This window comes from Paraburkholderia lycopersici (assembly GCF_900096975.1).
GTDB lineage: Bacteria > Pseudomonadota > Gammaproteobacteria > Burkholderiales > Burkholderiaceae > Paraburkholderia > Paraburkholderia lycopersici.
The window spans coordinates 57,672-114,645 of the sequence record NZ_FMYQ01000023.1 but is presented as its reverse complement, the minus strand read 5'-3'; the positions used below and the strand labels follow the sequence as shown (position 1 = coordinate 114,645).

49 protein-coding genes, 1 tRNA gene and 4 pseudogenes (2 of these 54 only partly in view) are annotated in these 56,974 nt (G+C 64.7%); 17 read left to right on the top strand and 37 right to left on the bottom strand.

Features of this window, described 5'->3' with window-relative positions:
* On the bottom strand, positions 1-847 hold the 5' portion of the coding sequence (locus BLU17_RS22725) for an alpha/beta fold hydrolase (protein ID WP_092001620.1). 89 nt of this gene lie to the left of the window's left edge; only the first 847 of its 936 coding nucleotides appear in the window; the start codon lies at positions 845-847; its stop codon lies off the left edge, out of view.
* A gap of 129 nt (positions 848-976) precedes the next feature.
* Between BLU17_RS22725 and BLU17_RS22720 the strand changes: the two genes are divergently transcribed.
* Together BLU17_RS22720 and BLU17_RS22715 are read left to right on the top strand one after the other, a co-directional pair.
* A complete protein-coding gene (locus tag BLU17_RS22720) occupies positions 977-1,957 on the top strand; it encodes an AraC family transcriptional regulator (RefSeq protein WP_092001617.1) in 981 nt (326 codons plus the stop codon).
* Positions 1,958-2,055: 98 nt separating this feature from the next.
* A pseudogene (locus BLU17_RS22715) lies at positions 2,056-3,149 on the top strand (IS5 family transposase).
* Positions 3,150-3,322: 173 nt separating this feature from the next.
* Here BLU17_RS22715 and BLU17_RS22710 read toward each other — a convergent pair.
* Positions 3,323-4,198, bottom strand: a pseudogene (locus BLU17_RS22710) (IS110 family RNA-guided transposase); the annotation flags it as partial.
* 187 nt (positions 4,199-4,385) lie between these two features.
* Between BLU17_RS22710 and BLU17_RS22705 the strand changes: the two are divergent.
* The gene (locus BLU17_RS22705) at positions 4,386-5,108 is read left to right on the top strand and encodes a helix-turn-helix transcriptional regulator (protein ID WP_092001610.1); all 723 of its coding nucleotides are present in this window, start codon (positions 4,386-4,388) and stop codon (positions 5,106-5,108) included.
* Positions 5,109-5,142: 34 nt separating this feature from the next.
* On the top strand, positions 5,143-5,517 hold the full coding sequence (locus tag BLU17_RS22700) for a VOC family protein (RefSeq protein ID WP_092001607.1): 375 nt from the start codon (positions 5,143-5,145) through the stop codon (positions 5,515-5,517).
* Positions 5,518-5,796: 279 nt separating this feature from the next.
* On the opposite strand, the gene BLU17_RS22695 is transcribed toward BLU17_RS22700, so the two are convergent.
* From BLU17_RS22695 to BLU17_RS22635, 15 genes and pseudogenes are all read right to left on the bottom strand, one after another.
* The gene (locus BLU17_RS22695; protein ID WP_092001604.1) at positions 5,797-6,294 is read right to left on the bottom strand and encodes a hypothetical protein; all 498 of its coding nucleotides are present in this window, start codon (positions 6,292-6,294) and stop codon (positions 5,797-5,799) included.
* A 319-nt stretch (positions 6,295-6,613) separates the two neighbouring features.
* Positions 6,614-7,162, bottom strand: a complete 549-nt coding sequence (locus BLU17_RS22690) for an aspartate carbamoyltransferase (protein ID WP_092001601.1) — start codon at positions 7,160-7,162, stop codon at positions 6,614-6,616.
* Between the two features lie 203 nt (positions 7,163-7,365).
* A complete protein-coding gene (locus tag BLU17_RS22685) occupies positions 7,366-8,508 on the bottom strand; it encodes a porin (protein ID WP_092001598.1) in 1,143 nt (380 codons plus the stop codon).
* 249 nt (positions 8,509-8,757) lie between these two features.
* On the bottom strand, positions 8,758-9,546 hold the full coding sequence (locus BLU17_RS34735) for a methyl-accepting chemotaxis protein (protein ID WP_483874361.1): 789 nt from the start codon (positions 9,544-9,546) through the stop codon (positions 8,758-8,760).
* Positions 9,538-10,293: pseudogene (locus BLU17_RS34730) on the bottom strand (MCP four helix bundle domain-containing protein); the annotation flags it as partial. The pseudogene BLU17_RS34730 and the gene BLU17_RS34735, both read right to left, overlap by 9 nt.
* A 180-nt stretch (positions 10,294-10,473) precedes the next feature.
* Positions 10,474-10,923 carry a cyanase gene (gene cynS, locus BLU17_RS22675; RefSeq protein ID WP_092001592.1) on the bottom strand — a complete coding sequence of 150 codons (450 nt, stop codon included), beginning with the start codon at positions 10,921-10,923 and terminating at the stop codon, positions 10,474-10,476.
* 35 nt (positions 10,924-10,958) lie between these two features.
* Positions 10,959-11,888 (bottom strand): ABC transporter ATP-binding protein, encoded by a 930-nt coding sequence (locus BLU17_RS22670; protein ID WP_092001589.1) that lies wholly within the window; start codon positions 11,886-11,888, stop codon positions 10,959-10,961.
* The gene (ntrB, locus tag BLU17_RS22665) at positions 11,878-12,747 is read right to left on the bottom strand and encodes a nitrate ABC transporter permease (RefSeq protein WP_092001586.1); all 870 of its coding nucleotides are present in this window, start codon (positions 12,745-12,747) and stop codon (positions 11,878-11,880) included. Before ntrB ends, BLU17_RS22670 begins: the two co-directional genes overlap by 11 nt.
* A gap of 43 nt (positions 12,748-12,790) precedes the next feature.
* Positions 12,791-14,185: a CmpA/NrtA family ABC transporter substrate-binding protein gene (locus BLU17_RS22660; RefSeq protein ID WP_092001583.1), complete on the bottom strand. Its 1,395-nt coding sequence runs from the start codon at positions 14,183-14,185 to the stop codon at positions 12,791-12,793.
* Positions 14,186-14,249: 64 nt separating this feature from the next.
* Entirely contained in the window at positions 14,250-15,605 is a 1,356-nt protein-coding gene (rd, locus tag BLU17_RS22655; protein WP_092001580.1) for a rubredoxin, read from the bottom strand.
* A complete protein-coding gene (locus BLU17_RS22650) occupies positions 15,602-16,744 on the bottom strand; it encodes an acyl-CoA dehydrogenase family protein (protein WP_092001577.1) in 1,143 nt (380 codons plus the stop codon). Before BLU17_RS22650 ends, rd begins: the two co-directional genes overlap by 4 nt.
* A 44-nt stretch (positions 16,745-16,788) precedes the next feature.
* On the bottom strand, positions 16,789-17,328 hold the full coding sequence (locus BLU17_RS22645) for an OsmC family protein (RefSeq protein ID WP_092001575.1): 540 nt from the start codon (positions 17,326-17,328) through the stop codon (positions 16,789-16,791).
* Positions 17,329-17,546: 218 nt separating this feature from the next.
* On the bottom strand, positions 17,547-19,127 hold the full coding sequence (locus BLU17_RS22640; protein ID WP_245746974.1) for a sigma-54 interaction domain-containing protein: 1,581 nt from the start codon (positions 19,125-19,127) through the stop codon (positions 17,547-17,549).
* A 1-nt stretch (position 19,128) separates the two neighbouring features.
* The gene (locus tag BLU17_RS32580) at positions 19,129-19,455 is read right to left on the bottom strand and encodes a hypothetical protein (RefSeq protein WP_143189318.1); all 327 of its coding nucleotides are present in this window, start codon (positions 19,453-19,455) and stop codon (positions 19,129-19,131) included.
* On the bottom strand, positions 19,452-19,898 hold the full coding sequence (locus tag BLU17_RS22635) for a PEP-utilizing enzyme (RefSeq protein WP_092001572.1): 447 nt from the start codon (positions 19,896-19,898) through the stop codon (positions 19,452-19,454). Before BLU17_RS22635 ends, BLU17_RS32580 begins: the two co-directional genes overlap by 4 nt.
* Positions 19,899-20,174: 276 nt before the next feature.
* On the opposite strand from BLU17_RS22635, the pseudogene BLU17_RS22630 reads away from it, so the two are divergent.
* Positions 20,175-21,269: pseudogene (locus BLU17_RS22630) on the top strand (IS3 family transposase).
* Between the two features lie 98 nt (positions 21,270-21,367).
* Here BLU17_RS22630 and BLU17_RS22625 read toward each other — a convergent pair.
* The 7 genes from BLU17_RS22625 to BLU17_RS22595 all read right to left on the bottom strand — a co-directional run bounded on the left by BLU17_RS22625 (position 21,368) and on the right by BLU17_RS22595 (position 29,466).
* Positions 21,368-21,455, bottom strand: a tRNA-Ile gene (locus BLU17_RS22625).
* 164 nt (positions 21,456-21,619) lie between these two features.
* Positions 21,620-24,031, bottom strand: a complete 2,412-nt coding sequence (gene rpoD / locus BLU17_RS22620; protein ID WP_092001569.1) for an RNA polymerase sigma factor RpoD — start codon at positions 24,029-24,031, stop codon at positions 21,620-21,622.
* A gap of 140 nt (positions 24,032-24,171) precedes the next feature.
* Complete coding sequence (dnaG, locus tag BLU17_RS22615) at positions 24,172-26,049, bottom strand: DNA primase (protein WP_092001567.1); 1,878 nt, start codon at positions 26,047-26,049, stop codon at positions 24,172-24,174.
* Between the two features lie 101 nt (positions 26,050-26,150).
* Positions 26,151-26,597, bottom strand: a complete 447-nt coding sequence (locus tag BLU17_RS22610) for a GatB/YqeY domain-containing protein (RefSeq protein WP_092001564.1) — start codon at positions 26,595-26,597, stop codon at positions 26,151-26,153.
* A 209-nt stretch (positions 26,598-26,806) separates the two neighbouring features.
* A complete protein-coding gene (gene rpsU / locus BLU17_RS22605; protein WP_013434742.1) occupies positions 26,807-27,019 on the bottom strand; it encodes a 30S ribosomal protein S21 in 213 nt (70 codons plus the stop codon).
* Positions 27,020-27,177: 158 nt separating this feature from the next.
* Entirely contained in the window at positions 27,178-28,218 is a 1,041-nt protein-coding gene (locus tag BLU17_RS22600) for a universal stress protein (RefSeq protein ID WP_143189317.1), read from the bottom strand.
* 27 nt (positions 28,219-28,245) lie between these two features.
* The gene (locus BLU17_RS22595; RefSeq protein WP_092001559.1) at positions 28,246-29,466 is read right to left on the bottom strand and encodes a BaiN/RdsA family NAD(P)/FAD-dependent oxidoreductase; all 1,221 of its coding nucleotides are present in this window, start codon (positions 29,464-29,466) and stop codon (positions 28,246-28,248) included.
* A gap of 225 nt (positions 29,467-29,691) precedes the next feature.
* On the opposite strand from BLU17_RS22595, the gene tsaD reads away from it, so the two are divergent.
* Complete coding sequence (gene tsaD, locus BLU17_RS22590; protein WP_092001556.1) at positions 29,692-30,720, top strand: tRNA (adenosine(37)-N6)-threonylcarbamoyltransferase complex transferase subunit TsaD; 1,029 nt, start codon at positions 29,692-29,694, stop codon at positions 30,718-30,720.
* Between the two features lie 73 nt (positions 30,721-30,793).
* On the opposite strand, the gene folE2 is transcribed toward tsaD, so the two are convergent.
* The 4 genes from folE2 to BLU17_RS22570 all read right to left on the bottom strand — a co-directional run bounded on the left by folE2 (position 30,794) and on the right by BLU17_RS22570 (position 34,982).
* On the bottom strand, positions 30,794-31,600 hold the full coding sequence (gene folE2, locus BLU17_RS22585) for a GTP cyclohydrolase FolE2 (RefSeq protein ID WP_092001553.1): 807 nt from the start codon (positions 31,598-31,600) through the stop codon (positions 30,794-30,796).
* A gap of 197 nt (positions 31,601-31,797) precedes the next feature.
* The gene (gene dxs, locus BLU17_RS22580; RefSeq protein WP_092001550.1) at positions 31,798-33,705 is read right to left on the bottom strand and encodes a 1-deoxy-D-xylulose-5-phosphate synthase; all 1,908 of its coding nucleotides are present in this window, start codon (positions 33,703-33,705) and stop codon (positions 31,798-31,800) included.
* An 84-nt stretch (positions 33,706-33,789) separates the two neighbouring features.
* A complete protein-coding gene (locus BLU17_RS22575; protein ID WP_092001547.1) occupies positions 33,790-34,671 on the bottom strand; it encodes a polyprenyl synthetase family protein in 882 nt (293 codons plus the stop codon).
* Positions 34,668-34,982: an exodeoxyribonuclease VII small subunit gene (locus tag BLU17_RS22570; RefSeq protein ID WP_092001544.1), complete on the bottom strand. Its 315-nt coding sequence runs from the start codon at positions 34,980-34,982 to the stop codon at positions 34,668-34,670. Before BLU17_RS22570 ends, BLU17_RS22575 begins: the two co-directional genes overlap by 4 nt.
* A 307-nt stretch (positions 34,983-35,289) precedes the next feature.
* Here BLU17_RS22570 and BLU17_RS22565 point away from each other — a divergent pair, with 307 nt between their 5' ends.
* Complete coding sequence (locus tag BLU17_RS22565) at positions 35,290-36,396, top strand: aromatic ring-hydroxylating oxygenase subunit alpha (RefSeq protein WP_092001542.1); 1,107 nt, start codon at positions 35,290-35,292, stop codon at positions 36,394-36,396.
* 149 nt (positions 36,397-36,545) lie between these two features.
* Entirely contained in the window at positions 36,546-37,415 is an 870-nt protein-coding gene (locus tag BLU17_RS22560) for a sulfurtransferase (RefSeq protein WP_092001539.1), read from the top strand.
* A gap of 39 nt (positions 37,416-37,454) precedes the next feature.
* Here the strand turns inward: BLU17_RS22560 and BLU17_RS22555 are convergent, their stop codons facing one another.
* The 3 genes from BLU17_RS22555 to polA all read right to left on the bottom strand — a co-directional run bounded on the left by BLU17_RS22555 (position 37,455) and on the right by polA (position 42,808).
* Positions 37,455-38,327: a dienelactone hydrolase family protein gene (locus BLU17_RS22555; protein ID WP_092001536.1), complete on the bottom strand. Its 873-nt coding sequence runs from the start codon at positions 38,325-38,327 to the stop codon at positions 37,455-37,457.
* A 69-nt stretch (positions 38,328-38,396) separates the two neighbouring features.
* A complete protein-coding gene (locus BLU17_RS22550; RefSeq protein WP_092001533.1) occupies positions 38,397-39,752 on the bottom strand; it encodes an NAD(P)/FAD-dependent oxidoreductase in 1,356 nt (451 codons plus the stop codon).
* A gap of 254 nt (positions 39,753-40,006) precedes the next feature.
* A complete protein-coding gene (gene polA / locus BLU17_RS22545) occupies positions 40,007-42,808 on the bottom strand; it encodes a DNA polymerase I (RefSeq protein ID WP_092001530.1) in 2,802 nt (933 codons plus the stop codon).
* 1 nt (position 42,809) lies between these two features.
* On the opposite strand from polA, the gene BLU17_RS22540 reads away from it, so the two are divergent.
* Positions 42,810-43,571, top strand: coding sequence for an LOG family protein (locus tag BLU17_RS22540; protein WP_092001527.1), 762 nt, complete (start codon positions 42,810-42,812; stop codon positions 43,569-43,571).
* 75 nt (positions 43,572-43,646) lie between these two features.
* Here the strand turns inward: BLU17_RS22540 and BLU17_RS22535 are convergent, their stop codons facing one another.
* Positions 43,647-44,573, bottom strand: coding sequence for a transcriptional regulator GcvA (locus tag BLU17_RS22535; protein WP_092001524.1), 927 nt, complete (start codon positions 44,571-44,573; stop codon positions 43,647-43,649).
* 99 nt (positions 44,574-44,672) lie between these two features.
* Between BLU17_RS22535 and BLU17_RS22530 the strand changes: the two genes are divergently transcribed.
* From BLU17_RS22530 to BLU17_RS22520, 3 genes are all read left to right on the top strand, one after another.
* Positions 44,673-45,278, top strand: coding sequence for a chromate transporter (locus BLU17_RS22530; RefSeq protein WP_092001521.1), 606 nt, complete (start codon positions 44,673-44,675; stop codon positions 45,276-45,278).
* On the top strand, positions 45,275-45,802 hold the full coding sequence (locus tag BLU17_RS22525; RefSeq protein ID WP_092001518.1) for a chromate transporter: 528 nt from the start codon (positions 45,275-45,277) through the stop codon (positions 45,800-45,802). The genes BLU17_RS22530 and BLU17_RS22525 overlap by 4 nt, the downstream gene beginning before the upstream one ends.
* A gap of 239 nt (positions 45,803-46,041) precedes the next feature.
* On the top strand, positions 46,042-46,938 hold the full coding sequence (locus BLU17_RS22520) for a hypothetical protein (RefSeq protein WP_092001515.1): 897 nt from the start codon (positions 46,042-46,044) through the stop codon (positions 46,936-46,938).
* Positions 46,939-47,257: 319 nt separating this feature from the next.
* Here the strand turns inward: BLU17_RS22520 and BLU17_RS22515 are convergent, their stop codons facing one another.
* Entirely contained in the window at positions 47,258-48,784 is a 1,527-nt protein-coding gene (locus tag BLU17_RS22515) for an AMP nucleosidase (protein WP_092001512.1), read from the bottom strand.
* Positions 48,785-49,043: 259 nt separating this feature from the next.
* Here BLU17_RS22515 and BLU17_RS22510 point away from each other — a divergent pair, with 259 nt between their 5' ends.
* The 3 genes from BLU17_RS22510 (at position 49,044) to BLU17_RS22500 (ending at position 51,419) form a co-directional block, all read left to right on the top strand.
* Positions 49,044-49,451 (top strand): hypothetical protein, encoded by a 408-nt coding sequence (locus tag BLU17_RS22510; protein ID WP_092001510.1) that lies wholly within the window; start codon positions 49,044-49,046, stop codon positions 49,449-49,451.
* Between the two features lie 166 nt (positions 49,452-49,617).
* The gene (locus BLU17_RS22505; protein ID WP_092001507.1) at positions 49,618-50,625 is read left to right on the top strand and encodes a homoserine kinase; all 1,008 of its coding nucleotides are present in this window, start codon (positions 49,618-49,620) and stop codon (positions 50,623-50,625) included.
* Entirely contained in the window at positions 50,616-51,419 is an 804-nt protein-coding gene (locus BLU17_RS22500; protein WP_092001504.1) for a BPSS1780 family membrane protein, read from the top strand. The genes BLU17_RS22505 and BLU17_RS22500 overlap by 10 nt, the downstream gene beginning before the upstream one ends.
* 82 nt (positions 51,420-51,501) lie before the next feature.
* Here the strand turns inward: BLU17_RS22500 and BLU17_RS22495 are convergent, their stop codons facing one another.
* The gene (locus BLU17_RS22495) at positions 51,502-51,681 is read right to left on the bottom strand and encodes a DUF3563 family protein (RefSeq protein WP_092001658.1); all 180 of its coding nucleotides are present in this window, start codon (positions 51,679-51,681) and stop codon (positions 51,502-51,504) included.
* Positions 51,682-51,783: 102 nt separating this feature from the next.
* Positions 51,784-52,965 (bottom strand): extracellular catalytic domain type 1 short-chain-length polyhydroxyalkanoate depolymerase, encoded by a 1,182-nt coding sequence (locus BLU17_RS22490; RefSeq protein ID WP_092001501.1) that lies wholly within the window; start codon positions 52,963-52,965, stop codon positions 51,784-51,786.
* 277 nt (positions 52,966-53,242) lie between these two features.
* Between BLU17_RS22490 and BLU17_RS22485 the strand changes: the two genes are divergently transcribed.
* Positions 53,243-53,944 (top strand): phosphatase PAP2 family protein, encoded by a 702-nt coding sequence (locus BLU17_RS22485; RefSeq protein ID WP_092001498.1) that lies wholly within the window; start codon positions 53,243-53,245, stop codon positions 53,942-53,944.
* Between the two features lie 68 nt (positions 53,945-54,012).
* On the opposite strand, the gene BLU17_RS22480 is transcribed toward BLU17_RS22485, so the two are convergent.
* Positions 54,013-54,927: a TOBE domain-containing protein gene (locus BLU17_RS22480; RefSeq protein WP_092001495.1), complete on the bottom strand. Its 915-nt coding sequence runs from the start codon at positions 54,925-54,927 to the stop codon at positions 54,013-54,015.
* Between the two features lie 59 nt (positions 54,928-54,986).
* Entirely contained in the window at positions 54,987-56,612 is a 1,626-nt protein-coding gene (locus BLU17_RS22475) for a CHAD domain-containing protein (protein WP_092001492.1), read from the bottom strand.
* A 278-nt stretch (positions 56,613-56,890) separates the two neighbouring features.
* On the opposite strand from BLU17_RS22475, the gene BLU17_RS22470 reads away from it, so the two are divergent.
* Positions 56,891-56,974 carry the beginning of an HP1242/YdcH family protein gene (locus tag BLU17_RS22470; protein WP_092001489.1) on the top strand. The gene runs 135 nt beyond the window's last position, so only the first 84 of its 219 coding nucleotides appear in the window; its start codon is at positions 56,891-56,893; the stop codon falls past the right edge of the window.

Sequence of the window (56,974 nt, the reverse complement as noted above, 5' to 3'; positions counted from 1 at the left end):
CAATCAACCCTCGCAGGTCCGCGAGGACGTTTCCCAGGACTTCCTGCGTGACGGGATGCAGCGCGTTCAAGCCGTCCGCTGCACCGACCAGAAAAAAAGACGGGATCTGAATCCTGCAACCGGAGAATGCCGACGTCATGTCGAGATACCACCCGAGCGCGCGATAGTAGTTGAGGGGTCGGTGGAATCCATTTCGCTCGAATTGACTGACCATGACGGCGAAGTCGGCGGGATTCACGAAGCCCGGCAATTCGGATGGCGCTGGCCGAAGCAAGCCGCGGTTGGTGTCCATCGGGTGCCAGCGCGTTTCTTCCGGCGTTTCCCCGGACGTCCAGTAGAAAGCGGCCGGCAGTGTTTTCCTGGCCTCGGCCCACTCGCTGTCGGCTTCGGGCCGCATCTGCCGGAACATATAGAAATCGTGCAGACCTTTTTCCCGTAAATCCGTCAGAAAATTCCCGCCCCCAAATTCAAACGGCGGCACGCTCACGCCGAAGACCGCGCGGAACCGATCGGGTCTGATAAGGGCTGCGGTCCACGCCGCGACAGCGCCGAAGTCATGACCGACAAGCGTCGCCGTCTCGCAAGCCAAGGCGTCCAGAACGGCAACAAGGTCGCCGACGATATTGAATGCCGTATAGGCGGATGCCTCGTCAGGACCGGTGCTCTCGCCATAGCCTCGGGTGTCCAGTGCGATCGCGCGATAGCCCGCACCCGAAACCGCTTCCATCTGACGACGCCAGCTACGCCATGTGTCAGGAAAACCGTGACAGAAAAGTACCGCCGGCCCTGCGCCACATTCGGTTACATGCAGCGATACGTCATTTGCAGTGACGTTGCATTCCTTCACGTTCCCTCCTGGAGTCCCGCCAGGCGGAGCGCCGTGTGGACGGCGGCTGTCCTGCCTGTGAAAACGAATTAGCTCATCGCATGGTAGGCTGTCCAACGTGTACGAAGAAGACGTGTCAGTTCATTTTTTATGCGCGAAAGTTCAATTACGTTAGCCGACCCCCTATCGGATCTGCTGGACTTCCTCCAGGCACAGTGCGATTTGTCCGGCCGGGTCGTAGCGGGCGGCACCTGGGCGCGCCGCTTCGCCAATCTGGATGCGATCAAGTTTTGCGCGGTGACAGAGGGGCGCTGCTGGTACTCGATCGATGGCATGTCCGAGCCGGCACCGGTCGAGGCTGGCGATGTCCTGATCACAAACGGCACCCGCACGCTGACCCTGGCCAGCGCTGCGCGTTTAATTCCTGGAGCAACAACCACGCCAGTCGTTCGCGACGCCGACAACCAATATCAGTTGGGCCACGGCTGCGACTTCACGATGCTGGGCGGCACAGTAAAAATCGACGCAGATCGGCAAACGCTGCTCTTGAAGGGGCTGCCGCCACTTATTCATGTCCGCGGAAACACGGACGAAGCCGAGCCTCTCGCCTGGTTGCTCAAACAACTGGTTGCGGAAATGAAAGGCCGACGACCGGGCCGATCCATCGTCATCTCGGGGCTGGCGCAACTGCTATTCATTCAGACATTGCGGGCCTATCTGGCGCAGGCGTCCGATGGCGATGAGGGCTGGCTGAAAGGCTTCGGCGACCAACGACTGGCCGTCGTGCTCAGCAGCATCCATGGCGAACCCGCCCGGAACTGGGGCCTGGAAGAACTCGCAAAAAAAGCAGGGATGTCGAGAACATCGCTTGCCGTTCGATTCCGCGAGATGATGGGCGTTCCACCACTCGCCTATCTGACCCAATGGCGAATGTATCTGGCGAGCCACGAGCTTCGAGCAGGTGCCTCGATCTCCGAAGCCGCGGCCTCGGTCGGGTACACCTCGGACAGTGCCTTCAGCAATGCATTCAAGCGCGTGATGGCGGTTGCGCCTGGTCAGTACAGGAGAACGGCTCGGGAAGAAAGCGAGGGACCACGGATGACTGGTAAAGCAGATACGCGTGAGTTCTAGCAGGCTGTTGATCTTCGTAACGGTGTAAGCGGGTGTTTGGGGCAATGCGTTAGAGATATTGTGTTCATGGCCTTTGTCGGACGAGTGCGATGCGTGGAATGGACGAGATGCAGGAACCGCTGTTCACGACAGTAAAGCTGGAGGACTTCGTGCCGGCCGATCATCCGTTGCGGCCGGTCCGGCTACTGGTAAATCAGGCGCTGAAGCGGCTCAACGGGTTGTTCAGCGTGATCTATGCGGACAGCGGTCGCGCGTCGATCGCGCCGGAGAAACTGCTGCGAGCCTTGCTGCTGCAGGTATTTTATTCGGTGCGCAGCGAGCGGATGTTGATGGAACAGATGCGTTACAACCTGCTGTTTCGCTGGTTCGTCGGACTGGCCATCGAGGACACGGTATGGGATCACTCGGTGTTCTCGAAGAACCGTGACCGGTTGCTGGAGCACGAAGTGGTTGAAACGTTCTTTACGGAAGTCATGAGCCTGGCGGACCGGCAAGGCCTGCTTTCGCGCGAGCACTTCTCGGTTGACGGCACGCTGATTCAGGCGTGGGCTAGCCACAAGCGTTTCCGGCCGAAGGACGGCCCGCACGATCCGCCGGCGGGAGGCGGGCGCAATGCCGAGGCTGACCGGAAAGGAAGGCGCCGCAGCAACGACACGCACGAATCGGGCACGGATCCCGATGCCCGCCTGTTCAGGAAGAGCAGTGGTTCTCCGGCTATCCTGTGTTACCACGGGCATGTGCTGATGGAGAACCGCTCGGGTCTGGTGGTCGGTGCGCTCGTCAGCCACGCTGATGGTTTTGCCGAACGCGCGAGTGCGTTGCGTCTGCTCGATTGCGTTCCGGGGCGTCATGCCAAAACGCTCGGAGCCGACAAGGCGTATGACACGCGTGACTTCGTTCGCGATTGCCGGGCGCGCAAAGTGACGCCCCACGTTGCGCGTCATGATGAGCGCTGGGGCGGCAGTGCCATTGATGGTCGAACCTCGCGGCACGCCGGTTACGGCATCAGCCAGGTCAAGCGCAAACGTATCGAAGAGCATTTCGGATGGGGCAAGACCGTCGGAAAGATTCGGCAGACCGTGTATCGCGGTATCAAACGGGTGGACCAGCACTTCAAACTGACAATGCTGGCAAGCAACTTGACCCAATGGCGCGAATACTGACGGCAGTATCAGCGGGAGCAACACGATGAGCCGCGCAAACGCGGCTCTTGCGTGGCAGCACGCAAGTTGCTCCGTTCGCCAGTCGGGCACTCGCGACGATTCGTCTGAAAATCAGCGATCGATTGCACGCGCGATCCTTTTAAATAGCGCATCGGAAGTCAAGGCGCAGTGCTTTTCAACAGCCTGCTAGAGCATGTTAGATGGCTTCAGCGCTAAAGCGCAGCGCAAAGTTGGCCGCCTCGATGAACGCCCGGGACAGATATGGGTTGCCATTCTCTGTGTTGCCTTCGCCTTTCTTCTTGCCGTTGCTTATACGCTGGCTGTCCACGCATCGCGCATAGGAAGCGAAGTTACCGGCGCTGGCGAAGCGCTCGATGGTGCCCACCTCCAGAAGAATGACAGTTGCAAGCGTTTGGCCGATGCCCGGCACTGTGGTCAGCAGGTCGTAGTGCGCGTCTGGCGCGACCTTTTCCTGAAGACGCTTTTCCACGATAGCGATCTGCGCGGAGAGCGTCGTGATGACCGCGACGTTGGCCCGAAGCGCGAGCTCAACGTCCTCTGGCAGGCGCATTTGTTTGATGGCTTCTTCGTCGAGTCGGATGACCTGATGGCTCGTGATTCGCTTGCCGAACTGGCGTGCCGTGATGTTCTCCACCGCGAGAATGTGGGTCGTGCGGCTTCGCACGAGCTGCATGCGCTTCCTCGCAAGATCACGGACAGCACGCTGTTGTGGTGGCAGGATGGTCCCTGTCGGGAGTATCCCCAGGCGCAACAGGTGAGCCAGGTAGCGCGCGTCGGTCTCATCACCACTGTGCTTGAGCCCGTCGTACTTCCTGATCGCGGTGGTGTTGGCCAGATGCACCACGAAGCCGGCCGCCTGCAGGCCGTCGACAAGCCAGTACCAGTTATACGTCGATTCGATTACGACGCCAGCCAGCTCGGCCTGCCACGGGGCAAGGAACGTCAGGATCCTGGCCAGCTCGTTCGGTAGCCGCTTCTCGGCGACCACGCGGTCCGTTTCGTCGATCACGCTCACCACACTATTGTTCGAATGCAGGTCAATGCCGCTATAGTTCATGATGGACCTCCTTCCGGTTAAAGCGCTGTTGGCAAACTCACTTTAACCCCGTCGCCCGGCAGAGCGGTGGAGGAGGCCCGCTAGATGATTTTCAATGCAATAGCTGCCGGAGCGCATCAATTGCATTCGGTCTGAAGTAACGGATCGCGTCTTTGATTTCCTTCAGTGTCGATATCAGGATTCACGTATGTCCCGTGCCGAACGTCTCCTTCAACTCCTTCAAGTGTTAGGTCGTTATCGACGCCCCGTGAGCGGCCAAATTCTCGCTGATGAGCTCGGCGTGAGCATCCGCACGCTATATCGGGACATCGGTAGTTTGCAGGCTCAGGGAGCGATGATCGAAGGCGAGCCAGGCATTGGCTACGTGATGAAGCCCGGCTTCATGCTTCCACCCATCATGTTCCGCTCAGAGGAACTCGATGCCTTGGTGCTTGGCATGCGCTGGGTGGCCGATCGTGGTGACAAGGCGCTTTCGGCCGGCGCGCTAAGCACGCTTGCAAAGATAGCCGCTGTACTGCCCGCTGAACTATGTCGTGAGCTTCAGGAATCTTCGCTGCTGGTCGGCGCGCCGTTGACAAGACCCGCTCACACAATCTCGCCGGACCTGCTTCGTGCCGCGGTCCGTGCAGAGCAAAAGCTCGAAATTACTTACGTGGACCGCAGCGGAATTCAATCGCGACGCGTTGTTTGGCCCTTTGCGCTGGTGTATTTCGATCAGGCACGAGTGCTGATGTGTTGGTGCGAACTTCGAACTGGTTTTCGAAATTTTCGTTCGGATCGGATCTTGAGCGTCGAGCAAAAGCCGGAGCGCTACCCAAGGAGGCGCTCCATACTGCTTCGAGAGTGGCGCAAATTCAACCAGGTCGCCAGTCGCACGATACTGCCAGAATCTGACAGCATCTCACATTAGACTGAAGCTCTTTTTCCAGCAAAAGGAGCTGAAAATGAAGCTTGCATCGGTTAGATTGGTTACCTCGGATATCGAACGGCTTGTCGAGTTCTATCAGAGGCTTTCCGGGATCGAAGCTGTACGGCTGGCCGATGGGTTTGCCGAAATGCGATTCGTGAGCTCGACGCTCGCGATTTCATCTGAGAACCTGATCAAGCTTTTCAATGTCGGAGCTGCTACTGCCGCAGCCAATCAATCGGCAATCCTGGAGTTCGAAGTGGAGGACGTGGACGTGGTGTTCGAACGGATGAAAGCTTCCGGTGCAACCATCGTGATGCCGACGACATTGATGCCTTGGGGCAATCGCTCGCTCCTGCTGCGCGACCCGGATAGGAATCTCGTCAATATTTTTTCTCGACCCGGGCGTTGAGAAAGCCGAGCTGCAGGAAGAAAAGATTTGCGGCACACATCGATACACGCCTGAGTGAAGGTATGCGCACCGAGGCCATCAACAACAATTAGCCGCTAAGCAGACGTCGGTCGCCGAAATTTGAACGGCCGCAATGGGGTGCGGATTCAACCGGTCGATGCAACACCCTTGCTGCTCGCGCAGCCTTTCGCAGTGGCACGACGCAGGTCGCTCTAACACTCCGGCAAATCCAACAATTTCGGTCTTAAATCCGGCGAGTCCAATTTATTTGGTCCCGCGTCATCTGTCGCGTGACCGAATTCGTTGGCAACTCTTTGATTTTAGGGGACGCTCGGTCCAACGAATTCCGTTCCCGTGCGCAAGGTCTGCCGACACGATGAGCAGCGTCAGAATGCCCGTGCCGATCATGCCGGTCGGGGTGCCGATCGACAGCACCGCGATGAACGCCTGATCCGATATGTCGGCGCCTGGGCGCGCGTGCGCGAGCGTGGCGACGATTAGCGCGACCAGCGCGGCGTCGGCGGTGGCCGTCATGATCCGCGAGTCCGTGCGGCAGTCGAGACTGTGGCTCGTCCATGCCCAGACGAGCAGCAGGAACGACAACGCCCACACGATCCACACGCCGAAAGCGTGCTTGCGCGCGCGCCGGCGAAAACCCCATGCGAGAAACGCGAAGCCCGCGACCCACGCATGACAGGCGAGCATCGCGAACAGCTCCTGCCACGACTTCCAGATGCCGCCGCTGATCCGCAGGCCGTGTCCGACCGCCGCCGCCATGAACGACAGCGCCCATAGCGCGACGTGGAAATCGAGCTCGAAGTCCTACCACGCGACCAGCAGCGCGATGCCGAAAAGCAGGCTGATGACGACGATGCTCGCCGATTCGATGACCGTTGATAGCACGCGGTGTTGTACGGGCCGCGCAGGGCCGGTAAAGATGGCCGTGAAATGTGGCCGTGAAATGCGACCGTGAAAGACGGCCGTAAAGCGACGCGGCCGTGGCTGCGGCGACGCTCGCACTATCGCAACGTCGGCATTAACGTCAGGCCGGGCGGGAAACTTTAGGTGTCCGCCGCGCCGTCATCGCACGCGCGGTTTATTGCGCCGGCGAAGCGCCCGCCGCATCGCGATGCATCATGGCGGGATCGTGCCCTGCCATCGCGTCATGGCCGTGATCCGACAGCTGTGCGTCGAACCACTGGTGCAGCGCGGCGACGAGGCGAGGCTCGTCCGAGCGATAGACGATCTCACCGCCATCGGGCAGGTCGCGATAGCGAATCGACAGTTCGCCCGGCTGCGCGGCACGCAGCGCCGCGAGGCCGGGCATGTCGTTGCCGTGGATGTGTGCCGGCGCCGCGAAATCGCCCGCCGAGAACTGCCGGGCGATCGCCGCCAGATGCCGGCGGATAAGCGTGACCTGCTTCGGGTCGTGGCGCTTCGTGACGACCTGCTGAACCCCGCCGTCGGCGGTCTTCGTGAAGATGTGCGTGGTGGCGGCGACGGAGAACGGCATCACCCGCGCGCCGCGTTGCGCGACCGCCTGCTGGCGAGCCGCGACGTCGGCCCTCGCGGGCGGCGAAAGAAGCGCTGCGGCAGGCAGGAATGCGGCCGACGCCATGATCACGGTAGCTGACAGGTTTTTCATCGCGTTCCCCGTTCGAAAGCGCGCTCGCGCTCGAGCGCCGGTCATGGCGCAACGCCGCAGATGGCGCAGCCTGCTGGCGTTCGTCGCGTGCCCGAATCGTGGCCGAATCGCGGGCGAACCGCGGCAAGCCGGCATCCGGTGCCGCCTTCCGGCGCTCACCCGCGGCCGGGTCCATGGTACCCGGCCGGTGCTGCCCGTGCCGCCTAGAAGCGATGCCGCACGCCGGCCGCCGCGCCGATCTGGTTCGGCGTCGACGATGCCGCAAACAGGCCGCCGATCGACGTGGCGTTGTTGATGACGTTGCCTCGCCCGTCATTGTAGAGGCTGCCGGACGCATGCTGATACACGCCGACGAGATAGACGTCCGTGCGCTTGCTCAGCGAATAGTCCGTGCCGAGCAGCACCGAATGCCATTTCGGCGTGCTCGACGTCGTGCCCGACCCGCTCGTCTTGCCGAACGTGAACGTGTAGTCGCCGAAGAGCGCGAGCGCCGGCGTGAGCTTCCAGTTGCCGTTCACCTCGATGTTGTCGAAGCGGGCATCGAGCGGACGGGCCTTGCTCGCGAAATAGCTGTTTTCCAGCTGCGTGTGCGTCCACAGCACGCCGAACGTGCCTTGCCCGATCGCATAGCTCGCGCCCACCCCGAACACGCGATGCACGCCTGCCGGAAGCGGATCGTCGACAGCCGCGCCGGACTGGTTCAGGCCCGACGGATTGTTGTTCGACTGGTCGTAGGCGGCCGCCACCTTCAGCGGCCCGGTCGAATAGGCCGCGCCCACGCTCCACGCGCGGCCATTGTCGAACTGGCCGGGGTCGTTGCTGAAGCCGTAGAGCCCGCCGAAATGGAATCCCGCATAGTTCGCGCTCTCGAACTTGACCGTGTTGGCGACGGAGCGTTGATTGCTGAGGTTGTCGTTGTCCAGCGGATGCAAGCCCAGGTTGACGCCCGCTCCGCTTCCCGCGATGGACAACGGCGCGAGGTAATCAACGACGGAATCGAACTGGCGGCCGAGCGTCAGCGTGCCGTAACCGTCGTTCTGCACACCGACGAACGCCTGGCGATTGAACAACGATTCGTTGCGCGAAAACGCGCCGTTACTGATGGAGAAAGCGGACTGAAGGCGGAAAATGGCGCGATACCCGCCGCCGAGATCCTCGGCGCCGCGCAGGCCAAAATAGGTATTCGACAGCGCGCCGTTATATTGCTGCCACACGCTATGGCCGCCGGCGTTGTTCAGATAGAGCAGGCCGGCATCGAGCGACCCGTAGAGCGTGACGCTGCTTTGCGCCTTCGCCGAAACGGCGAACACGCCGCACAGCGCGAGCGCAGCCAGTTTTATTTTCATGCGTTTTTCCCCAGGTTTAAAAGGCAATGGATTGCCGCCGTCGTCGCGGCGGCTTATGTCTGGACAGGCAACTCGCGTGCCAAAACCGTTTTAATTTAGAGCGCGTTGATTCGATGGATTTATTCCCGCATTGGCGTTTTTTTAAAGCGCCCGTCCGCATGGCAATGTCGACATTGCCGATCAATGTCGAACATTGTGTGAGCGCGTTCATCCGCACGTTCGCCATGCCAATGCCAATGTGGAATGCGCTCACGCCGCGCGTACGCGGAAGAATCCGACCGCTTCCAGAAGCGTGTGCGCCTGCGATGCCAGCGCACTCGTCGCGGCAGCCGACTGCTCGACGAGGGCCGCGTTGTGCTGCGTGACGTGATCCATCTGCGACACGGCCTGGTTCATCTCCTGAATCCCGGTCAGCTGCTCGGTGGAGGCCAGCGTAATTTCTTCGGTGATGGTCGCCACATCCCTGACCGAGCGCACGATGCCGTTGATGATCTCGCCCGCGCCCTCGACCAGTTGCGCGCCTTCGCGCACACGCGCGGAGGATTCCGAAATGAGCGCCTTGATTTCCTTGGCCGAGCTTGCGCTTCGCTGGGCCAGCGCGCGCACCTCGCCTGCGACAACGGCGAATCCGCGGCCCTGCTCGCCCGCGCGCGCCGCCTCCACCGCCGCATTGAGCGCGAGAATGTTCGTCTGGAACGCGATGCCTTCGATCACTTCCACGATGCTGCCGACCGTCTCGGAACTGTTCGATATTCCGCGCATGGTCAACGTGACGCGCTCCACGGCGTCCCCGCCGCGTTTGGCTTCCGCCGCCGCCTTGCGGGCGAGTTGGCTCGCGCGTTCCGCGCTGTCCGAATTCCGCCCGACCGTTGCCGCGAACTCCTTCATTGCCGCCGCCGTCTGTTCGAGCGACGCAGCCTGCTCCTCGGTGCGGGACGACAGGTCCGTATTGCCCGACGCGAGCTGCGTCGCGGCCGTCGCAATGGCGCTCGTGCCGGAGCGCACCTGGGCCACGATGTCCCTGAGGCTTCCGCTCATGCCGTCGAGCGAGCGAAGCAGTTGTCCGGTCTCGTCGCGGGTCTTCGCGGCGATGTTGACGGACAGGTCCCCCGACGCCACGACTTTCGCCACGTCCACCGCCTGAATGATCGGACGCGTGATGGTGCGCGTGAGCAGGATCGACAAGGCCGCGCCGAGTATCAACGTCAGCGCGCCGAGCGCCAGCATGAAATAGACGGACGAGCGGATTTCGCCGACCACCGCATGGCTGCGCAGGTCCGCATGCGACTTTTCGAGCGCGACCAGCTGATCGCTCGTGTCGCTCAACGCGGCCAGCGCCGGAATCGTCTTTTCCATCGTGACCTTCAGCGCGGCGTCCTGGTCGTGCTGCGCGATTGCGGCACTGACCCTGGCGAGCGCGGCCATCAACACGTTCCGGCGTTCGCGCAGCGTGCTCAGCAACTGCTGCGCCGACGCGGAACGATCGGCATTCCCGATCGCGTTGAGAAATGCCGCGTTCTCTTTCTGGTTGGCGGCGATCCGGTCGAGAAGCACTTTCACGGATGCATCGTCGTGCGTCAGGATCAGTTGCAGCGAATAGCGCGCATTCATCTGAGTGCGCTTGTCGATGGCATGCGCCGCGGTTGCGCTGTTGAAGTCGCTTTCGACGAGCAGCTGCGTGTCGTGCTCGATGCGAACGAGCTGATACACGCCGACGGCGACGATCATCACCATCAGGAAGAGGACGACAAAAAACCCCGTACCGAGACGGACCCCGATTCCCATATTGTTGATTATGTTTTTCAAAGCCTTGGCCTTTCACGTAAGCCGGGCGTGCGCCGGCCGCTACCGCGGCTCGCACAACAACGTTTGCCCCATCGCGCGCATGGCGCGAACGGAACCGCAGTCAGCAAGACGGGGCCGAAGACGGCCCCGGCGGACACCCTCGCTCGTTCTTCGCGCCGCTCAGTAGGACTTGTACGGCAGGAATTTTCCGGAAAGCACCACGTTGACGCGGTCGCCCTTCGGATCCGGCTCGCGCTGGATGTCCATCGAAAAGTCGATCGCGCTCATGATGCCGTCGCCGAACTCCTCGTGAATCAGCTCTTTAATGGTGGTGCCGTACACGCTCACCAGTTCGTACCAGCGATAGATCAGCGGATCCGTCGGCACGGCGGTCGGCAGCGAGCCCTTGTACGGCACGATCTGCAACCACGCGACGGCCTCGTCGGACAGCTCGAAGATTTCGCCGACGATGGCTGCCTGCTTCTGGTCCAGCTGCATTTGCCCGAGACAGGCGGCCGTCGTCCACTCCTTCGCCATCCCAACTTTTTTGGCGACATCGGCCCACTTGATGCCCTTGCGAACCTTCGCCGAAACGATCATTTCGGTAACTTGCGCGCGACTCGAAATCATGTTGACTATCCTCGAAAAAACTACCACTGGAAAAATTAAGCCGTCATGCCTGCACGAAGTGCGCGGCCCTGTTCGAACTCCGTGACGTTGTCCTGGGCGAGACCCGGACGAACGATCTGCGTCGTTCGGTGCGCGTCCCGGCCCTGCTCGATATCCTGCTGGATCGTGGCGGACCGTCTCACGAGGAAATCGATCAGGTAATTGCGGATCCGGTAAAACTGCGGATCGTGGATGAGCGTTTCCCTCGTCCGGTCGCGCGGCATCGTATTCACGACGATTTCCGCCAGCCGCGCGCGCGGGCCGTTGCTCATCAGGAAGATGCGGTCGGCCAGCAGGATCGCTTCGTCCACGTCGTGCGTGATCATGAACACGGTCTGGTGCGTCGCGAGGCAGATGCGCAGCAGCTCGTCCTGAATGACGCCGCGCGTCAGCGCGTCGAGCGCGCCGAACGGCTCGTCCATCAACAGCATCTTCGGCGCAACGGAAAACGCGCGGGCAATGCCGACGCGCTGGCGCATCCCGCCGGAAAGCTCAGACGGCTTCTTGTCGATCGCGCGCGTGAGCCCGACCATGTCGAGAAAGCGGCCGGCGCATTCCTCGACCTGCTGGCGCGTCCAGTCCGTATAGCGCGAGCGCACGGCGAATTCGACGTTCTGCCTTGCGGTGAGCCAGGGCAGCAGCGCGTGGCCCTGAAACACCACGCCGCGATCGAGGCTCGGGCCGGCGATCTCCCGCCCGCCCATCACGGCGGCGCCGCCGCTTGCCTGTTCGAGGCCGGCGAGAACGTTGAGAATCGTGCTTTTCCCGCATCCGGAGTGGCCGATCACGCAAATGAACTCGCCGCGCTCAATGCGGAAAGTCACCTCCTCGAAAACCGGAGGCAGGTCGGCACGATACCGTTTCGACAGGTCGTCGACCTCGATGAACGCGCCGCCGCTCGCGCCGCGATTGTCATTACTCTGCATAGGTCACCTTCTTTTGCAGGTAAACGAAGAACTGGTCCAGCAGCATGCCCACCACGCCGATCACGAGGACTGCGAACAACACGTTCGTCAGCGAAAGGTTGTTCCACTGATTCCAGAGAAAATATCCAACGCCGGTGCCGCCGACCAGCATTTCGGCCGCCACGATCACGAGCCATGCGATCCCCATCGAGATGCGCATGCCCGTGATGATGGTGGGCGCGGCGGCCGGCAGCACGATCTGCAGGGCCTTGCGTAGCGGCGAGACTTCGAGCGTGCGGGCGACGTTCAGCCACTCGCGCCGCACGTTGGCGACCCCGAACGCGGTGTTGATCAGCATCGGCCACAGCGAGCAGATGAAGATCACGAAGATCGCGGAAATCGACGCGTCCTTGATCGTGTACAGCGCGATCGGCATCCACGCCAGCGGAGAGATCGGCTTGAGCAACTGGATGAACGGATCGAACGCCCGATACAGCAGCGGCGACATGCCGATCAGAAAACCCAGCGGAATCGAAACGGCCACGGCGAGCAGATAGCCGCCCGCAACGCGTATCAGCGAATGGGCCAGCTGAATGCCGATGCCCTTGTCGTTCGGTCCATGGTCGTAGAACGGATGCGCGAGGTTTTCGGCGGCGACGGAAAAGAACTGAGCCGGCGTCGGAAAGCCGTCGCCTTTCTGCGCGGCCGGCTGGTCGCCGCTCGCCTGCCCCATCAGCAGCGCGTATTCCTTCTGCTCGGGCGTCATCGGCGCCTGCCGGGCCTCGTTGCCCGCCGTCGTCGCGAACTGCCAGCAGACGAGCACAATCGCCACCATGAAAAGCGACACGAGCGCGGCTTGCAAACGGATGGAAGACTTCATTTCATATCCCTCGAATCAGGCCCCATGAATCGGGCCCCATGAATCAGGCATGCTTGATGGCAAAACCGGCGAGATACCCGGCCGGGTCGGCAGGATCGTAGTCGCGGCCCATCACGGTGAACTTGCGCATGCCGGTCGTCATCGCGTCGTGGGCGACGTCCTGTCCGAGCGCCTTCATCTGCGAGCGCGCGTCGGTGAGCAGAAAGACCTTTTGCGCGAGCGCGTCGTAGTTGACCGGCTTCTTGATGTAGCCCCACCGCTGCATCTGCGTGAGCATCCACGTCGCCATCGAGTACCACGGAAGCGGCTGGAAATCGGTCCTGTCCGGCTGGTCGCACACGTGGCCGAGCCCGTCCGCGTAATGGCCGTTGAGCGCCTGCAGAATGACGGTTTCCGGCTGGTTCAGGTAGTTCTGGGTCGAGATGGCGCGCGCGATCGCCGGACGGTTCTCCTGCTTGTGCGCGCTGGCCGACGCTTTGAGCAGCGCCCGGTAGAGCGCGGCCATCGTGTTCGGATTCCTGTCGATGAAATCCTGCGTCACGCCGAACGCGCAGCACGGGTGGCCGTTCCAGATGTCGCGCGACAGGATGTGGATGAAGCCCACCTGGTCGTACACCGCGCGCTGATTGAACGGGTCCGGCCCGAGGAACCCGTCGATGTTTCCCGCGCGCAGGTTCGCGATCATTTCCGCCGGCGGCGTGACGCGCAGCTGCACGTCGCGATCGGGATCGATGCCATGCTCCGCGAGGTAGTAGCGCAGCAGGAAGTTGTGCATCGAATACTCGAACGGAATCGCGAACTTGAAGCCCTTCCAGTTCTTCGGATCGCGGTTGTCCTTGTGCTTGAGCGCGAGCGTGATCGCCTGGCCGTTCACGTTCTGGATCGCGGCGACCCGCATCGGCTGCCCCGCCGAGCCGAGCCCCATCGAAATGGCGAGCGGCATCGGCGCGAGAAAATGCGAAGCGTCGAGTTCGTGGTTCAGCATCTGATCCCGAACCAGCGCCCACCCCGCGGTCTTCCTGAGCGTGACGTCGAGGCCCTGCTCCCGATAGAAGCCCAGCGGGTCCGCCATGATGAGCGGCGTCGCGCAATTGATCGGGATGAAACCGATCTTCAGGTCCTTCTTTTCCAGCGGCCGTTTTTCTTCGGCCATCGCCTGCAGGTCGGCCAGCGGAAGCACGCTGGCAATCGCGGCGCGCGCGGCATTGACGCCGACTGCCCGCAGGAACCGGCGGCGCACCGCATCGTGCGGAAACAGCGCGCGCACGGCGGCCATTTCGAGGAAGTTGCGCGACAGGGTTTCGGCATCCTGCGGCGAGACGCGCGACGCGGCACCATGCTCTGCATCATGCTCGTGCTGGCTCGCGTGCATGCCGCACGCGCAGCGCGCCAGCGAATGGTCTGGACTGTAGGGACGATACGGATTTTCGTCTTTCATGGTTCGGTGCACCTGGTTCGATCCGGACTCCGGGTTGGCCGCACGGCGGGCGGCGGCACGACAATCAGGCCACGAGCCGCTGCCTCGCGAGGCCCGCCTCGATCCGCGCGATCACGCGCCCCTCGACGCGCTGCTCCATCTGCAGCAGGCCGTCTGCGGCGCCGCACGCGCTCCACGTACCGTTCGGGCTCGGCGTGCCGTGAACCACGATCGGAAAGGCGCGGGTCTTCAGACGGATCAACGGCGTGCCGTGCACGTACCCGGCATGCTTGCGTTCGAGCGCGTGATGCGCAAGCACCTCGGCTTGGCGCACGATCGGCTCGATGAAGCGGCACGGAACGCCCGCGACGCTGATGCAGTCGCCGATCGCAAGGATGTCGTCGACGCTCGTCTGCATGGTCATCGGATCGACGACGATGCCCCGGTCGAACGCGAGCCCCGCCATTCTCGCGAGCCGCGTCGGCGTCACGAGGCCCGTTGCGGCCACGACTTCGTCCGCGCTGATCTGCTCGCCGCCCTGCATCGCGATGACCTTGCGGCCGTCGTCGGTCTCGCCGATCGTCTCGATGCGGCGCACGCCGAGAAATCTCACGCCGGCTTCCTGCAGGCTCGCGAGAAGCCGGTCGGAAACGGCGGCCGGCACGAGGCCGACCAGTGGTCCGGCGTTCACGTCGATGAGCGACACGGTGTGGCCCGCGCGAGCAAAATCCTCCGCAAGCTCGCACCCGATCATTCCGGCGCCCACGATCGCGACGTGCTTTTTCGCGCCGTCCAGACGCGCGTGAAGCCCCGACCATCCCGCGAGATCGTTGATGCGCCAGCACAGCGACGCGGGCATCTGCTCGGGCAGCGCGGGGCGTGCGCCTTGCGCGATGACGAGCTTCGTATAGCGGATCGCGCCCCGTGTGGTTCGCACCTGATGAACCGAAGGAGAAATCCCGACGACGAACGTGTTCGCCATCAGCCGCACGTTCAGACGACGGGCGGCGCTAACGCCCGATTCGCGCACCAGGTCCGCGGGCTTCAGCCTGCGCCCGAGCGCGACCGACAGTTCCGGCTTCAGATAGCGATCGCCGCTGCACGCCGTCACCATCGTGATGGGCACGGCCGGGTCCAGCGCCCGCAGCGCCTCGGCTGCGCTCCAGCCCGCGATGCCGCCGCCCACGATCACCACGCCGCGCTCGCGCGACGGCGCAACGGCGGCCGTCCCGGCCGGCTGCGGCGCGCACGCGGGCAGCTCGAACGGTTCGAAGTCCGCCTTCACCACGCCGCACAGCGGGCAGACCCAGTCTTCCGGGATGTCCTCGAAACGCGTCCCGGGGGCGAGCCCGCTGTCGGGGTCGCCCTTCTCCTCGTCGTAAATCAGGCCGCACGCGCGGCACAGGAACTGCCGCCACGGCAAACTCGTCGGCGTACTCATGCAGGCACCTCTTCCTTCGAAAGGCGATCCATCTCCCAGCGCAGATGCTTGATCGCCGGCGTCACGATGGCCACGAACTGCGCCTCGCGCACGCGCCGTTGCGGCGCGGCGCTCGTCAGATAGCCGCGCGCGCCCTGATGCATGAGCGAGGAGTTCGCAGCCCGCAGCGCGAGTTCGGCGCCCTGCACGCGCGCGTCGAGAACGTCCAGCAGATAGTCTTTGCTGCCGTCGTACGGCGTTTTCGCAAGCCGCGCGACGCGCCCGCCCAGCTCGTCGTATTCGGCCTGCAGTTCCGCCGCCCCGTCTTCCAGAAACTGGTTCACGTGGCCGAGCACCGGCTCGACTTCGCGGATGGCGTCGAGGCTGCCTTGCGCCACGCCAATCGCGATGCCGGCCTGGAGCAGCACGAACACCGCGCGGATTCTCGCGATGAACGCACGCGCGGGGTCGGCGATCATCGCGTCTTCGCTGACGAGGTAGTTGTCGAGGCGCACGCCCCACGTGCTCGTGCCTTCCATGCCCGAAAACTCGGGGCACGGCCGCAGCACCACGTCGGGCGTGATGTGCAGCAGGAACATGATCTCGTGCGACAGCGAACCGTCGTCGCGATATACCCCCGCCATCGCGCCGCAGTACTGTCCGGGCGCGATGTGGCTCACCCACGGCAGCGCGCCGCTCACGCGATAGCCGCCGGGCACCTTGACCGCGCGCAGCAGCATCTTTTCGATGCCGGCCAGCGCTTTCATCGGATTCGAAAGCGCCGTGCCGCCGAACGTGCGGCCCATCGTGTGATCGTCGAGGAGTGCACCGGTGAGTGCGGGATTGCCCGACTGCTCCATGTACAGCCCGCAGACGTCGTGCGCCCAGGTGAGGAACCCCGTCGCGCCGCAACGGCGGCTCACGGCGCGCATGGCGTCGAGCGCGAGACCGACGCGGTTGCCGCCCCGCGCCAGATGCGCGCCGAAGGCGCCGGCGGCGCCGAGCGAGCCCATGATGTCGAGCGGGTAATAGCCGTCGTGATCGATGCGATGCGCGGCTTGCGCGAGCGGACCGTCGGCGATGGCCGTCACGTCTGCCATCACCTGCGAGTCGGACCGCGCCGGCTCGATCGGGCCGCGAGGAAATTCAACCGCGTTCATGGTGCGATACTCCCGTTAATCAGAATGATGGCGCGCGCGCCGGCTCAGTCCGCCAGCGAGATGCTGAACGGAACGGGATTGCGCATGGTGTTCGCGACCGGCGAGAAGTAGTTTGCGTGCTTGACGATGTCGTCCAGTTCTTCGCGGCTCGCGTCGCCCTCGATCAGCACCTTCACGCGGATTTCCTGGAACCCCATCTGCAGCGGCAGACGCTCGGCGCCGCCTGCGCCCCACGCCGCGGTGTTGCCGATATCGGCTTCGAGGAAGATTTCGAGGCGCGAGAGCTTCACCTGCCGATACGTCGCGACCGCGGTGATGCCCACGCTCAGGCAGCCGCCCAGCGCCGACAGCGCGATTTCGCCGGGTGCGGGCACCGTGTTCTCGCCGAACAGATGAAGCGGCTCGTCAACGACGACCGGGTTGTGCGTGCCGACGTAGCTCCACGAGCGGAACTGACCCTGCATGACCGTATGAACCTTGTTGCTGCCCTTGCGCTCGGGGTTCTCGCGACCCGACGCGGCGAACTTCAACAGGCCTTCGCGATCGATCGGGCGCAGGTAGGTAGTGACGGTTTCGGTACTCAAGGTAATTCTCCTGATGACAAACGGTGCATGTGAAGCCGGAAAACGATCTGTGTGACCGCACACCGGTTATTGCAACGACTGTGCCAATCGTGAGAATTTTCTTTATGCCTATGTTTTTATTATTCTTTTTATATTCCCGATGCCATTTCCCGAATGGCGTCCAGCGGGGATCGCGTGTTTACAATGTCGACAATCTGTTTACCTTTGCCCGCAGTCGATTATCCGTGCACCTTCTGCCACCGATAGGAAAACTGCCGCGCCGTCATGCCCAATAGTTGTGCAGCGCGCGACTTGTTCCCACCCGCGGCCTGCAACGCATGCCGCAGTTCCTCCGCCGAATGAGAGTCGTTCGCCATGTACTGGCGCACGGCCGCGCTCGCCGGCACGACGGGAAGGCTCGCGGCGCGGGAAGGCTCGGCCGCGTGCGCGGGCTCGGCTTCGGGCAGGAAATGCCGGAGGTCTGCCGCGTGAAGAATGGGCTTTTCGGCGAGCAGCACGACGCGTTCGATAAAGTTCGAGAGTTCGCGGATATTGCCCGGCCACGGGTGCGCTTCGAGGCGCGCGAGCGCATCCGGCGCAAGATTGACGTTGCGCTGATTGGCCTGATTCGCGCGGCTTAAGAAGTGCAATGCGAGTGCGCGAATATCGCCCTTGCGTTCGGCAAGCGACGGCAGGCGAATCGGAATGACGTTGAGCCGGTAATACAGATCCTGGCGAAACTGCCCATTCGCGACGTCTATCTCGAGGCTTCTGTTCGTGGCGGCAACGAGCCTCACGTCCACGCGGATTTCGCGCTTGCCGCCAAGACGCGTGATGGTTCCTTCCTGCAGCGTCCGCAGCAACTTGCCCTGCATGGACAAAGGCAGTTCGCCGATTTCGTCCAGAAAGATCGTCCCCGACGACGCCTGTTCGAACAGGCCTTCGCGCGCATGGGTCGCGCCCGTGAATGCGCCGCGGTCGTAGCCGAACAGCTCCGATTCGAACAGCGTGTCCGGAATGGCCGCGCAGTTCACCTTGACGAAGGGCTTGTCGCTTCGCTGGCTCGACAGGTGCAGCGCCCGCGCGAACAGCTCCTTGCCCGTGCCCGATTCGCCGAGCAGCAGCACGCTCGCCGACGCGTCCGACACGCGCTCCAGTTCCGAGATCGCGCGCAGGAGCGCGGGCGAGGTGCCGATGATTCCGTACTTCGCGCTCTCGTGCTCCAGCGCATGCATCAGTATTTCGTTTTGCTCTTCCAGCGCGCGGGTCCTCGCCTTCATCATCGCTTCCAGCTGGAGAAGCTGCCCGGACAGGGTCGCGAGAATCCGCAGGATCGACACGTCGCTCGAAAGCGTTCGATTGCGCGTGCGAATCCGGTGGCATGCAAGAACGCCGATATTGCGGCCCTCGATGCGGATCGGCAGCGCAATGAACGAGACGGGTCCGGGCGGAAGCCGGTCGCGCGGCACCGCCCGCGCGAGGAAGAGGTCGTCGAGGTCGATATCCTGGACGATCACGAGCTGGCCGTGCCTGAGCACGTGGCCGGTCACGCCTTCGCCGACCTTGTATTTGCCCCGTTCGATCTCCTCGGGCGTCAGGCCGTACGCGTAGCGGATCCTGCAGGTGTCACCCGTTTCGTCGAGAAGAACGACGCGCCCGCGATTGAGTCCGAGCAACTCGGACATGAGGTGAAGCGTTTCTCGCAGCACCACATCCGGCGACAGGCTTTTTCCCACCAGACTCATGATCTGCTGAAGAAGCAGCATTTCCTGCTCGCGCCAGAATGCCGGAGAGTCACTCTTGTAATTCGGCAAGCTCATCTCACTGTCTTTTCCGCGCCGTTCGCAACAAAATCGTGAACCGAAAAGCGCCGCCGCCGGATTCTCCATGAAGACGGCCGCGCGCGGCGAGCTGCGACCTCTGTTCGAGAACGGATTGGAGCTTGCGATGAAGCCGCTGCACGGTTTTATGCAGCTTCAATAGCCGACACCACGTCAGGATTGAAAATCCTGTGCGGCCATTATCACATTGAAATATCGACCGACGGAAAACGCCAAAATAAATGATTTTCACGCACGGCGTAAAACCGCCCCGTGAAAGAACACGCAAAATGGCGCGACCGCGGTCGCGGCGCGCCGTTGCGGTCATGCGCGCGCGCTGCGATCCGGATCGCGGCTCCGCAGACGCAGCAGCCGCTGCTGCAGGTCGGCCAACGGCTCGGTGAGCGTCTGCCTCTCCCCCGCGAACACGGTGCCCGTGTCGCCGTCGAGCGTGATCCGGTCGCCTTCGCGCAGCGTGGCTTCGCCGATCTTCACCGTGTCCGCAACCTCGTCGATGACGAGGTCGGTGCAGCCGACGAGACACACCTTGCCCATCTGCCGCGCGACGACCGCCGCATGCGCGGTACGCGTGCCGTTGCACGTGAGCAGACCGGCCGACGCCTGCAATGCCGCGATGTCCGCGGTGTCGGCATCGCGCCTCAACAGCAGGATCGGCTCCTGCCTGCTGCGTTCGAGCGCGCGCGCCGGATCGAGCACGATCGCGCCCGTCGCCACGCCGATGTTGCCGCTCGCCGCATGCGCCAGCGGCACCGCGCGGCCTGTCCTGCGCCATCGACGAGGCGAACCGTCACGAGGCTCGCCACGTCGATCGAAGCCGTGCGCTCGCGCGCGACTTCCGCGCTGATGAGCCCTTCGTCGAGCATGTCGAGCGCGATGCGCACCGCCGCACGCGTCGACCGCTTTCCGCTGCGCGTCTGCAGCAGGTAGAGCTGGCCCTCCTGCACCGTGAACTCGATGTTGACCTGCCCCCTGCAAACAGGGCCAACCGGAGTCTAGTAAAGTTCGTTTTCGGAGAAGAAGACGAACATGAAGAAGCGCTTTACGGAACAGCAAATCACCGGGTTTCTGAAGGAAGCCGAGGCCGGTATGCCGGTCAAGGAACAGGAAGCACGGGTTCAGTGACGCGTCGTTCTACACCTGGCGCGCGAAGTTCGGCGGCATGGAAGTCTCGGAAGCCCGCCGGCTCGAGGACCTCGAGGTGGAGAATGCCCGGCTGAAGAAACTGCTGGCCGAAGCAATGCTCGATATGGAAGCGTTGAAGGTCGTCGTCAAGGGAAAGCCCTGAGCCCGCAAGCCAAACGCGAAGCAGTGTCGGCGATTCGGGAGAAGGTCAACCTCTCCGAGCGCCGCGCCTGCCGGCTTGTCGGGCTTTCTCGCAGCGTGCTGCATTACGACGCGAAGCCGGACCACGAGAATGAGGTGCTAGCAGCGCGTCTGGTGGAGTTGGCGCACGAACGTCGTCGATTCGGCTACCGCCGACTGCACGCCCTGGTGGAACGCGAAGGCACGCACGCCAATCACAAGCGCATCTATCGCCTGTACCGTGAGGCAGGGCTGGCTGTCCGTCGCCGTCGCAAGCGCCACGGCGTAATGATTGAGCGCGAGCAACTGGCATTGCCGGGCGCACCCAACGAGGTGTGGTCAATCGATTTCGTGATGGATGCGCTTTCCAACGGCCGGCGCGTGAAGTGCCTGACCGTGGTCGACGATTTCACGAAGGACGCTGTCGACATCGTCGTCGACCATGGTATCTCAGGTTTGTATGTCGCTCGGGCATTGGAGCGTGCAGCTCGCTTCCGTGGCTATCCCAAGGCGGTGCGAACAGACCAGGGACCCGAATTTACGAGCCGCGCGCTTGACCAGTGGGCGTATGCGAACGGCGTCACTCTGAAATTGATTCAGGCGGGCAAGCCAACGCAGAATGCGTACATCGAATCGTTCAACGGCAAGTTCCGCGACGAATGCCTTAACGAGCACTGGTTCACGACGCTCGCGCACGCTCGGGCTGTCATCGCGGCATGGCGTCAGGACTACAACGAGCAGAAGCCGGCTTTTTCAATGTCTCGTCCGCATCCGCACGACACAGACAAAGCTTTCTACCCTATCACCGCATGCCGATAAAGCATAACGTGGCCCATCGGACAATAAAGCATAACCTGTCCAAGTGGCCACTTTATGCTTAACGGCACAAACGTCCAGGAACTTGATGGAATAACGAATGGTGGGCCGGGTGGGATTCGAACCCACGATGTCCTTTCGGAGGCGGATTATGAGTCCGCTGCCTGCAACCAACACGGCGTCCGGCCCACGAAGCTACGAAGCGTAGCGACAACGAAACAACGAACAGATCAACAAAAAAGCCCGGTCCACCCAAAGGCCGGGCTTTTCGATGACAGGCCGACATACTACACGAAAGCAGGCCGGCCTGGCCATCTTGCACGCGACTTCCGTGCATTAAAAACTAACCAGTCTCAATTTCCTTCAAGGAAGGACTTGAGCTTGTCCGAACGGCTCGGATGGCGCAGCTTGCGCAGCGCCTTCGCTTCGATCTGGCGAATCCGCTCGCGTGTCACGTCGAACTGCTTGCCCACTTCTTCGAGCGTGTGATCGGTGCTCATCTCGATGCCAAAGCGCATGCGCAGCACCTTCGCCTCGCGCGGCGTGAGCGAATCGAGCACGTCCTTCACGACGTCGCGCATCGACGCATGCAGCGCGGCATCGGCGGGCGCAACCGTGTTGTTGTCCTCGATGAAGTCGCCCAGGTGCGAATCGTCGTCATCGCCGATCGGCGTTTCCATGGAGATCGGCTCCTTCGCGATCTTCATGATCTTGCGGATCTTGTCCTCGGGCATCTCCATCTTCTCGGCGAGCGTGGCCGGGTCCGGCTCGAGACCGGTTTCCTGCAGGATCTGCCGCGAGATGCGGTTCATCTTGTTGATCGTCTCGATCATGTGAACCGGAATGCGGATCGTGCGCGCCTGGTCTGCAATCGAGCGCGTGATGGCCTGACGAATCCACCACGTCGCATAGGTCGAGAACTTGTAGCCGCGCCGATATTCGAACTTGTCCACCGCCTTCATCAGGCCGATGTTGCCTTCCTGGATCAGGTCGAGGAACTGCAGGCCGCGGTTCGTGTACTTCTTCGCGATCGAGATCACGAGACGCAGGTTCGCCTCGGTCATCTCGCGTTTCGCCTGGCGTGCCTTCAGTTCGCCGGCGGCCATCTGGCGGTTGGTTTCCTTCAGGTCCTTGAGCGGCAGCACCACGCGCGCCTGCAGGTCGAGCAGCCGTTGCTGCTGTTCGCGGATCGCGGGGATGTTGCGCGAGAGGATGCCGCTGTACGGGTGGCTTTCGGCGACGATCTTGTCCGTCCAGTCGAGGTCGGTTTCGTTGCCCGGGAAACGCGCGATGAACTCCGAGCGCGGCATGCCGCACTTGTCCACGACCGTATGCAGAATCTGGCGTTCGACCTGGCGCACTTCATCCACCTGGGCACGCAGCGTGTCGCACAGGCGCTCGACGGTGCGCGCCGTGAAGCGGATCGACATCAGCTCGTTCTGAATGGTTTCCTGCGCCTTGAGGTAAGACTTCGACTTGTAGCCTTCCTTCTCGAACGCACGGCGCATCTTGTCGAACCATTCGCTGATGAGCGCGAACTTCTCGAGCGAGGCACGCTTGAGGGCTTCGAGCTGCGCCGCGTTGGCCGTCGCCTGCGCCGCGCCGTCGTCCTCTTCCTCCTCCTCTTCTTCTTCCTCTTCCTCTTCTTCCTCTTCGTCCTCGTTCTCGATCTCTTCCGCTTCCTTGGCGTTGAAGCCGTCGGTGTCTTCGGCGTTCGGATCGATCAGGCCGTCGACGAGTTCGTCCACGCGAATCTCGTCGTTCGCGACGCGCTCGGCCATGGCAAGAATGTCGGCGATCGTGGTCGGGCAAGCGGAGATCGCCATGACCATGTGCTTGAGGCCGTCTTCAATGCGCTTGGCGATCTCGATTTCGCCTTCGCGCGTGAGGAGTTCGACCGTGCCCATTTCGCGCATGTACATACGCACCGGGTCGGTCGTGCGGCCGAATTCGGAGTCGACGGTCGAGAGCGCGACTTCCGCTTCTTCTTCTACTTCGTCGTCCGAAGAAGCGTTGGGTGCGTTGTCGTTGAGCAGCAGCGTCTCGGCGTCGGGCGCCTGTTCGTAGACGGCCACGCCCATGTCGTTGAACGTGCTGATGATGCCTTCGACCGCCTCGGTCTCGGTGAAATTGTCCGGGAGGTGATCGTTGATTTCCGCATACGTGAGGAAGCCGCGCTCCTTGCCGAGCTTGATAAGCGCACGCAGCTTCGTGCGGCGTTCCTCGAGCTCCTCGACGGTGCCGGGCTGCGACGACGCGAACGCGTCCTTCAGCAGCGCCTTTTCCTTCGCTCGCCGGTCGCGCGCACGGGAGGTCTTTTCGACCTTGCCCGCCACGGGCGTGCTGTCTTCGCTCTGGCTTGCGTCGTCATCGACGGGTACTTCATTCAGCTTTTTCGTCATGGAGTTCGCCGTACCGGCTATAGTCTCGACTCGCGGCTGCTGGACAACAGCCTCTTGAACCGTGGATACTTGAGCCTCGCGCTCTGCCGCATCGTCCGCGACGGCAGGCACTTCCCTTGCACTTCTCGAACCGGACCGCTTCGTTGCCGGTTGGGTCGCGGCTTTCGCCGCACGTACAGGCGCCGCTCGCGCAGCCGAAGCAGCCATCGACTTCTTCCGGGTAGCCGGTTCAGAACGGTTGGTGGACCCAGTAGTACCCGACGAACGGGCGGAAGAACTGGCAACTCCGGCCTGTGTGACCTTGCTGGTCGGCTCCGTCGAGCCCTTGCCTGTCGCCTTTTTTCCGCCTGTAGTCTTTGCCATTGCCATTCCGCCCTTGCTGAAGAACTGGACATTCGCGGGTTACCCCAACCCGCTAAATCCGCCCGGAAAAACAAAAACAAACCGCTGAAAACCTGTTATTTTAGCACGCAGAGTAATAATCCCTCCGTGCGGTCCTTCCCCTACAAACCGAGCTGACGTTTCATGTCAGCCCGTGTCTGATTCAGTGACATCAACTCGGCAAGTTCCTCGGGCGTATGCCGCGACTGCCGCGAAAGCGTTTCCAGGCGCTCGCAACAGGCGTCGTACCGCATCTTCAGGATCGCCGCCGTCAGCTCCTCGCTCACGAGCCGCTCCTGCTCGCGACGCTCCTCCACCACGGCGCCATCTTCCGGATTTTTCATCAGCAAATCCCGAACGTTTTCATCATAGTCCAGAATTTCGCGAAAAATCTCCTCGAAGGTTGGAGCATTGGCCCCATTTCTCAGCAGATCCGAAAGCAGCTGAAATTCCGCCGAATCGCCCAGCGCCCGCGCGTGAGTCGCCACTTCCTCGAAAAGCTCGCCGTGGCGCGTCAATCCGATCAACGCCTTTTCGGCCTCTTCGTCCAGTTGCGCCACGATGCGCGGGTGCATTACGAGGTTGCGCAACGCCTTGCGCTCGATACCGGTCACGAGATGCCGGTCCTTGCGCGCGGGTGCCCGGCGCGCCGCCTGGGCAATGCGCGCGTCGACCTCGCAAAGCGCGGCCACTTCCTCGAACGGCACGTCGAGGCGGTCCGCGAACATGTGCATGATCTGCGCGCGCAGCGCGTTCGCGGGCAACGCCTGCAGGAGCGGCTTCGCGTCGAAGAGTGCCCGGGCGCGCCCTTCGGGCTGGTCGAGCTCCTTGTCGGACAGCACCTCGTTGAGCATGAACTGTGACAGCGGCATCGCCCGCTCCACCTGCTCCGAGAACGCCTCGGCGCCGAACTCGCGCACATAGCTGTCCGGGTCGTGCTCCTGGGGCAGGAACAGGAAACGGATCGTGCGGTTGTCGGCCGCGTGCGGCAGGCACGCATCGAGCGCGCGCCGCGCGGCGCGACGGCCCGCCGAGTCGCCGTCGAAGCTGAAGATCACGGTGTCGGTCTGACGCATGAGCTTCTGCACGTGGATCGGCGTGCACGCGGTACCGAGCGTCGCCACGGCGTTCGGGAAACCCAGTTGCGCGAGCGCGACGACGTCCATATACCCCTCGACCACCAGAACATAGCGCTGCTCCCGGATCGCGAGGCGCGCCTCGAACAACCCGTACAGTTCGCTGCCCTTGTTAAATAGTGGTGTTTCCGGGGAATTCAAATACTTGGGTTCGCCGCCATCGAGCACGCGGCCGCCAAAACCGATCACCTGCCCCTTCACGTTGCGGATCGGGAACATCACCCGGTCGCGGAAGCGGTCGTAGCGGCGCGCCTGGCCTTGCGCGTCCTGTTTTTCGCTGACGATGACGAGACCGGCCTCGACCAGCGCGTCGTCGCGATAGTTCTCAAACGCGGTTTCGAGGTTCTGCCATCCATCAGGCGCATAACCGAGGCCGAAGCGTGCGGCAATCTCGCCCGTGAGCCCGCGCTTTTTGAGGTACTGGATGGCGTTGGTCGCGCTGCGCAACTGCTTGCGGTAGTAGTCGCAGGCAGTCTGCATGATGTCGGAAAGCGCCGTGGTGACGGCCTTGGGCGGAGCCGCGGCGTAGCCGCCAGCAGCGCTGGCGCCGCCACCGCCGCGCACGGGCGACGGCTCCTGCGGCACGCTCAGCCCGACCGACTGGGCGAGTTCGTTGACGGCCTCGGGAAACGTCAGGCCCGCGTGTTCCATGAGGAAGCCGATGGCGGTGCCGTGCGCGCCACAGCCGAAGCAGTGATAGAACTGCTTCGTTGGACTAACGGTGAAGGAAGGGCTTTTCTCGTTGTGGAACGGACACAGGCCCATGAAGTTCGCGCCGCCCTTCTTGAGCTGCACGTAGCGACCCACCACGTCGACGATATCGACGCGGTTCAGCAGGTCTTGCAGGAACGAATGCGGAATCATCGAGGCGAACGCGCTCGGGCAACCAGGGCTCGCGCGGCCCTGACCGGGCCTCGCGGCGCTGCCCGGAAGCCGGGCTTGCGCCGCGCGCGAGCCGGATGCGCTTACTTCGAGAGCGCGGCCTTGACGAGCCCGGAGACGGCCGTCATGTCAGCGCGCCCGGCGAGCTTCGGCTTGAGCACGCCCATCACCTTGCCCATGTCCTGCGGGCCGGCTGCGCCCACCTGGGCGACCGCGGCCTGCACTTCGGCGGCGATCTCGGCATCCGAGAGCTGCGCGGGCATGTAGGCGGTCAGAACGGTCAGTTCGGCGGCTTCCTTTTCGACGAGGTCGGTGCGGCCCGCAGCCTCGAACTGGCTGATCGAGTCCTTGCGCTGCTTGATCATCTTGTCGATGACCGCCGTGATGCCGGCGTCGTCAAGCGTCACGCGATCGTCGACTTCACGTTGCTTGATTGCGGCGAGCAGCAGACGAATCGTGGCGAGGCGCTCGCTTTCGCGCGCGCGCATCGCGGCTTTCATGTCGTCGTTGATCTGGTCTTTGAGACTCATCACTCACCTGAAATGCGTTGAGGTTGCAGGAATGCAAAAACCCGCCTGGAAACGCTTCCAGGCGGGTTGGCGCAAATTCGACATGGTTGCGACCACACCAGAGGGCAGCGGCGGCCGCGATGCGACAAGAGCCGGCTGCCCACGTCGCCGCCGATCCGCGCGAGGCCCATGCCACAACGGCTCGGACACGCGCCGCGGCGACGCCGGAATCAGTACAGCTTCTTCGGCAGCATCTGGCTGCGCAGGCGCTTGAAGTGGCGCTTCACCGCCGCCGCCTTCTTGCGCTTGCGTTCAGCCGTGGGCTTCTCGTAAAACTCGCGCGCGCGAAGCTCGGTCAGCAGACCGTTCTTCTCGATCGTGCGCTTGAAGCGGCGCATGGCAACTTCAAAGGGTTCGTTTTCTTTTACGCGGATGGTCGTCATTTTCCAATAACGGATCGGGGGTAAAGAAAGTTGAGTATAGCAGTTCCGTAATCGGCCATCGTGCGGCCGCCTGGGGGAGAAACCCGTATCGCGGCGGCCCGTTTTTGCCCCTCCATTTCATCGCGGCCGCCGCCCCGCTTCGCCGGGCGGCGGGGCCTTCAACCGGCGCCCGGACCTACGAGCAGCAACGGCAGGTGCGTGATCTCGATGGCGCGCTGCGCGACGCTGCCAAGCAGCCAGCGCGCGACGCCCCGCCGCCCCTGCGTGCCCAGCACCACGAGGTCGGCCTGCCAATGCTCTGCGTCGCGCAGTACGGCGTGGGCAATGTCGTCGCGCATGAGGCCGGTGGCCACGAGCGCCGTTTCGAAGGCGCAGCCCGCCGCTTCCAGTTGCTCGCCCGCGCTGGCCAGTGCTTTGCGCCCGAGCTCGGCGAGCGCGTCCTCGAGCACGGAACCCGGCACCGGGTCGCCGGAGACGCTGCTGCGGTCGACGACGTAAACAGCACGCAGCGCCGTTTGCGGTTCGGCAAGCCGCACGGCCGCGCAGATGGCCAGCGCCGAGGCCGGACTGCCGTCGGCCGCCAGCAGGATGCGGGCCGGCGGCGCGTCGCCATGCGGCTCGTATTCGACGGGCACGACCAGCAGCGGACAGGGCGCACAAACCGCGAGCGCGCCCGAAACCGAGCCGTCGACCCAGCGCGTCATGCGCCCCCGATGCCGCGCGCCGACAACCAGCAGGTCCGCCTGCCAGTCGCGGGCCGCTTCGGCCAAGGCGGGCACGGCAGCCCCGGCGTCGCCGGAAAAATTGACCACCACCCCTTCGACGGAGGCAGCTTGTCCGCTGAACGCCGAAATCGCCCGCTCCAGCGTGCGCTCGGCGTCGGAGCACGATTCGTCAGGCGTGGCGGCGAGCGCGTCCGTCATCCAAGCGTCGCGCGCGGCGTAGGCACCGCCCATCCAGTCGCGCGGTTGTCCGGCGGCGCAGACGACCTGCACCTCGGCGTCGCGCGGCGCCACCCGCGCGGCAAAACGCACTGCCTGCATCGATGCCACCGAATCGTCCACTGCAATCATGATTCGCCGCAGCGGCGCGGCGTAGTTTGCCGGTTCATCCTCTTGATTCACGTTTCGCACCTCTTTCTTGTGGCCAGGTATTCGAGCGTGAACCTCGGCGGCCCAGCCAACAATGACTGCGGTCAATCGCAGGAGATCCCGCAGATCGCGAAGTCAGCTTGCGGGCGCCGTAAATTCGGCGGCGGCCTCCCCAGCGGCGACGCCCGACGCCCACGCCCACTGGAAGTTGTAGCCGCCGAGCCAGCCCGTCACGTCCACCGCCTCGCCCACGAAATAGAGGCCAGCCACGCGCTGGCTCATCAGCGTCGCCGAGGACAGCTCGCGCGTGTCCACCCCGCCACGCGTGACTTCGGCTTTCTTGTAGCCTTCGGTGCCTGTGGGCGTGAGCGACCACTGCGCAAGCCCTTCGCCGATCTTGCGCAGCGTCTTGTCGGGCAGATCGGCAAGCCGCGCGTCGGCTTTTACCTGATGCGCCTCGAGCCACACGTGCGCGAGGCGCGCCGGCACCCATTCGGCGAGAAGGTTGCCGATTTGTCGTTTCGTCGCGCCTTTGGCCTCGATCAGCGCCGCGGACGCGTCGCGATCCGGCAGCAGGTTCACGCGGATCGGCTGGCCTGGCTGCCAGAAGCTCGAAATCTGCAACACGCCCGGGCCCGAGAGGCCGCGATGCGTGAAGAGCAGGTCCTCGTCGAAAGCGCCGCCGGTCTTGCGTTCGCCGGTCGCCACGTGGACTTCGAGCGAGACGCCCGCGAGCGGCACGTAGGGCGCCCACTCGTCCTGCGCGAACGTGAGCGGCACGAGCGCCGGACGCGTGTCGACGAGCTTGTGGCCGAACTGCCTCGCGACGCGATACGCGAAGTCGGTCGCGCCGATCTTGGGGATCGACAAACCGCCCGTCGCGATCACAAGCGCCTTCGCGCGAATCTGGCCCTGTGGCGTGCCAAGCGTAAAGCCGGCGCCGTCGGCGTGGCTCAGGGCCTCGACGGGCAGCGGCCGGCGCCAGGCCACGCGTCCGGCGTCGCATTCCGCGCGCAGGACGTCGATGATCGCCTCGCTCGACTGGTCGCAGAAAAGCTGACCCTTGTGCTTTTCGTGCCAGGTCACGCGATGCTGGCGCAGCAACGCGAGGAAATCGCGCGGCGTGTAGCGCGCGAGTGCCGAGCGACAGAAATGGGGATTATTGGAAAGATAGTTGGCCGGACTCGCGTGCAGGTTCGTGAAGTTGCAGCGCCCGCCGCCCGAAATGCGGATTTTTTCCGCGAGGCGCGGCGCGTGATCGATCAGCGCCACGCGGCGGCCCCGTTGGCCCGCCGCCGCCGCGCACATCATGCCGGCCGCCCCCGCGCCGATCACGGCGATGTCGAAAGATTCCATGGCGCGCATTCTACCTGCGCGGCGACGTCCGATCCGCGGGCGAAGCGCGGCCGGCCGCGCCGAGCCGGCCTGCACGCGCGCTGTTATACTTAACGGCTGTCTTACTTCTTGATTTCGCGACGGTTTTGCCGGCGGTTTTTTGCCCGCGAGTTTTTACCCGCTTTTGCCCGATTTTTACCCGCAGTCCCCGGGCACAAGGCAATGCCGCCGCTCTGCCCCACACTCATGCTCGTTCTCGGCATCGAAAGCTCCTGCGACGAAACCGGCCTCGCGCTTTACGACAGCGAGCGCGGCCTGCTCGCGCACGCGCTGCACTCGCAGATCGCCATGCACCGCGAGTATGGCGGCGTCGTCCCCGAACTCGCCTCGCGCGACCACATCCGCCGCGCGTTGCCGCTGCTCGAGGAAGTGCTCTCGAAGAGCGGCGCGGCGCGGCACGACATCGACGCCATCGCGTTCACGCAAGGCCCCGGCCTCGCGGGCGCCCTGCTCGTGGGCGCGAGCATCGCCAACGCGCTCGCCATGGCGTGGAACCGGCCGACCGTGGGCATACACCACCTCGAAGGGCATCTGCTCTCGCCGCTGCTGGTCGGCGCGCCGCCGCCGTTTCCGTTCGTCGCGCTGCTGGTGTCGGGCGGCCACACGCAATTGATGCGCGTAACCGATGTGGGCGTCTACGAGACGCTGGGCGAAACGCTCGACGACGCCGCCGGCGAAGCCTTCGACAAGACGGCCAAGCTGCTCGGCCTCGGCTATCCGGGCGGCCCGGAAGTGTCGCGACTCGCGGAATTCGGCACGCCGGGCGCGGTCGAGCTGCCGCGCCCGATGCTGCATTCCGGCGATCTCGACTTCAGCTTCAGCGGCCTGAAAACGGCCGTGCTCACGCAGGTGAAGAAGCTCGGCGCGAACATCTGCGAGCAAGGCAAGGCCGACATCGCACGCGGTTTCGTCGATGCGGCTGTGGAAGTGCTGGCCGCGAAATCGCTGGCAGCGCTCAAGCGCACGAAGATGAAGCGGCTCGTGGTGGCGGGCGGCGTGGGCGCAAACAAGCAGTTGCGCGAAACGCTTTCGGCGGCGGCGCAAAAACGCGGCTTCGAGGTACATTACCCCGACCTGTCGCTATGCACCGATAACGGCGCGATGATCGCGCTCGCAGGCGCGCTCCGCCTCCAACGCTGGCCCGAGCAGGCCACGCGCGACTACGCGTTTACGGTAAAGCCGCGCTGGGATTTGAGCTCGCTCGCGCAACGGTAACGCGAACGCAGCCAGAAGCAAAAAGCCGCCCAAGGGCGGCTTTTTCGTCGATGGCGCAGCCAGCCCCTCGCGTTCAGCCCGCGCGCTTGTCGTGCTCGATCACGGCATACGCGCTGTGATTGTGGATCGACTCGAAGTTCTCGGCTTCGAGCGTATAGGCGATCACCCGAGCATCGGCGTTCAGGCGCACGGCCACGTCGCGCACCAGGTCTTCCACGAACTTGGGATTCTCGTACGCGCGCTCGGTCACGAACTTCTCGTCCGGACGCTTGAGCAAGCCCCACAGCTCGCACGACGCCTCTTCCTCGGCGATGCGTACGAGGTCTTCGACCGGCAGATCGCCCTCGAACTCGACGTTCATCGTCACGTGCGAACGCTGGTTGTGAGCGCCGTACTGCGAGATCTTCTTCGAGCATGGGCACAGGCTCGTCACCGGCACGAGCACCTTGAGGAAAAGACGCGTCTCGCCATGACGCACGTCGCCCGTGAGCGTCACGTCGTAGTCGAGCAGACTTTCCACGCCCGACACCGGCGCGACCTTCTTCACGAAGTACGGAAACGCGACTTCGATGCGGCCGGCCTGCGATTCGAGTTTCGCGAGCATCGCGGCCAGCATCGCGCGGAACGTAGCGGGCTCGAGCGGCGCCTTGTTCTCCTCGAGCAGCGCCACAAAGCGCGACATGTGCGTGCCCTTCTGGTCGGCCGGCAGATGAACGTCGAGATTCCACGTGCCGACGCTCGGCTGGACGTCGCCCGCGCCCGTCCTGACCGTGACCGGATGGCGCACGGCCTTCACGCCCACGCGCTGAATCGCGATCTGACGGGTATCGACGGAGCTCTGGACGTCCGGCATCACGAAGGCCGGGTTCATCTGATTCATGTTCTTATCCTCAAGCCGCGCTGAATGCGGCGCGCAAACGCCAAACGAATGGCAAACAAACGACAAACGCCGGCATGAGCCGGCGTTTGCTGGCGGTTGCCGGGTACGAAAACCCGCCCGCCGGTTCTAAGGTGAAGTGGACTGCCGCGGTTCGCCGGCTGGCCTTTGGACCAGCCGCACCGCAAGGCGCTTCCAGATCAGGCGACGCGCATCACCGATTTGCCGGACGCATTCGCCGTGCGATCGAGGAAGCGCTCGCGAATGGACTTCGCGATCCCTGCTGCGTCGAGCCCACAGCCCGCCAGCAGCTTCGCCGGGTCGCCGTGGTCGATGAAGCGGTCGGGGAGGCCCAATTGTAGTACGGGCTTGATAACCCCACTTTCAAGGAGGGCTTCCACGCAGGCCGAGCCCGCGCCGCCCATGATGCAGCCTTCCTCGACGGTCACGAGGTAGTCGTGGGTTTCGGCGAGCTGGCGCACGAGGTCGGCGTCGAGCGGCTTCACGAAGCGCATGTTCGCCACGGTGGCGTCGAGCTCCTCGGCGGCCGCGAGCGACGGCGCGACCATCGTGCCGAACGCGAGGATCGCAATGCGCTTGCCGGCCGGCGCATTGCTTTCGCGGCGGATTTCGCCCTTGCCCACCGGCAGCGCGGCCATCTGCTTGACGGTCGCCACGCCCGTGCCTGCGCCGCGCGGGTAGCGCACGGCCGCCGGGCAGTCCTGCTGGAGCGCCGTATAGAGCATCTGACGGCATTCGTTTTCGTCCGATGCCGCCATGATCATCATGTTCGGGATGCAGCGCATGAACGCGAGATCGTACGCGCCCGCGTGCGTCGCGCCGTCGGCGCCGACAAGGCCCGCGCGATCGATCGCGAACACGACCGGCAGGTTCTGCAGCGCGACGTCGTGGATCAGCTGGTCATAGGCGCGCTGCAGGAAGGTCGAGTAGATCGCGACCACCGGCTTCATGCCCTCGGCCGCGAGACCGCCCGCGAACGTCACCGCGTGCTGCTCGGCGATGCCGACGTCGTAGTAGCGGTCCGGGAAACGCTTCTCGAACTCGACGAGGCCCGAGCCTTCGCGCATGGCCGGCGTGATGCCGATCACGCGCGAGTCGAGTTCGGCCGCGTCGCAGAGCCATTCGCCGAACACCTGCGTGTAGGTCTTCTTGCCCGGCACCTTCGACGGCTTGATGCCCTCGGCCGGGTTGAACTTGCCGGGACCGTGGTAGAGCACCGGGTCGGCTTCGGCAAGCTTGTAGCCCTGGCCTTTCTTCGTCACGACGTGCAGGAATTGCGGACCGCGCAGTTCCTTGATGTTCTGCAGCGTCGGGATCAGCGAGTCGAGGTCGTGGCCGTCGATCGGGCCGATGTAGTTGAAGCCGAACTCCTCGAACAGCGTGGCCGGCACGATCATGCCCTTGGCGTGTTCTTCGAGCTTGCGCGCGAGATCGAGCACCGGCGGCGCATGGCGCAGCACGCGCTCGACGCCCGCGCGCGCGGCGGCGTAGAAACGGCCCGACATGAGGCGCGCAAGATGGCGATTGAGCGCGCCCACCGGCGGCGAAATCGACATGTCGTTGTCGTTGAGGATGACGAGCAGCGGCACGTCGTCTTCGACGCCGCCGTTGTTCAGCGCCTCGAAGGCCATGCCGGCCGTCATCGCGCCGTCGCCGATCACGGCGATGCCCATGTGGTTCTCGCCCTTGAGCTTGCTCGCGATGGCCATGCCGAGCGCCGCCGAAATCGACGTGCTCGAATGCGCCGTGCCGAACGTGTCGTACGGCGATTCGTCGCGCTTCGGGAAGCCAGAGATGCCGCCGAGCTGGCGCAGCGAATGCATCTGGTCGCGGCGGCCGGTCAGGATCTTGTGCGGATAGGTCTGATGGCCCACGTCCCAGACGATGCGATCGCGCGGCGTGTCGAACACGTAGTGCAGCGCGATCGTCAGTTCGACCGTACCGAGGTTGGACGACAGGTGGCCGCCCGTTTGCGAGACGCTTTCGAGAACGAAGGCACGCAGTTCGTCGGCAAGCGGTTGCAACTGGCGGCGATCGAGGCGGCGCAAATCCGCCGGGTCGTCAATGGTTTTCAGCAAGTCGTACATCGTCGTTCCATTGTAGGAAAACTGGCGCTCCCGCACTTGTTCTGCGCATTACTCCCCTTTCATGCGCGTGGGCGGGTTGCGCGATCAGCTCACCCGGTTCACCACCAGGTCAGCGAGTTCGGCGAGGCGCTGCGCGCGCGCGCCGAACGGTTCGAGCGCCGCGTGCGCGTCGGCGCGCAACTGCTGCGCGAGCGCCCGCGAGGCATCAAGACCGATGATCGACACGTAGGTCGGCTTGCCGTCCTTCGCGTCCTTGCCCGCGGTCTTGCCGAGCGTAGCCGAGTCGGCGGTGACGTCGAGAATGTCGTCGACCACCTGGAAGGCGAGGCCCACGGCCGCTGCATATTTGTCCAGCGCGGCGAGGGTTTCCGCAGAAGGCGTTTCGCCTGCCATCGCGCCCATGCGCACCGCGGCGCGCAAAAGTGCGCCGGTCTTCAGGCGGTGCATCGTTTCCAGCTCGGGGCGGGTGAGCGCATGGCCCACGCTCGCGAGGTCGATCGCCTGTCCGCCGGCCATGCCGACGGAGCCGCTCGCCAGCGCGAGTTCGCGCACGAGCGATGCCTGGCGCGTGGCGTCGAGAACGTCGGACGTCAGCGTGACGAAAGCCTGCGACTGCAACGCGTCGCCGACCAGCAGCGCCGTGGGTTCGTCATATTTGACGTGGACGGTGGGTTTGCCGCGGCGCATGTCGTCGTCGTCCATGCACGGCATGTCGTCGTGCACGAGCGAGTACACGTGGATCATCTCGAGCGCACAGGCCGCCGCGTCGAGCGCTTCGGGCATGGCGTTCGTCAGTTCACCCGCCGCGTGGCACAGGAGCGGACGCACGCGCTTGCCGCCGCCAAGCACGGCATAACGCATGGCGTCATGCAGCGGCGCCGGCTGCACGTCGGCCGCCGGCAAATAATGATCGAGCGCGCTTTCGACCCGGTCGAGCACCTGCCGGGTCCATTGGTCAAATGTCATAGATCGTCGTCTCCGCCCGCGGCGGAGTCTGTCGTATTGAGGGGCACGGGCCGCAGCGTCTCGCCGTCGAGCACGCGCACCTGTTGTTCAACCTTTTCGAGCTGCTGCTGGCAAAAGCGCACGAGTGTCGCACCGCGGCGGTACGCCGCAAGCGATTCTTCCAGGCTCAGACTGCCGCCTTCCATGCGTGCCACGAGGCCGTCGAGTTCCGCCAGCGCCGCCTCGTAGCTTTCGGGCAGAGCCTCGCCCCCGGCCGTCCCGGCGGCGCTTTCGCCCGCGCCAGCGCGGTCTTTCGTTGCGGATTTCGCCATGAGTCGTCGCCAGAATGAAACAAGGCGGACATTCTACGGCAAAAGCGTCTCTTTCGACCCGCTCGCCGGCTCACATGCCCTTTCGACCACACCGCCGCGACCCGTCAATTGGGTTCCAGAAGGTCGGATTACCCGTGCATTTGTCTCATACTTCCCGGATTCCCGCCGTCGTTCCGGTGTAAATTTGGCAAAAATCAGTCACTTAGCTACCCCATGACCAGGTAACCGGGTATAATCTCCGGCTCCCTAAATCGAATCTTCGATGGTTGGGTTGTTCACTGCTTTCACGTCTTCATCGGGAGTGGGAATGTCCAATCTGAGCAATGCATTGCAGCTGAAGTCCATCCACAGCCAGCTGCCAGTCACCGCTTATTTTGACGAAGCGCTACTCAAGCGCGAAATCGACACGCTTTTCCAGAAGGGTCCTCGCTACGTCGGGCACGAACTCATGGTGCCCGAGGCGGGAAACTATTTTGCGCTGCCCGGCGAGAAAGAGGGCCGCGTGCTCGTCCGCAACAAGAGCAACGGGATCGAGCTGCTCTCGAATGTGTGCCGCCATCGCCAGGCCATCATGCTAAACGGTCGCGGCACGGCGGACAACATCGTATGTCCGCTGCATCGCTGGACCTATGACCTCAAGGGCGAACTGCTCGGCGCGCCGCACTTCGCGGACAAACCGTGTCTGAATCTGACCAGTTCTCCGCTCCAGAGGTGGAACGGGCTGCTCTTCGAATCCGCGGGCCGCGACGTCGCGCGCGATCTTGCTCGCCTCGGCCCCGCGAAGCACCTCGACTTCTCGGACTACATGTTCGATCACGTCGAGATCCACGAGTGCAACTACAACTGGAAGACCTTCATCGAGGTCTATCTGGAGGACTATCACGTCGTGCCGTTCCATCCGGGCCTCGGCAACTTCGTGTCGTGCGACGACCTTCAGTGGGAGTTCGGCGAGTGGTATAGCGTGCAGACGGTCGGCGTGCACAAGCACCTCGGCAAGCCGGGCAGCCCGACGTACCGCAAGTGGCACGACGAGGTCCTGCGCTTCCGCAATGGCGTGCCGCCCGAATTCGGCGCGATCTGGATGGTGTACTACCCGAATCTCATGATCGAGTGGTATCCGCACGTGCTCGTGGTGTCGTGGCTCATTCCGCAGGGCACGCAGAAGACGACGAATATCGTCGAGTTCTACTACCCCGAGGAAATCACGCTGTTCGAGCGCGAGTTCGTCGAGGCCGAACGTGCCGCCTATATGGAAACGGCCGTCGAGGACGACGAGATCGCCGAGCGCATGGACGCTGGCCGCCGCGCGCTTTTCGAGCGCGGCGAGTCGGAAGTCGGCCCGTACCAGAGCCCGATGGAAGACGGCATGCAGCACTTCCACGAATTCCTGCGCCGGGAGCTGGGACCGATCTGACGCCCGGCAGGCACGGTCTTCGGGCCAATTGAATGCATCAACGGAAAGACGGGCTTCGGCCCGTCTTTTTGTTTAGACTGACGGCACCGGGTCGCCGCGCACATGCCGCACTGTCCATGCGGCGGCCTCGCACGATACAAGGAGCCGTCATGCCCCACACGCACTACACCACGCTGATCTCGGCCGCCAATCTGCACGAACGCCTGACCGCCGCGCCGGGCAGCGTGCTCGTGTTCGACTGCCGCTTCGATCTGGCCAATCCCGCCGCCGGGGAGAACGCCTACGCGCTCGGCCATCTGCCCGGCGCGCAATACCTGCATCTGGACCGCGATCTCTCCGGCCCAAAGACCGGCAAGAACGGGCGCCATCCGCTGCCCGACCGCTCCGCGCTCGTCGCCACGCTCTCGCTGCGCGGCCTCAACGAAGGCCAGCAGGTCGTCGCCTACGACGCGCAAGGCGGCTCCTACGCCGCGCGCCTGTGGTGGCTGCTGCGCTGGCTAGGCCACGACTCGGTGGCCGTGCTCGACGGCGGCCTGCAAGCCTGGGAATCGGCCGGCCTCCCGCTCGTACGCGACGTACCCACGCCCGCGCGCGGCACGTTCAAGGCCGGCGCACCGCTCCAGGTGACCGTGGATGCGCAGGCCATCGAGCGCAATCTCGCCACGCGCGAGCTCACGGTCGTCGATGCACGCGCCGCCGACCGCTATCGCGGCGAGAACGAAACGATCGATCCCGTGGGCGGCCACATTCCTGGCGCGCGCAACCGCTTTTATCAGAACAACCTCACGCCGGACGGCCGTTTCAAGTCGGCGCACGCGCTGCGCGAGGATTTCACGGCCGTGCTGTCGGGCACGACGCCCGAGCATGTGGTCCTGCAATGCGGCTCGGGCGTGACCGCCTGCCATAACGCGCTCGCAATGGAGATCGCCGGCCTGCATGGCGCGGCGCTATATCCGGGGTCGTGGAGCGAATGGTCCGCCGACCCGTCGCGGCCGGTCGCCACGGGCCCGAATCCCTGAATCCGCCGAATCTGGGCGACCGGCCGAAACAGCACGGCGTCACGCCACGCCGTGCTCCCTGAACCACGCGATGGCGCGCTTCCAGCCGTCTTCCGCGTCGGCCTTGCGATAGCTCGGACGATAGTCAGCGAAGAACGCATGGCCCGCGTCGTCGTACACGACGAACTGCGAGCCGCGGCCGCCCTGCGGGCCTTGCGCGATGGCGGCCTTCATCTGCGCGAGCGTGTCCTGCGGAATGCTCTGGTCCTGCAGGCCATACATCCCGAGCACCGGCACCTCCAGGTGGTTTGCGAGATCGAGCGGATTGCCCGGCATCGTCGCCGTATGGCGGCCGGCCACGCGCCCATACCACGCCACGGCCGCGTTGATGTGCGGGTTGTGCTCCGCATAGAGCCACGCGATGCGCCCACCCCAGCAGAAGCCGTTGACGCCCACGCGCTTCGTGTCGCCGCCGTGCTGGCCTGCCCAGGCGACGGCCGCGTCGATGTCGCCGAGCACCTGGGCGTCGGGCACCTTGCTCGCGATGTTCTGGTCGATCTGCTGAATCGTCGGGTACGCGGAAGCGTCGCCCTCGCGCACGAACAGGTCCGGCGCAACGGCCAGATAACCGAGCTTCGCGAAGCGGCGGCACACATCCGCGATATGCTCGTGCACGCCAAAAATCTCGTGGATGACGATGATGACCGGCAAATGCGTCTTGCCGCGCGGTTGCGCACGATACGCCGGGACGAGCGTCCCGCCCGACTGGAAGCCGATCTCACCGGCTTCGAGACCCTCGCTGTCGGTGTGGATGGTTTGCGCGGAAACCGGCAGCACGGCGGCGGCGAATCCGCTGCCGAGCGCGGCTTTGATGAAGGTGCGCCGGTCGAACGGCACGCGCGGGACGAGGCTATCGATTTCGGGTTTCAGCATGCAACGCTCCTCGGAGGCCAGATAGCGCAATCAACGAAATAGCGCCGCGCCTGTCGACGCACGCGCCATTCAGTGCAGCTTCACGCGCGGCAGCGTGGTGCGGCGCAGCCAGTGCGCGAACGTATCGAGCACCATGCGCGCGTAGCCGTGCAGCGCCGCGATGTGCAGCCGGTACAGCGACATGTACATGAAACGGGCAAACAGCCCTTCGATCAGCATATTCCCGCCAATCAGCCCGCCCATCAGATTGCCGACCGCGCTGAAGTGGCCGAGCGATACCAGCGAGCCGAAGTCGCGATAGGTGAACTCCGGCAGCGGCTTCCCCGCGAGCAGGTCGCCGAGCGAGCGGAACAGGAAGGTCGCCTGCTGATGCGCGGCTTGCGCGCGCGGAGGCACGCCACGCTCGTGGCCGGGCCATTCGCAGGCCGCGCAGTCGCCGAGCGCGAAGATGTTGTCGTCGATTTCCGTTTGCAGCGTGCGGCGCACGATCAACTGGCCGAGCTTGTTGACGGTGAGGCCGTCGAGCCGCGAAAGCACGGCAGGCGCCGTGATGCCCGCCGCCCACACGGTGAGATCCGCGCGCACGTCCTTGCCGCTCGCGGTGCGCACCACGCCCGCCGCGACTTCGGTCACGCGCTCGCCTGTCATCACCTTCACGCCGAGCTTGTGCAGCAGTTCCGCGGTCGCAGACGAAACGCGCTCGGACAACGCAGGGAGGATGCGCGTGCCCGCCTCGATCAGCACGATGCCCACGTCGTGGCGCGGATCGAGCTTGTGCAGTCCATAGGCCGAGAGCACCTGCGCGGTATTGCGCAGCTCGGCGGAGAGTTCGACGCCCGTGGCGCCCGCGCCGATGATCGCCACCTGCACGCGCGGTTCGGCGCCGTCGTTCGAGCCCTGCGCAGCGGCGGCCGTCGCTTCGGGCGTCTGATGCTCGGCGCGCATGCACGCCGCGATGAGGCGCTTGCGAAAGCGCTCGGCCTGCTCGACGGTATCGAGCGCGATGGAATGTCCGGCCGCGCCGGGCACGCCGAAAAAATGCGTCGTGCTGCCGATAGCGAGCACGAGCGTGTCGTATTCGAGCACGCGCTCGGGCAGCATTTCGGCGCCGTCTTCGTCGAGCACGCGGCCGAGCGTGATGCGCTTCGCCGCGCGCTCGAGGCCGACCAGTTCGCCCTGCTGAAACTCGAAGCCGTGCCAGCGCGCTTGCGCCGCATATTCGAGCTGATGGGTGAACGGGTCCATGCTGCCCGCCGCGACTTCATGCAGGAGCGGCTTCCAGATGTGTGTCGGGTAGCGGTCGACCAGCGTGATCGATGCCTGCGGCTTGCCGCGCTTCGCGCGCGTTTCGCCATAACGATCGCCGAGCCGCGTCGCCAGTTCCAGCCCGCCCGCGCCTCCTCCCACAACGATAAAGCGATGCATAGACTCTCCGTGCATGTCGAAAGGCGATAGCAAGGCCGATTGCACCGACAACATCGCGTGCGAGGTACCGGCCTTCAATTCATTGTCGGCTGACGGAGTGCGCGGCGGCAACCCTCGCGGCGCGCATTCGCGACATCACGCACGCGGGGCTTGCCTTATCTCGCGCGCGCGGTTACGTCCTTGCTGCGGCATGGCGCATTCAGCATGTGCTCCGGTAGAGCTTCATTGCGCAGGCGGGCCACTTGAACCAGCCCTCAGTGGGCTTCTTCCCAGTTGTCGCCCACGCCCACTTCGGCGACGAGCGGCACCTTGAGCTGCGCCACCGAGCACATCAGCTCGGGCAGACGCTTGCGCACTTCGGCAAGCTCGTCGTCGGGCACTTCCAGCACGAGTTCATCGTGCACCTGCATGATCATCTTCGTGCCGATCTTGCGTTCGTCGAGCCACTTCTGCACCGCGACCATCGAAAGCTTGATGAGATCGGCGGCCGTGCCCTGCATCGGCGCGTTGATGGCCGCGCGCTCGGCGGCCTGGCGGCGCGGTCCATTGCCGCCGTTGATCTCGGGCAGCCAGAGGCGGCGGCCGAACACGGTTTCGACGTAACCACGCGACTTCGCGTCCATGCGCGTTTCGTCCATGTAGCGCGCCACGCCCGGATAACGCGCGAAATAGCGGTCGATATAAAGCTTCGCCGCGTCGCGCGTAATGCCGAGGTTCGATGCGAGCCCGAACGCGCTCATGCCGTAAATGAGGCCGAAGTTGATGACCTTCGCGATGCGCCGCTGGTCCGCGCTCACTTCGAGCGGCGTCACGCCGAACACCTCGGCGGCCGTGGCGCGGTGAATGTCGTCGCCGCGCGCGAACGCCGCGAGCAGCGACTCGTCGCCCGAGATGTGCGCCATGATGCGCAATTCGATCTGCGAATAATCGGCGGAAACGATCTTGTGACCCGGCGGCGCGATGAACGCCTCGCGAATGCGCCGGCCTTCGCCCGTACGCACCGGAATGTTCTGCAGATTCGGATCGTTCGACGCGAGACGGCCGGTGACCGCCACGGCCTGCGCATAGTTCGTGTGCACGCGGCCCGTTTGCGCGTTGACCATGCGCGGCAGCTTGTCGGTGTACGTGGACTTGAGCTTGGCGAGGCCGCGATGTTCGAGCAGGAGCTTGGGCAGCGGGTAATCTTCGGCGAGCTTCTGCAGCACTTCTTCGTCGGTGGAAGGCGCGCCGCTTGGCGTCTTCTTCACGACCGGCAACTGCAGCTTCTCGAAGAAAATCTGGCCGATCTGCTTGGGCGAGCCGAGATTGAATTCGCCGCCCGCGAGCGCATAGGCTTCCTGTTCGAGCGCGACGAGCCGCACGGCGATCTCGGCGCTCTGCTTCTCCAGCCGCTCCTTGTCGATCAGGACACCGTTGCGTTCCATCTTGCGCAGCACGCGCGAAGTCGGCAACTCGATGTTGCGATACACGTAGTCGAGGCCTTTCTCAGACGCGATCTGCGGATAAAGCGCGCGATGCAGTTGCAGCGTGACGTCGGCGTCCTCGGCTGCGTATTCGGCGGCCTTTTCGAGCGGCACCTCGTCGAAGCCGATCTGCTGCGCGCCCTTGCCCGCCACGTCTTCGTACTTGATCGTCTTGATGCCCAGATGGCGCAGCGCGAGGCTGTCCATGTCGTGGCTGCGATGCGATTCGAGCACATACGATTCGAGCAGCGTGTCGTGCTCCACGCCGTTCAGCTCGATACCGTAGTTGGCGAGCACCTGTTCGTCGTACTTCATGTGCTGGCCGACCTTCTTGTACCGCGGGCTTTCGAGCCACGGCCTCAGGCGGGCGAGCACTTCGTCGATCGGCAACTGATCGGGCGCGTCCGGCCCGCGATGCGCGAGCGGCAAGTAAGCCGCGACGCCCGGCTCGATCGAGAACGACATGCCGACGAGCTTCGCGACCATCGGGTCGAGCGCCGTGGTTTCGGTATCGAACGCCGTGAGTTCGGCTGCCTCGATTTTCCTGAGCCATGTCTCGAACTGCGGCCACGTCTGGATCGTTTCGTAGTGACGCGGCGCCTCGACGAACAGCGCGGGCTGCACGTTCGCGTCTTTCTCGGGCGCGTCGCCGGCCGTTGCCGCGGGAACGGTCTGCACCTGCTGGCTTGCCTCGTTGATTTCGCGCAGCCAGGTCTTGAAGCCGTGGCGCGCGAAGATGTCGCGTAACTCCTCGCGCGCTTCGGGGCGCGTGGCGAGCGACGCTTCGATCGACTCGAGATGCGGCTCGAGATCGCAAGCCGTCTCCACCGTGACGAGCTTTTTCGCCATCGGCAGGAAGCCGAGCGCGTCGCGCAGGTAACCGCCCACGGCGCCCTTGATTTCATCCGCATGTTCGATCACGCCGTCGAGCGAGCCGTACTGCGTAAGCCATTTCACCGCTGTTTTCGGGCCGCACTTGTTCACGCCGGGCACGTTGTCGACGGTGTCGCCGATGAGCGAGAGATAGTCGACGATTCGCTCGGGCGGCACGCCGAACTTCGCGATCACGCCTTCGCGGTCGAGCGCTTCGTTCGTCATCGTGTTGATGAGCGTGACGTGGTCGGTCACGAGTTGCGCGAGGTCCTTGTCGCCCGTGGAAACGATGACCTTCATGCCGAGCTTCTCGGCCTGGCACGCGAGCGTGCCGATCACGTCGTCGGCTTCCACGCCTTCGATCATCAGCAGCGGCCAGCCGAGCGCGCGCACGGCCACATGAATGGGCTCGATTTGCGCGGCGAGCGGCTCGGGCATGGAAGGCCGGTTGGCCTTGTACTCGGGATACCAGTCGTCACGGAACGTCTTGCCCTTTGCATCGAACACGCACGCGCTATACTCTGCCGTAACGTCCTTGCGCATGCGACGCAGCATGTTGATGATGCCGTAAAGCGCACCCGTCGGTTCGCCGTCAGGACCGCGCAGATCCGGCATGGCATGGAAGGCCCGATAGAGATAGCTAGAACCGTCGACCAGCAGCAGGGTCTTACCTTCCAGCTCAGTTTGTAGCTTCGTTTCCACGCGTAGTTCTTCAGGCATTATGGACAAGAGAAAAGTGATTCCGAGTCTGCGTTCACTCGCAGATCAAGAGCGCGCGACGGCCAAGAAGGCGCGCGCATCGTGGCAGATGTTCACGATTATGGCAGAGTTTATCGAGGCGACCGAGTACCTGTCCGAGATCCGGCCAGCGGTCAGCATCTACGGCTCGGCACGCCTGAAACCGGAGTCAAAGTACTACCAGCTTGCCACGACGATCGCGCGAAAAGTGTCCGACGCGGGCTTCGCCGTAATCTCCGGCGGCGGGCCCGGCATCATGGAAGCCGCGAACCAGGGGGCGCATGCGGGCAAGTCGCCTTCCGTCGGTCTGAACATCGAGTTGCCGCACGAGCAATCGGGCAACCAGTGGCAGGACATCTCGCTGCGTTTTCGCCATTTCTTCACGCGCAAGGTCACGTTCGTGAAGAACTCTGACGCCGTGATCGTCATGCCGGGCGGCTTCGGCACGCTCGACGAACTGGCCGAAGTGCTCACGCTCATCCAGACCAAGAAGTCGCGTCACGTGCCCATCATTCTGGTGGGCGGCGAGTTCTGGACGGGCCTGCTCGACTGGTTCCGCTCGGCGCTCGTGCCGATGGGCCTCATCAATCCCGAAGACATGGACCTGATGCAGGTGATCGACGACCCGGACCAGGTGCTCGAAGCCGTCCTCAAGTTCTACGAAGATGCGGGCGAAGAGCCCGAAAGAGAGCACCCGGCGCGCCCCGGCCGAGACTCCGACGACGACCGGATGTTCTATCTCTGACGTTTCACTTCGACAGCGTGCGGAAGGCCTTTTCGTAGGCCTCCGTATCGCTTGCGCCTCTGCGCATCGATTCCCTCACGCTTTTTCCTGAATGGCGGGCACGCCCGCTCCTTCGTGTCGCGCCCGCTCTTTCGCCTGCTCTTCGAGCCAGCGGCAAAACTGTGCCACGAGCGGCGCCTGCGCCACCTCGCGGCGCGCCACCCACCAGTAGCCGCGCGCTGCGAGAGGCGGCCCCGCGAGCGGCGCAACGAGACGCCCCGACGCAAGTTCGTCGTCCAGCAGCGGCAGCGGGCCGAGTGCCACGCCAAGTCCGTCCACGGCCGCCTGCAAGGCCAGATAGAAGTGGTCGAACGACTGCCTCTTCCTGCATTTGGCTTTCACGCCGGCGGCCGCGAGCCACGTGCGCCACGAATCGGGCCGCGTATCCGAATGCAGCAGCACGTGACGCGCCAGATCGCCCGGCTGATGAATCGGCGCGCGCTTGAGGAGCGCCGGGCTGCACACCGGCAGTTCCACCTCGTCGAGAAAATACCCTGCCTCGCAGTCGGGCCAGTGCGCCGGACCGCGCCTCACGGCCACGTCGAAACCGTCGAGCATCTCGACCGGCGCATTCGATGTCGAGAGGCGCAACTCGACGTTCGGCGCGAGACGCTGAAACTGCGAAAGCCGCGGCAGCAGCCACTTCATCGCGAAGGTCGGCAGCGCGTTCACGCGCAGCACATGCACCACGCCCGTGTCGCGTAGCTGCTCGGTCGCGCGCGCGATGTCGTCGAACGCCGACTGTACGGCAGCAAGGTAGCGCCGCCCGTCTTCGGTCAGCGCGACCCGCTTGCCGTGCCGATGAAACACCTGCACGCCGACCCACGCCTCGAGCGCGGCCACCTGCCGGCTGATGGCACCGTGAGTCACATGGAGCTCGCCCGCCGCGGCGGAGAAGCTGCCGTGGCGCGCGGCGGCTTCGAACGCGCGCAGCGCGGGAAAGGGAGGAAGTGAGCGTGCCATGCTTGTGAGTGTAGATCACAAGAAACCGCCGTAAAAATCGTTTTGCGGCATGCGCGTTTCGGCTTAACCTCGGGGCTTGCCCCAGAGGTCCTCAATTCCATGAAACACGCTGCCTCTCCGCCTGCCGCCGCCCCACGCGATGCCAGCGCCGATCTCGCCACGCCCTCCGTGCGCGATCTGTTCTTCGGCTTTCTCGGTCTCGGCTTCACGTCGTTCGGCGGCGCGCTGCCTTTGGCGCGGCGCACCATCGTCGAGCAGCGGCGCTGGCTCAATGCCGGCGAATTCACCGACCTGCTCGGCCTGTGCCAATTCCTGCCGGGCGGCAACGTCATCAATCTCTCGGTTGCGCTCGGCATGCGCTTTCATGGCTGGCGCGGCGCGCTCGCGGGCATTCTCGGGCTGATCGCGGGACCGTCGCTCGTCGTGATCGGGCTTGGCGTGATCTACGAGCGCACGCAAAACGATCCGCACGTGCGGCATCTGTTCGTCGGGCTCGCCGCCGCGGCCGCCGGCCTGCTGGTCTCGATGGCCGTGAAAATCGTGCTGCCGCTGCGCCGCGAGCCGGCGGCGGCGGCCGTCGCCGCGCTCGGCTTCGCCGCCATCGCCGTGCTGCGCACGCCGCTTCTGCCGACCATGCTCGTGCTCACGCCCGTCGGCATCACGCTCGCGGCCCGCGCGGCTCGCAAGGAAGGGGCCGCGCGATGAACGCCACACTTGTCGCGCTCGCTGCGATCTTTAGCCAGCTTTCGCTGCTCGCGTTCGGCGGCGGCAATACGATCCTGCCCGAAATGCAGCGCCAGGTGGTCGAGGTGCGCCACTGGATGCCGGCGAGCGAATTCAGCGCGCTCTTCGCGCTCGCCCAGGCCGCCCCCGGCCCGAACATGATGGTCGTGACGCTAGTGGGCTGGCACGTGGCCGGCTGGGCGGGCATGCTCGTGACGTCGATCGCGAAGTTCGGGCCGTCGTCGCTCGTGACGATCGCCGCGCTGCATGCGTGGGACCGCTTCAAGGACCGCCCGTGGCGTCGCATCGCGCAAAAGGGCCTCGTGCCGGTGACGGCCGGCCTCGTGGCCGCGAGCGCCGTGCTGATTGCAAAGGCATCCGATCCTTCCTGGATCGCATGGGCGATTACCGGCGTGTGTGCCGTGCTGGCGTTTCGCACGAAGATCCATCCGCTGTGGCTGCTTGGCGCGGGAAGTCTGATCGGATTAACGGGGTTCGGCCAGTGAGGTGACACCGTGACGGCGCGCCTGGTCGGGCCTGCACGCCGCAGATACTGAGCCGTTCCGGGTGCCGGGCGCGGAGCGCATCCGGCGCCTGGAAGTCGGGCGAGGCGGTGCCGCCGCCCGACTTCCCGTCGCTTCGTTCCGCCTGCGTTCGCCGGCATACCTTGGCGCTTTCCCGCTGCTTGAATGTCATTACCCGCGGTGTACGATGACATCATCGAGAAACAGAAAAAGGTCGCCCCATGGACACGAGCGCAAGGCACGCGACGGCCATCGCATTGCTGGCGGCAGGCTGCGGATTTTCGGCGGCGTCTCACGCCTATAGCAAGGAAGAAGACGCCGCTGCGCAGGATCGCGAAGTGCAGGCGGCCTACGATCGTGGCTACAAGGCAGCCCGGGAAGAAATGGCGCAAGCCGCGGCCGCCGCTGCGGCACCGCCGAAGCAGGCTGCCGGCACGACAACGCGCAAGCCCATCCTCGACATCAAGCACACCTACAGCGACGCGGGCGAGGTTGCGACGGTCATGACCGTGCCGGTCGTCGTCAAGCCGCTGGCGGATGGTCAAACCGGACAAACCGCGCAAGTCGACGAAGCCGCCCCCGAAGCCCAAGCCGAACCGCCCGCTCCCGCGCAGCCGGTCGCGCGCGCCAACGCCGCACCAACGCCGACGCCGACCGCCCCGCAACCGAAAGCCCGCGCTTACGCGCAGGCGCCCGCCGGCCATCAACCCGTTGCGGCAGCGCCTGTCGTGCAAGACGACGTTGCGCCGCCGGAGTCCCTCGCGAACGACGAAGCCGTCGACGAGCTGGAGCCACCGCGCGCGGCGCAGGTGTACTCGACCCGGAGTCTGCAATATGCCCAGCCCGCGCAGCCGCGAACGCCGTATGCGCCGCCTGTTGCGTCGCGCCCGCCTCCCCAGCCATATGGTTATGCGCAGCAGCCGGCTTACGCACAACAGCAGCCTGACTATGCGCAGCAGCCGGTATACGCGCAGCAATACGCCCAGCAACCGGCTTACGCCCCGCCCCGGCCCGCCTACTACGGTCCGCCCGCACCGTGGGGCGCGCAGTACCAGCCGCAACCGCCGGCCCGATGGGTTTACTGGTCGCCTCAGTACGGACGGTGGATCTATTACTGAGCCCCAAGGCGGGGCCTCGCGCGGATACCGCCCCGACCCGGCCGATGCCCCGGAGCGACGTTTTCAGCCGTCGTAGCGCAACCCCGCAGCAACGACGCCGAAGACGTCGGCACTGCGGGCCGCAACTGACCCATGATGCGTGAGCAGATAGTGCGTCGCCGCGACATGGTGCGTTGAGCCGAGGGACGCTTCTCTTGCGGTACGTGCGCTTACGAGCATATCGGCCGGTCTGGTTCGCATTCCCGGGATCAGCGCTCGACAATCGCGACGCCTTACCAACTACGCCGAAACGGCAATACGCAGGATGCCTGACATTCCGCTACTGGAATGCCACCTCCGCAAAGCTGCGAAGTTTCCGGCTGTGGAGCTTGTGCAGACCGTTCGTGCGCAGAATCTCCATTGCCTTCACGCCGATCTGCAAATGCTGATCGACCTGCGCTCGGTAGAACGAATCGGCCATGCCCGGCAGCTTGAGTTCGCCGTGCAGCGGTTTGTCCGACACGCACAGCAAGGTGCCATACGGCACGCGAAAGCGGAAGCCGTTCGCGGCGATGGTCGCGCTTTCCATGTCGAGCGCGATCGCGCGGCTTTGCGAGAGGCGCTGCACCGGCTCGCGATGATCGCGCAATTCCCAGTTGCGATTGTCGACGCTCGCCACCGTGCCCGTGCGCATCACGCGCTTCAGCTCCACGCCGTCGAGTTTCGTGACGTCCGCCACCGCACGCTCGAGCGCCAACTGCACTTCCGCGAGCGCGGGAATCGGCACCCACAGCGGCAAATCGGCGTCGAGCACGTGATCCTCGCGCACGTAGCCGTGCGCGAGCACGTAGTCGCCAAGGCGCTGCGTGTTGCGCAAGCCCGCGCAGTGACCGAGCATGATCCACGCATGCGGACGCAGCACCGCAATGTGGTCGGTGATCGTCTTCGCGTTCGACGGCCCCACGCCGATGTTGACCATCGTGATGCCGCTGCCGTCGGCGCGCTTGAGGTGGTACGCGGGCATCTGCGGCAGGCGCGCGGGCGCCGTGCCTTCGTGGTCCTGCTCGCCGAGGTTCGCGTTGTAGGTGACCACGTCGCCGGGCTCCACGAACGAGGTGTATTCGCTGCGATAGGTGCGCAGATCGGCGTCGTCGGTGTGCGCCATCATCGCGCGGCCGAGCTTCACGAACTCGTCGATATAGAACTGGTAGTTCGTGTAAAGCACGTAGTTCTGCACGTGCGTAGGCGACGTGGCCGTGTAGTGTTTGAGCCGGTGCAGCGAAAAATCCACGCGCGGCGCGGTGAAGAGCGCGAGCGGATGCGGCTCGCCGGGCTGCGGCTCGTACGTGCCATTGACGATGCGGTCGTCGAGTTGCGCGAGATCGGGCGTGTCGAACACGTCGCGCATGGCGAAAAGGCGCTCGCGATCGAGATCGCCTTCGAGGTGAATGCCTTCGGCGAACGCGAAGTGCACCGGAATCGGCTGGTCCGAAACGCCCACCTCGATGCCCACATGATGGTTCTTCGCGAGCAGGCGCAACTGTTCGCGATAGTAGTTGCCGAAGAGGTCGGGCCGCGTGACGGTGGTTTCGAACACGCCGGGGCCGGCAACGAAGCCATACGAGCGGCGCGAGTCGATATGCGTGTTGACGTTCGTGCGGATGCGCACGAACGGGTAGCACGCGCGCACGCGACGGTCGAACGCCTCGCCGCGGCGATAGCGCGCAAACGCGTCGCGCAGGAAAGAGGTGTTCGCTTCGTAGATGCTGGACAGGCGCGCCACGGCGTCGGCGGCGTCGTCGAAAGATTCGTCCGGGAAGTCGTGCGCCGGCGTCATGAGGGGCCGCAGGTAGGTATCGTTGTTCATCTTTGTTCGCCTCTCCGTTTGATGGAACCACATTACCACGGAAGGTGCGACTTCCAGACGACCGCCCTCGCCGCGCCCAGGGCTTTGGAAACACGCGCCGCACGTGGGCCGCGGACGCCCCGCGCAGCCTGCCGGGCGGGCTCGCGGCGCCGGTGCGACATAGGGCGCGGCGGCCGGATTTGCTAGAATCGAAGCATTCCAGCCTTGCACGGGACCAGAGCCCGGACCGAAGCACCACTCTGGTCGACAGGAGAATCAAATGAAGTCGCCCCTTCTTGCCGCCGTCGCGGTGACGCTCGCTTTCAGCGGAGTCGCCATGGCCGCGCCCGCCGACGACGCAAAGACTGCCGTCGAGGCGCAGTCCGCGCAGTCGGAGAACGAACGCGCCGGCCTTCCCGACCTGGCTGCGATCAACAACAAGCCGGCCGCGCGCGTCACCTCGAAGGTCAACATCAACGACGTACCGCGCACGCCGAGCTTTCACGAAATGAGCCCGAACGGAACGGAGATCACCGAATTCCGCGACAAGGGCAAGCCCGTCGAAATCAACGTGCACTCGAATTTCGGCACGCGCTATACGATGAGCGCGAGCCCCGACACCTCGCCGCAAGTCCGCCAGAACGGCCAGGCAAGCACGCGCCTGCCGTCAATCAACCTGCATTACTGAACCGGCCGGCCGCGCGCGCCTCGATGGGGCATGCGCGGCAACGCCATGCGCGCCAACCCGAAGCCGGACCGCCGCCGTTGCGCCTGAGCCGGCCGCGCTCGCGGGACCCGGGCAGCACGACGCAGCGCTTGCCGACCGACTATTCCCACTCAACCGACCTTCTTGCATGGCCGTCTTCACCGCTGTCACCGACAACCAGCTTGCCCAATGGCTGCGCGACTACGATCTCGGCGATGTCGTCGAATTTCGCGGCATCCAGTCCGGCATTGAGAACAGCAATTTCTTCCTGACGACGACGCGCGGCGAATACGTCCTGACGATCTTCGAAAAGCTCACGGCCGGACAACTGCCGTTCTACCTCGACCTCATGCGGCATCTGGCCTCGCACCATGTCCCGGTTCCGGACCCCATGCCGCGCACGGACGGCTCGCTGTTCGGCATGCTGCACGGCAAGCCCGCGGCGATCGTCACGAAGCTCGAAGGCGCGCCCGAACTCGCGCCGGGCGTCGAGCACTGCGCGGAAGTGGGCCAGATGCTCGCGCGCATGCACCTCGCGGGCCGCGATTTCCGCGGCGGCCAGCCGAATCTGCGCAGCCTCCCCTGGTGGGAAGAAACGGTGCCGACGGTGCTGCCCTTCGTCGACGAGGCGCAGCGCGCGCTGCTCACGAGCGAACTCGATCATCAGCGCGGGTTTTTCGCCTCGGCCGACTATGCGGCGCTGCCGGGCGGCCCGTGCCATTGCGACCTGTTCCGCGACAATGCGATGTTCTCGCATTCGCACCTGGCACCGGGCCACGAAGTGCGGCTCGGCGGCTTTTTCGACTTCTATTTCGCCGGCTGCGACAAGTGGCTCTTCGACGTGGCCGTGACCGTGAACGACTGGTGCGTCGACCTCGCCACAGGCAAGCTCGACGCGGCACGCGCCAACGCGCTGTTGCGCGCCTACCAGACCGTGCGTCCGTTCACACTCGAGGAAACGCGCCACTGGACGAACATGCTGCGCGCGGGTGCCTATCGCTTCTGGGTCTCGCGCCTGTATGATTTCCACCTGCCGCGCTCGGCCGAACTGCTCAAGCCGCACGATCCCGGCCACTTCGAGCGCATCCTGCGGGAGCGCATCGCTGGCAGCGCTTCAGGCTCCCATCACGCCTTGCCCCATCGCCCATGCAACTAATTGAAGTCCCCGCGAAGGCGGGCTACGTCTGGTTCCGCCAGGGCATCTGGCTGTTCCGTCGCAATCCGCTCGCGTTTCTCACGCTGTTCTTCGCCTATTTGCTGGCGATGACGCTGATTTCGGCCATTCCCGTGATCGGCGGCGTGCTTCCGCTGCTGTTCGTGCCGGGGGTGGCCGTCGGCTTCATGGCGGCGTGCCGCGACACGATCGCGGGCAAGCCGGTGTTCCCGACCATCCTCATCGACGGCTTTCGCTCGTATGGCAACACGGTGGCGAAGCACCTGCTGGTGCTCGGCGCGATTTATGTGGTGGCGATGCTGCTGGTGCTCGCGGCGTCCGCATTCGTTGACGGCGGCGCGCTGCTGCGCCTGATGACGATAGGCGGCTCGCTCGACGCCGATACGCTCGAAAACGGCGACATGCCGCTGGCGGTGCTCGCCTCGCTGCTCTGCTACGTGCCGGTGTCGATGCTGTTCTGGTTCGCGCCCGTGCTCACGGCGTGGCACGACGTGCCGCCTGTGAAGGCCATGTTCTTCAGCATCGTGAGCTGTTGGCGCAACAAGGGCGCGTTCGTGGTGTACGGCGCGCTGTGGTTCGCGGTGTCGACCGTCGTCTCGATCGGCCTGTCGACGCTGCTGCGCGCGCTCGGCGCGGGCGACTTCACGGTGGCGATCCTGATGCCCGCGCTCATCATCGTGACGACGATGCTCTACTGTTCGTTCTACGCGACCTATCGCGGCTGCTACGGCGTGCAGGAAAAGCAGCCCGCCGAAATGCCGGGTTCAGGCCGCTGAGCGACGCATTTACGCGCCGTAGACGCAAAAACGGCGCTCGCGCGCCGTCTTCATCGCGCCTCGCAGGGCGCGGCACGCCAGCTTAGCCGTAGTGATTCATCCACGACGGATGGCGCGTGGCCTTCTCGCGATCCATCTTGCGCATGCGGAATTCGAGGTCATAGATGTCCACCGATTCGGCGAGATACGCTTCTTCGCGCTGCTGACGGCGAGCTTCGGCGGTTTCGGTGAGGAACAGGAAAAGACGGCTGAGCAGGTACATGATTTGGCCCTTCTTGACGGGCACGCGCCCGCGAAACAGACGAAACCATTATAGGGTAAACCCTATAACGGGTAAATACCTACTCCCGCGCATGAATGCCCTTTACCGTGCGTCCTGCGCCAATTCGTCATCGTAAATTTCGTCGGCGGCGTCCCGGCGATGCCCCCGGAAAAAGTCCCAGATCATCGCGCTCGCGTCCGGCCCCGTCGATGAATGGAAGGGCACGGCCTCGTCGCCGCCACTCCAGGCATGGTCCAGTTCCGCCACGCGGCATAGCCGCACGACGCTCGCACCGTCGAGTTCGTAGTCCTGCTCGCGATAACCGTCCTTGAAAATCTCGTGCGAGACGACGCCCTGGCGCACGCCGCGCACATCGGCGAGCCCGTTCAGCCGCAGGAGTTGCACGGCGAGCTGTTCCGCATTCAAGGGCGCGACCACCGCATCCGCGTCACCCTGCAAAACGATCGCCGGCATACCGGGATGCGCACGCTCGCCCAGTTCGCCATCGACGAGCGCCACGGGGTCGCGGTGCACGCCGCGCCGCATCACGTCGAGCGCGGAGACGCCGGAACGCGCCTCGCCAAAGGCCGGCCCGGAGTGCAGCGCGACAGCCGCGAAGCGGCTGGGCCAGCGCACCGCCAGCAGCATCGCGAGTCCCGCGCCCGCCGACAATCCCGCCGCATAAACACGAGAGCGGTCGAAACCGTGCTCCGCGACCAGCGCGTCGATCAGCGAGACGACGGCTGCCGCCTCGCCGCCGCCCGCCGCGTCGCGCGCGTCGTACCAATGCCAGCACTGGTGCGGGTGTGCGCGCTCCGACTGCTCGGGATACACCACTGCGAAACCATGGCGGTCGGCGAGCAGATTCATGCGCGTGCCTTCGGCGAACGAATCCATCGACTGCTTGCAGCCGTGCAGCATCACCACGAGCGGCATGCCCGCCGTTGCGCCGCCGGCCGGCAAATAAAGCCCATAAGGAAGCGCGCGCGCCGCATGGTGGGCGCGGGCCGACGCAAGATGCTCCGCGCGGCGCCATTCGCCCGCGGCCCAGGCGGCCGCGCGCGGGCCCACGCGCGACTCGCGCGCCGGCGCGCCCGGCGCCTGGGTGGATTGCCTCGCCGCCTGCTCGGCAGCGGCTTGAGCGGCGCGCCAGATCGCTTGCGGCCGAAGGGCGTGGACCGGGGTCGAATCGACGCCCTTCAGGGCGTCGCGGGCAGCCCGGCTCTGAATGGCGAGCAGACGTCGCATGCCACCTGTCCATAGCTTCGTCAGATTTTTCGTCATCAGCGGCCTCGTAAAAGGGTCTGACACATCGTGGCGTTATGCCGCGATCCGTCATTGTGCAACGCACAATAACACCAAACGAACGAGGCTGCAGACCGGACTGGTTCGATTCCAGCTCATGCAGAACGACGCCGTGCGCTTCGTCCATGCGGCGCGGCTATACTGCAAGCTTGTCTGACGCGCGTGTCGGCCGCCCCGGCCGCTCGCGCGTTAAGCCGGTAGCTGTCAAGCATCTGCCATCGTGGGATTCCCCTTTCAGACATAGCGGCGCGGACTCATGCCAGATTTACCCCTTCACCTTTGGTACTCGATTACCAACCTCGGCGGCGCAGGCCTCACCCTGCCGCTCGCGCTGGCAATCGCGCTATGGCTCGTAGCCGGCTATTCGTGGCGCATGGCGGCGAGCTGGGTGATGCTGCTCGGCGTGGCGATCGGCCTCGTCACGCTCACCAAGCTCGCCTTTCTCGGCTGGGGCATGGGCGTGCGCGAACTCGACTTCACGGGCATCAGCGGCCACGCCATGCTGTCCACGGCCGTCTATCCCGTCGCGTTTTTCCTGATGCTGCAAGGCGCGCCGTCCATCGTGCGGATAACAGGCGTCGCGACGGGGCTCGCGGTGGGGCTGGCGGTCGCGCTGTCCCGCGTGGTGCTCGACGCGCATTCGCCTTCCGAAGCTGTCACGGGCTGCATCGTCGGCGCACTCACCGCGATCGTGTTCGCGCGTTACTGGTGGCAGGCGCAGGCGCAGCGGATTTCGGCGGCCGTCGTCGCACTGAGTCTCGCGGCGCTGACTGTCGCGTTGCACAACGTGCACGTGCCTACGCATCGCTGGGTCACGAACCTCGCACTGACCGTCTCGGGCCACGACCGGCCCTACGTGCGCGCCAAATGGAAAGCCGGCCGCCCGAACCGCGCGCCGGTCGCGCCCGTCTCGCAAACCCGCAACGTCCTCGCTCCGCTCGCGCAACGCCACGCCTGACGGCGCCGGCCAGCCGCGCCTCGCCAGCCGCGCCTCGCCGGTCGCAATCAGCCAGCCATACCTACCTTTTAGCCGGCCACGCCCAATAGCACGCTCGACGCCTTGAACACGGCCGTCGCCGCGCCTCCCGCGGCAAGGCCAAGCGCGTCCACACTTGCGTCGGTGACGATGGCCGCGATCACGGCGCCGCCCGGCAATGCGATCGTCACTTCCGCATTCACGGCGCCGCGCCGCACGACCTCGACCGTCCCGCTCAAGCGGTTACGCGCCGAAAGCCGCTCCGCATCCTCCGCGCGCGCGACCAGCACGACGGAAGTCGCCTTCACGAGTGCCACCACGGGAGCGCCCGCGGCAAGCTCGAGAGCTTCCGCGCTTTCGCGCGTCACCGTGGCCACGAGCGTTTCGCCGCCCGGCAGCGCGATCGAAACCTCGTCGCTCACCGCGCCCCTCGCGATCGTGTCGACGGTGCCGAACAACTGGTTGCGCGCGCTCGTGCGCATCGCAAAGCGGCCGAGCAAGGCCAGATCGCGCTTGAAACCGCCGGTGCGTGCGTCGTCCCCTTCGTTCGCCGCGGCCCCGAGCGCCTGCGCCGCACGTTCGAGAAAACGCTGGTGCTCGTGCTCGATGGCGCGAAACGTCTCGACGAGACGCAACGCCCGCGGCGTGAGCGTCGTTCCGCCGCCCCCCTTTCCGCCCGCTGCACGCACGACGAGCGCCTCGCCGGCGAGGTTGTTCATGACGTCGACGGCATCCCACGCGCCCTTGTAGCTCATGCCCACCGCCTTCGCCGCGCCGGTGATCGATCCGGTCGCGCGAATGGCTTCGAGCAGCGCGATGCGCGCGGCGCCGCCGAGCATATGCGGCCCGGCCTGAAACCAGACCGAGCCGCCGAGGCCCAGTTCCGGCGGCGCGGACGACGTGGCGGCATCGGCACTGGCGGGCGCCGATCCGGTTGACGGACGATTCGAGGCAGCGGGATTCATCGTGCGAGGCGAGAGAAAGATGAGACGAAATGAGCCAGGGTTCGCAAACCCGCCAGCGATTATAGAGATGCGCCTCGAGCGCCGCGCGTCACCTTCGGCTCGCCCAGCTCGCGCAACAGCCGCTCGCCTTCCTTAGCGGTATAGCGTTTGACGGCCTCGCACCAGCCGCGCGCGAAACCTAGCTGATATGGCTCGACGTCCATCCGTTCGAGATAACGCAACGCGACAGCGGCATCGTTGCCGTCGCCGAGCACGCCCTGCAGCCGCGCCAGCGTGCGCGCGACCTCCATGCGCGTGCGGCGCGACGTGAGCGTGGCGAAGAACTCGATCGTGTAGCGCAGATACTTCGCGTTGATGCGCGCGCGATGGCGGCTAGCCTCGTCGATGGCCGTCAGCTTTTGCGTGCTCGCGAGCCTCTCGTAGTACCGCCGCAGGCGCTTCTTCGCATGGCTGTGCAGCGAAGGCCCCGCGTCGCGTGCGTCGCGTGCGCGTCGCGCGAGTGCGTCGAGCCATTGGAGCCACGCAAGCGCCACCAGCGCGTAACGCGGCGAGGCCAGCGCCTCGCGCAGCCGCGCGCGGGCGGCGAGGCGCTGCGCGTTCGCCGCCTCGCGAATCGTGTCCCAGCGCCCTGGTTCGACGTCGGCGGCGGCGAGCGCGGGCAGCGTCGAATCGACGAAGACGTCGCGGTCGCGCGCATCGCCGAGCAAGCCGCCGAGCCATTTGAGATCCGGGTCGAGACGCTCGACCCACGTCTTGTCGCGCCAGCGCGAGAAGATGCGCATGGCGGTGCGCAAGCGCCGCTGCGACACGCGCATCTGATGGATGAACTCGCCGTTCGCGCTGCCCCGCACGCCCGCGTCGTTGCCGAACCACTGCGCGCCGATGTTGCGCCCGATCGCGACGAGCGCGGCTTCGGCCGTCACCGCGCCGGCGAGATCGACGGCTTCTGCCTTGACGGCCTCGGCGTCGCCGGTCACGCTGCCGGCGACGGCGCGGTCCGGGGCGTCGGTCAGGCGCACGAATGCGGGCAGCGCGCGGATGAGGTCGCCGGCGCAAGCGAAGAGCGCATCGACGACCGGGCCGTCGTCCTCGCCTTCGGGCCAGGGTGCGCTCACGCGGAGTTCGTGCAGTTCGGGAAGCGCCGCGATGTCCGTGCCGTTGGCGTTCCCCGTATCCTGGTGCAGGTCCTCTTCGAGCGTGAGCAGCACGTCGATGCCGTCGCGCGGCCATTGCCAGCGGCTGCGCGTGGCGACGAGCGTAACCGCTGGCGCGAGATCGTCCGCGGCGCCCAGCGCCTCGCGAAACGGCCCGGGCGCGGCATCGAAGAAAGCATGGGTGATGCCGCCCGCATCGAGCGGCGCCTCGAAGACCGGCGCGACGGCGGTGACCCCCGGCGTATGGACGCGCCGACTCGACACGACAACACATTGCGTGTCGCCGCGCGACTCGGCGGCCACGCGCCAGCCAAGGCGCGAAAGGGCGCCGCCGCGGTCGAACGCGACCGTCGTCACGCGCTCGCGCGCATCGGGTAGCGCGGCGAGCGAGGGCAACGCCGCGCACAGGCAGGCGGCCAGCGGCGAGGGCTTCGGGCTGCCCGGCGGCGCGCCGGCAGCAGCGTTGGCCTTCTTTTTATCGTGCGCCGCCGGGACGACGACATCGAGCACGACTTCCAGAACGCGATCCATGAACGCTCCAGGGTTCTGTGGTTGGGCGCGAAGGGTCAGAACGGTGCAAGCGGACGAGGCGAGCGGAACTGCGGCGACGCGAACGATAGTACACGCGACACGGCATCGACGCCTCGCTGACGGCGCAACCGCCGAAGAGGCGTTCCCATGCCTTCCCAGGCGTTCCCTCACCCGCCCGTCATCTGAATCTGATGATCGTCAAGACTGACATGACAGGACGATGGAAAAATGATTACTTTCTAATTCCTCTCAATTTTCTCGTCTGTAAGGAGTGTCGAATGTTCCCAGAGTACAGAGATCTGATTTCGCGCCTCAAAATCCAGGATGACCACTTCGCCCGGATTTTTCACCGCCATAACGAA

Coding starts and splice junctions, on each gene's coding strand:
- BLU17_RS22720 (WP_092001617.1), top strand. CDS start 977: ATGCGCGAAAGTTCAATTACGTTAGCCGACCCCCTATCGGATCTGCTG.
- BLU17_RS22705 (WP_092001610.1), top strand. CDS start 4,386: ATGTCCCGTGCCGAACGTCTCCTTCAACTCCTTCAAGTGTTAGGTCGT.
- BLU17_RS22700 (WP_092001607.1), top strand. CDS start 5,143: ATGAAGCTTGCATCGGTTAGATTGGTTACCTCGGATATCGAACGGCTT.
- BLU17_RS22695 (WP_092001604.1), bottom strand. CDS start 6,294: ATGGCGGCGGCGGTCGGACACGGCCTGCGGATCAGCGGCGGCATCTGG.
- BLU17_RS22690 (WP_092001601.1), bottom strand. CDS start 7,162: ATGAAAAACCTGTCAGCTACCGTGATCATGGCGTCGGCCGCATTCCTG.
- BLU17_RS22685 (WP_092001598.1), bottom strand. CDS start 8,508: ATGAAAATAAAACTGGCTGCGCTCGCGCTGTGCGGCGTGTTCGCCGTT.
- BLU17_RS34735 (WP_483874361.1), bottom strand. CDS start 9,546: ATGAGCGGAAGCCTCAGGGACATCGTGGCCCAGGTGCGCTCCGGCACG.
- cynS (WP_092001592.1), bottom strand. CDS start 10,923: ATGATTTCGAGTCGCGCGCAAGTTACCGAAATGATCGTTTCGGCGAAG.
- BLU17_RS22670 (WP_092001589.1), bottom strand. CDS start 11,888: ATGCAGAGTAATGACAATCGCGGCGCGAGCGGCGGCGCGTTCATCGAG.
- ntrB (WP_092001586.1), bottom strand. CDS start 12,747: ATGAAGTCTTCCATCCGTTTGCAAGCCGCGCTCGTGTCGCTTTTCATG.
- BLU17_RS22660 (WP_092001583.1), bottom strand. CDS start 14,185: ATGAAAGACGAAAATCCGTATCGTCCCTACAGTCCAGACCATTCGCTG.
- rd (WP_092001580.1), bottom strand. CDS start 15,605: ATGAGTACGCCGACGAGTTTGCCGTGGCGGCAGTTCCTGTGCCGCGCG.
- BLU17_RS22650 (WP_092001577.1), bottom strand. CDS start 16,744: ATGAACGCGGTTGAATTTCCTCGCGGCCCGATCGAGCCGGCGCGGTCC.
- BLU17_RS22640 (WP_245746974.1), bottom strand. CDS start 19,127: ATGAGCTTGCCGAATTACAAGAGTGACTCTCCGGCATTCTGGCGCGAG.
- BLU17_RS32580 (WP_143189318.1), bottom strand. CDS start 19,455: ATGACCGCAACGGCGCGCCGCGACCGCGGTCGCGCCATTTTGCGTGTT.
- rpoD (WP_092001569.1), bottom strand. CDS start 24,031: ATGGCAAAGACTACAGGCGGAAAAAAGGCGACAGGCAAGGGCTCGACG.
- dnaG (WP_092001567.1), bottom strand. CDS start 26,049: ATGATTCCGCATTCGTTCCTGCAAGACCTGCTGAACCGCGTCGATATC.
- BLU17_RS22610 (WP_092001564.1), bottom strand. CDS start 26,597: ATGAGTCTCAAAGACCAGATCAACGACGACATGAAAGCCGCGATGCGC.
- rpsU (WP_013434742.1), bottom strand. CDS start 27,019: ATGACGACCATCCGCGTAAAAGAAAACGAACCCTTTGAAGTTGCCATG.
- BLU17_RS22595 (WP_092001559.1), bottom strand. CDS start 29,466: ATGGAATCTTTCGACATCGCCGTGATCGGCGCGGGGGCGGCCGGCATG.
- tsaD (WP_092001556.1), top strand. CDS start 29,692: ATGCTCGTTCTCGGCATCGAAAGCTCCTGCGACGAAACCGGCCTCGCG.
- folE2 (WP_092001553.1), bottom strand. CDS start 31,600: ATGAATCAGATGAACCCGGCCTTCGTGATGCCGGACGTCCAGAGCTCC.
- dxs (WP_092001550.1), bottom strand. CDS start 33,705: ATGTACGACTTGCTGAAAACCATTGACGACCCGGCGGATTTGCGCCGC.
- BLU17_RS22575 (WP_092001547.1), bottom strand. CDS start 34,671: ATGACATTTGACCAATGGACCCGGCAGGTGCTCGACCGGGTCGAAAGC.
- BLU17_RS22570 (WP_092001544.1), bottom strand. CDS start 34,982: ATGGCGAAATCCGCAACGAAAGACCGCGCTGGCGCGGGCGAAAGCGCC.
- BLU17_RS22565 (WP_092001542.1), top strand. CDS start 35,290: ATGTCCAATCTGAGCAATGCATTGCAGCTGAAGTCCATCCACAGCCAG.
- BLU17_RS22560 (WP_092001539.1), top strand. CDS start 36,546: ATGCCCCACACGCACTACACCACGCTGATCTCGGCCGCCAATCTGCAC.
- BLU17_RS22555 (WP_092001536.1), bottom strand. CDS start 38,327: ATGCTGAAACCCGAAATCGATAGCCTCGTCCCGCGCGTGCCGTTCGAC.
- BLU17_RS22550 (WP_092001533.1), bottom strand. CDS start 39,752: ATGCATCGCTTTATCGTTGTGGGAGGAGGCGCGGGCGGGCTGGAACTG.
- polA (WP_092001530.1), bottom strand. CDS start 42,808: ATGCCTGAAGAACTACGCGTGGAAACGAAGCTACAAACTGAGCTGGAA.
- BLU17_RS22540 (WP_092001527.1), top strand. CDS start 42,810: ATGGACAAGAGAAAAGTGATTCCGAGTCTGCGTTCACTCGCAGATCAA.
- BLU17_RS22535 (WP_092001524.1), bottom strand. CDS start 44,573: ATGGCACGCTCACTTCCTCCCTTTCCCGCGCTGCGCGCGTTCGAAGCC.
- BLU17_RS22530 (WP_092001521.1), top strand. CDS start 44,673: ATGAAACACGCTGCCTCTCCGCCTGCCGCCGCCCCACGCGATGCCAGC.
- BLU17_RS22525 (WP_092001518.1), top strand. CDS start 45,275: ATGAACGCCACACTTGTCGCGCTCGCTGCGATCTTTAGCCAGCTTTCG.
- BLU17_RS22520 (WP_092001515.1), top strand. CDS start 46,042: ATGGACACGAGCGCAAGGCACGCGACGGCCATCGCATTGCTGGCGGCA.
- BLU17_RS22515 (WP_092001512.1), bottom strand. CDS start 48,784: ATGAACAACGATACCTACCTGCGGCCCCTCATGACGCCGGCGCACGAC.
- BLU17_RS22510 (WP_092001510.1), top strand. CDS start 49,044: ATGAAGTCGCCCCTTCTTGCCGCCGTCGCGGTGACGCTCGCTTTCAGC.
- BLU17_RS22505 (WP_092001507.1), top strand. CDS start 49,618: ATGGCCGTCTTCACCGCTGTCACCGACAACCAGCTTGCCCAATGGCTG.
- BLU17_RS22500 (WP_092001504.1), top strand. CDS start 50,616: ATGCAACTAATTGAAGTCCCCGCGAAGGCGGGCTACGTCTGGTTCCGC.
- BLU17_RS22495 (WP_092001658.1), bottom strand. CDS start 51,681: ATGTACCTGCTCAGCCGTCTTTTCCTGTTCCTCACCGAAACCGCCGAA.
- BLU17_RS22490 (WP_092001501.1), bottom strand. CDS start 52,965: ATGACGAAAAATCTGACGAAGCTATGGACAGGTGGCATGCGACGTCTG.
- BLU17_RS22485 (WP_092001498.1), top strand. CDS start 53,243: ATGCCAGATTTACCCCTTCACCTTTGGTACTCGATTACCAACCTCGGC.
- BLU17_RS22480 (WP_092001495.1), bottom strand. CDS start 54,927: ATGAATCCCGCTGCCTCGAATCGTCCGTCAACCGGATCGGCGCCCGCC.
- BLU17_RS22475 (WP_092001492.1), bottom strand. CDS start 56,612: ATGGATCGCGTTCTGGAAGTCGTGCTCGATGTCGTCGTCCCGGCGGCG.